The following is a 57671-nucleotide window of genomic DNA, read 5'->3' on the forward strand; positions in this document are numbered from 1 at the left end:
ACACGGAAGAGGTCACTGGTTCGATCCCAGTATCGCCCACCAGAACAAGGCAACTTGTTTGTTGTTGAACGTCGGAACCACTCCGGCAGGCAGCATGTGCGGACGTAGCTCAGCTGGTAGAGCACCACCTTGCCAAGGTGGATGTCGCGAGTTCGAATCTCGTCGTCCGCTCCAAAAAGAAAGCAGCTCCCAGGAGCTGCTTTTTTTGTGCCCTTTTTCTACTGTTCCCCAATTCATCAGGAGAAGTAACTGATACCCCTCAGAAGAAGTCGCTTTATCTAATGTGATTCCCCTCGCATAATGTACTGCGAGCTCATCACCGTTCCACGCCCACCGGCAGGAGTACCCCATGAATGTACAGACGGCTTCAAAGTCCGTCCTGAGGCGCAAGCCCATTGACGATATCGAAGAAGAAAGCAAGCACAGCGGACTCTTCAAGAGTCTCGGCCTTTGGCAGCTGACGGCCATTGGCGTCGGTGGAATTATCGGCGTCGGCATCTTTTCCCTGGCCGGCTTGGTGGCCCACGGCAGCGAAGGCAACCCGGGTGTCGGCCCGGCAGTCCTCATTTCCTTCCTGATCGCCGGCTTGGCCTCCGGAGCGGCGGCATTGTCGTACGCAGAATTCGCCGGAATGATTCCCCGGGCCGGATCGGCATACACCTATGGCTACGTCGCCCTTGGTGAAATCATCGGCTGGTTCATCGGCTGGGACCTGCTGCTCGAATACATCGCCATCGTCGCCGTCGTCGCAATCGGCATCTCCGGCTACTTCGACGCCTTCCTTTCGGGCATCGGCATCCATATGCCCGCCTGGATGACGTCCACGGTCGATGAGGGCAAAGGCGGCATCATCAACCTCCCCGCAATCCTCGTGTGCCTCCTGGTCACATGGATTCTGAGCCGTGGAACAAAGGCGTTCGGCCGGTTCGAACTGGTGGCCGTCGCCATCAAGGTCATCCTGATCTTGTTCATCATCGGGCTTGGCATCTTCTACGTGAACACCGAGAACTACAACCCGTTCATGCCCAGCGGTTTCGGTCCCGTGGTCGCTGGTGCCGCGACGGTCTTCTTCGCAGTCTTTGGCTATGACGCCATGAGTACCGCAGCGGAGGAGGCCAAGGAGGGCAAGAAGCACATGCCCAAGGCCATCATCTTGTCGCTGATCATCGCCATGCTGCTCTACGTTGCCGCCACGCTTGTGTTGACCGGCATGCAGAACTACAAGGACATCAACCCCACTGCCGGTTTTGCCTCCGCGTTCACTGGTGTCGGACTGCCCGTCATTGCCACCATCATCTCGGTGTTCGCCGTGCTGTCCATCCTGACCGTCATGCTGACGTTCCTCCTGGGTGTCACCCGGGTGTGGTTCTCCATGAGCCGCGACGGGCTGCTGCCTGGCTGGTTCGCCAAGACCGACCGCCACGGTACGCCCCAACGCGTCACCTGGATCGCCGGCATCGCCTCAGCCTTCCTTGCCGGCGTCTTCCCCATCAAGGAAGTCGCGGACCTTACCAACATCGGCATCCTGGCAGCCTTCGTCGTGGTTTGTGTGTCCGTGATTGTGTTCCGCTACACCAAACCCAATGCGCCCCGGACCTTCCGCCTCCCGCTGATGCCGCTGGTTCCCGCCTTCGGCGTACTGGCATCGGCTTTCCTGATGTTCCAGCTGCACTGGGAAACCTGGCTGCGGTTCGGAGTCTGGCTTGTCATTGGCTTGGTGATCTATTTCGCCTACGGCCGCAGGCACTCCCTGATGAACCCTGACAGCCCGCGGCACAAGCTGGCCAGTAAGCCATTGGCGTAGTTATTCACAGGTAGCGACTGCAACCTTGGCACCTCAGGAAACTGGTGTTAGGGTCGGACGCGGAGGAGCGAACTGGCTCCGCGATGGAAGGGAGGTGCCCGTGGGTTTAATTGACGACCTGAAGGGCAAGGCTCAGGGTCTCATTCAAGGCAACGAAGAAGCCATCAAGAATGGCATCGAAAAGGCCGGAGACTTCGTTGACCAAAAGACGGGCGGCAAGTTCGCAAGTCAGGTCGACGCAGTGCAGAACGCCGCTTCCGACTTCGTGGCCAAGAACGATGGCGAGCCTGGTCAGGCTCCCGTCGCGGGTGAGCCTAAGCAGCCGTAGCTGCCTGAGCCGCCGTACCAGATACGTCAAGGGGGCACCGGTCCCGCCGAGAGGCGCCACCGGTGCCCTTGGCGTTTAACCAAAAATTGGCATGGCTTGCAGGTCAGGTACTTTGGACACTATGCCTTCCGCCACTTCCACGACCACCCGCAGCAAAACCACGAAAGAGACGCTGGGCCCCCAAATCAGTGCCGGGGTTGTCACTGCACTGGTGGGATTCACGTCGTCATTCGCTGTCGTATTGGCCGGGCTGCAGGCTGTAGGTGCCAATCAGGCCCAGGCGTCCAGCGGCTTGCTGGCACTGACCCTCCCTTTCGGCCTTGGCATCCTGTGGCTGTCCTGGCGCAGCAAAATGCCCGTGACGCTCGCGTGGTCCACCCCCGGCGCCGCGCTGCTCGCCACTGCGGGAACAGTCGACGGCGGATGGCCGGCCGCCGTGGGAGCCTTCCTGATCGTGGGGGTGCTCATTGTCCTCACGGGGTTGCTTCCAGTGCTGGGAAGGTTGATGGCAAAGATCCCAACCGCCTTGGCGCAGGCCATGCTTGCCGGTGTCCTGCTCCCCTTGTGCCTGGCGCCCTTCAAGTCACTGGGCTCGTCACCTCTGTTGGTTGCCCCCGTGATCCTGTGCTGGATCGTCCTGATGAAATTCGCCCCCCGCTGGTCCGTTCCGGCCTCGCTGCTGGTGGCGCTTGCCGTCATTGGCGTCCATATTGCCTCCTCCGGTGTCCAGATCCCCGCAGAGAGCCTGGTGCCCCGCCTGGAGTGGACCACGCCCGCCTTCTCGTTGGAAGCTGGCATCGGCTTGGCACTGCCTTTGTTCATCGTCACCATGGCGTCGCAAAACATCCCTGGCGTCGCTGTCTTGAAGTCCTTTGGCTACACCACCCCCTGGCGGCCATCAATGCTCGTCACCGGGGCTGGAACCATGATTGGAGCGCCCTTTGGCGGGCACGCCATCAACCTGGCCGCATTGAGCGCCGCCCTTGCCGCGGGAGAGGAAGCCGGCAAGGACCAGAAGCGGCGTTGGATCGCCGCTTTCGTATCCGGCGTGGCCTATCTGCTGCTGGCAGCAGTTTCAGCAGCCCTCGTGACCGTGGTCGCGGCAGCGCCCGCGGGACTTCTGGAAGCCGTCGCCGGCCTCGCCCTGCTTGGAACCCTGGCGTCCTCGATCTCCTCCGCACTTGCCGTCGCCGAAGAGCGGATTCCGGCCTGCGTCACGTTCCTGCTGGCCGCCTCCGGTATTGCTTTTGCCGGTATCGGGGCGGCGTTCTGGGCGCTGGCAGGCGGGATTGCCATCCGCTGGGTGTTGAAGAGCCGCGAGCCCTTGACCAGAGCCTGACTCAGGCGGGCTCGTGATTCTGGGCCTCGCGGGCCAGCGCCGTCAAGCGCGAAACGGCACGGAAGTACTTCTTCATGTAGCCGCCCGTCATCATCTCTTCGGTGAACAGCTTGTCGAAGGGAACACCACTGGCCAGGATGGGCACGTCTTTGTCATACAGCCGGTCGGCCAGCACAACGAACCGCAGCGCAACAGCCTGTTCCGTAATGGTTTCGACGTCGCTCCACACCACAGCTTCGATGCCGGAGATGAGCTGGCGGTACCGGCTGGGGTGCACCGCTGCGAGGTGGTTGACCAAGGTCCGGAAATCATCCACCGCGACGGTCTTTCCGTCGAACTCGGTCCGCATCCGATGCTTCAGCTCTTCGGTCTTGAGGGGTGCGGGGGCCGCAGGCAGGCCACGGTGGCGGAAGTCCTCGCCGTCGATCCTGACGACATCGAACTGGTCAGCCAGGACCTGGATTTCCCGCTGGAAGTCGACGGCGGCGAAGCGGCCTTCGCCCAATGAACCGGGCAAGGTGTTGGACGTGGCAGCAAGCTTCACACCGGCGTCGGCGAGTTCGCGCATAAGCCGGGACATCAGCACGGTGTCGCCTGGATCATCCAATTCGAACTCGTCGATGCACACCAGTTTGTAGCTGCTGAGCGCTTCAACCGTTTTGCGGAACGACAAAGCGCCCACCAGGTTGGTGTACTCCACGAAGGTTCCGAAGGCCTTGGGGCCCGGGGACCTGTGCCACAGGGATGCCAGAAGGTGGGTTTTGCCCACGCCGAAACCGCCATCGAGGTAGATTCCGGCCCTCGTTGCCGGCGCTTTCTTGGCAAACAGCTTCTTGAACAGACCCGCGTTGTCGCCATTGCCCACGCCATCGGCGAATGCTGAGAGCAGTTTCACGGCATTGGCCTGGCTCGGCTGCGAGGGATCCGGCCGGTAGCTGTCGAACGACACCTCTCCGAATCGGGGAGACGGGTAGAACCCCTTGAGGAGTTCCTCCACTGAGACTGCCGGCGTGCGGGCAGCCAGTTGTTCGATCTTTACCACGGTGGTCCGTTCCTTCGGCATTGGGTCCCCAGCAAGAATACCGGCAACGGAGGCTGTGGTAACGGACACGTGACCAAGCCCATGTTTCACCGTATGACCACGCCGGAAGCAATCCGCGCGGCCCGTGGTTAGTGTTGAGGCAAGCCGGGCCCGCACGTGCACCACCTTCAACGGCCTGGCTCCGTCCGTTGTCAGTGAAAGGCCATCATGTCCTACCCCGTTGAACAAAACGAAAAGTTCGCTTCCTACGCGAACCCTGATCGACTCGTCTCCACCGAGTGGCTCGCGGCAGCCCTTGCTGACGGCGCTGTAGCCGACGGCAAGTTGGTGCTGGTCGAGTCCGACGAAGACGTCCTTCTGTACGAGACCGGGCACATCCCGGGAGCCGTCAAGATCGACTGGCACACCGACCTGAACGATGAAGTCACCCGCGACTACGTCGATGGCGCGGCGTTCGCTGCCCTCGCCGCTTCCAAGGGCATCTCCCGCGACAGTACCGTGGTGATCTACGGCGACAAGTCCAACTGGTGGGCCGCCTATGCACTGTGGGTCTTCACGTTGTTCGGCCACGAGGACGTCCGTCTCCTCGACGGCGGCCGGGACAAGTGGATCGCGGAGGGCCGCGAGCTGACCACCGAGGTCTCCCAGCCCGCTGCCGGCGATTACCCGGAGGTCGAGCGCAACGACGCCCCCATCCGTGCCTTCAAGGAGGACGTCCTGGCGCACCTGGGCAACCCCCTGATCGATGTCCGCTCCCCCGAGGAATACACGGGCCAGCGCACCCACATGCCTGCCTACCCCGAAGAAGGCGCCCTCCGCGGCGGCCACATTCCGACAGCCGCCTCCGTTCCGTGGGCACGCGCTGCCGCGGAAGACGGAACGTACCGCAGCCGCGAAGAGCTCGAAGCCCTCTACCTGGGTGAAGCAGGCCTGGCCCCGGGCGACGACGTCGTGGCGTACTGCCGCATCGGCGAGCGTTCCAGCCACACCTGGTTCGCGCTGAAGTACCTGCTGGGCTTCGACACCGTACGCAACTACGACGGCTCCTGGACCGAGTGGGGCAACGCCGTCCGCGTTCCCATCGTCAAGGGTGCCGAGCGGGGTTCCGTGCCTTCGTCACTGGTCCGCAACTAATAGCACTGCAACCAACGCCTTGCGTAAGCTGGAAGTAATGAGTACGAACACTTTGCCTACCGCCTTGGCGGAAATCGTTGACGACTTCCAGGCGTTGACCGAACCTGAGCGCCTTCAGCTCCTTTTGGAGTTCTCCAGGGGCCTTCCGGACCTTCCGGAACGTTTGACCGACCACCCGGAACTGCTGGAGCAGGTTGTCGAGTGCCAGTCACCGCTTTTCCTGACCATCGAGTCCGAAAAGAACGCCGACGGCGACCGCGCCTACCGGCTGTTCTTCAAAGCGCCTCCGGAAGCCCCCACTACGCGGGGGTTCGCCGGGGTTCTCCATGAAGGGCTGGACGGATTGACCGCGAGCGAAATTCTTGCGGTACCGGACGACATGCCCGAACTCCTGGGGTTGACCAGGGCCATCACTCCCCTGCGGATGCGGGGAATGACGGCCATGCTTGGCCGGATCAAGCGGAAGGTTGCGGCTGCGAGCCGTTTGGAACGCTGAAAGGTACTGCCACACGGTATGGCAAGGAAAATGGCTTCACAGGGAACGCCGGCTACAGCAGCACTTGCTGCGGCCGGCGTTCCCTTCACCCTGCACCCCTATGCCCACGATCCCGCTGCCGCCAGCTACGGTATGGAAGCGGCGGAGGCGCTGGGCATCGAACCAGCACGCGTCTTCAAGACGCTGATGGTGGAGGTGGAAGGGAAATTGGCCGTTGCCATCGTTCCGGTGTCCGGCAACCTCGATTTGAAGGCCACAGCTGCCGCCCTGGGCTCCAAGAAAGCCGCCATGGCAAATCCCCAAGCCGCTGAACGCCGTACAGGCTACGTTCTGGGCGGCATATCACCTTTGGGGCAACGCCAGCCCTCCCCCACGGTCCTGGACGAGTCGGCGCTTGGCTTCGAGACCATCCTCGTATCGGGGGGCCGTCGGGGCTTGGACATCGAGCTTGCCCCGGCAGACCTGCTCCGGCTTACCAAGGGGACGACCGGCCCGATCGGCACAGGAAGCGGCTGACCTCAGCCCTTAGGCATCCCCGCAACGGCCTCGCCGGATTGTCCTGGATTCTTCCGTGGCGCGAGTTGACCTTGGAGCCACGAACGCACCAATCGTTCCCAGCGCTCCGGATCAACGTTCCATTCCTTGGTATGGCGTGCACCGTGGAACGGCTCGAACGTCACCATCTCAGGGTTTTTCTCCGCGAGGCTGGCCGAGGGGCCGAAGGGGACGTAGTCGTCGTCCACGCTATGGATCAGCAGAGTGGGCGTGCGCAATTCAACTGCGCGGCTCTCCCAATCCATGGCCTTGAAGTCCACGGGCGCCGCGAGCCCGGTCAGCCTGCGCCCCAAGGGATGGCCCAGCATCAGCTGTCCGTAGCGGCCTACGTTGTAGGGGATCCTGTTCATTTCCGCGTGGTGTGCCATGACATTGACCCAATTGATCACCGGCGCGTCCAGGACGAGGGCACGGATGACATGCCGGTATTTGGACAGGTCCGCCGCCTGGAGGCTGATGGCGCCGCCCATGGACCAACCAAAGAGCACTACCTCACGCGCTCCCTGGTCCAGCGCGTAACCGATCGCGGCCTCCACGTCCCGCCATTCCGTCGATCCCAGACCATAACGGCCATCCAGGGCAGAGGGCGCCAGTCCATCGTTCCGGTAGGAGATCAGCAAGCTGTCCAGCCCCAGGTCGCGTGCGGTGCGGACGGCCCTGAGTCCCTCAAGCCGCGTGGCTCCCCTTCCGTGCACCATGATTGCCCAGGTCGTTGCCGGAGTGGATGCCTTGGCGCGAATCAACCAGGCAGGTGCCTTCCCGCCGTCGACATCTATGTCAACGTCCTCGGCCGCAAGGCCGAGCGCGGAAGGATCCGGATAAACCGCGCCACTCCACCAAGCCCGCCGGGCTTCGGTCAGGTCGCCGCTGTAGACCTCCTCCACTTCCCGGAGGACGGTTTGTTCCGCGGGCGAGTAGGACACGATCCGTCCTATCCGGGCGTGTCCCTTGCCACCGGAGAAGAAGAGGCTGAAGACGCCGTCGATGGTTGAGTCGGGGGTGGCGGCAAGGATGACCTGCAGGCCTGTGTCTCCTGTGATGACGGCCAGGACTTCCTGGTCCTCATGGCGCGCTGCCGGCGTGATGACCCGACGGGCGAAGTAGACCGCCAGTGCCGAGGAGCCGGCACCAACGAGGCCTGCAATCGTGCTGCCGGCGAGGAAGCCTGCGATGGCCCATTTGGTGCGGGGGGTCAGCGTTTTCCCGGAAGCGACGGCCGCCGGCCTTGTCATCGATGCCATGGTTCCATTCTGCCGTGACCCGGCGGGACCCGGCGCAGGCGGTGCCGTGTGCCGCATCGTAAGGCCGAATCGTGCCCGGAAACCCTGCGGACGGCGGTTCCCCGGGGCTACGCTGTAGCCATGAGTGATCCCATAGTCATCCTGACTGAAGAGCCCCTTGGCCCCGACGACCGCGTGAATATCGCCAAATTGATCGACGGCGGAGACGCACCGTTGTATCTGCTGGTCCCCTCCAATACTGAGCGCCACCTGTTGGTGGACTTTTTGGAGAACCTGTCGCTGCTTGATGTGGCCAAGGCATTCAGGGAACTGACCGCGCAATCCCCGGATCCGGCCGTGGAGCGGGCGGAAGCCGCCGAGGCGTTGGCAACCTCACTGGCGGCCCTGGATGGCTTGGGTGCCGGCGTCACGGGGGAAATCGTCGACGGCGGCGCCGTGGCAGGCTTGGTGGCGAAGGTACGGGAAGTGGATGCGGCACAGGCCGTGGTCATCACCCGCCCACATGCAATAGCCGATACGTTCCATACGGACTGGGCCAACAAGGCGCAGGACCAGTTGGGGCTCCCGGTGCTGCACCTGTACGCCGGTTCGGGATTTATCGGCGACTCGTGAGCGTTGCATAAGACATGAACACTCCTGAGAACATCAGCAAGACATCTTCTGTGCCCGTGGAGAAGAGCGACGCTCAATGGCGCGAGGAGCTGACCCCCGACGAATACCGCGTGCTGCGCCAGGCCGGCACTGAACGCCCTTACACGGGCGAGTACTGGGACACCCACACTGAAGGCGTGTACCAATGCCGGGCCTGTGGCAGCCAGTTGTTCACCAGCAAGGAAAAGTTTGATTCCCATTGCGGATGGCCCTCCTTCTGGGCACCCCTGGCCGAGGGTACTGTCAGGTACCTCCACGACCGCACCATGGGCATGGACCGGATTGAGGTTCGGTGCGCCAACTGCGACTCCCACTTGGGGCACGTCTTTGAAGGCGAAGGCTATGACACGCCCACTGACCAGCGCTTCTGCATCAACTCGATCTCGCTTCGGCTGGTGACCCCCGACGAGGGTTAGCGCGCCTGTGTGCCCCGAACTGGATCTCAAGGTCCAAGTTCGGCGCCCATGAGCAAGAGTTTCTTATGCTCACATGGATTTTGAATTAGCGATGCTTTTCGCTTGCTACGCTCGGCCCAGAAGCAAGAACAACTTCGGAAAGGGCCGAGCACCATGACCACCATCGCCACCGCCACCCTGCCGCGTGTCACCGCCGACAACGCCGAGTGGGTAGCCCTCAAGGCCGCAGCCACCTCGCTCCAGGGATACCAGGAGCAGGACGGATCCATCGCCGATCCCGCTGCCCACGCAGACGCGGCATCCCTCGTAGCCACCATCACCAACGCCATCACGGCCCTGGCGCCCGCTTTCGAGCACGATGCCCAGTACCTCTCGCTCCTGGTGGACGATTTCAAGCGTTGGGTAGAGGGTGGTTTCGGCGTACCGGACTTCCTCGACTCCCTTCAGGCATTCCAGCCGCAGAAGCAGCGCATTGACGGCCTCCAGCACCTGGTCGTCTTCCCCATGTACACCCAGAACGGCAGCACCAACCGACTGGTCGAAGCCGTGCTGATCGAGGTCATTTGGCCCGAATTCATCGACGGACTCGAAGCCGGCGACTACTCGAACAAACTCTTCGTGCCCATCCGGTTCATCGATTTCACCCCCGGCTACGACACCAATTCAGCCGTGCTCTTCCCGGAGACCGTCGCCGTTCGGGAGACTCCAACGTTTACGTGGGGTGCCATCTTTGCCGATCGTGAGGCTGCCCGCTTCCGTCGCGTCCTGAAAGCCGCGGCCGAAACCACCTCCCTGGAGTTGCCCGAGGACGCCGCGCAGCTGATCGACGACCAGGAGCTCACGCAGCGCACCTTCGTGATGTGGGACCTGATCCACGACCGCACCCACATGCGCGGAGACCTTCCCTTCGACCCGTTCATGATCAAGCAGCGGATGCCGTTCTTCCTCTACTCCCTGGAGGAACTGCGCTGCGACCTGACCGCCTTCCGCGAATCCGTACTCATCGAGAAGGACGAGAACGCCGACCCCGATGCCCGCAAGCACGCAAAGCTTGTCCAGTACGCGGTGATCTTCGATCGCATCTTCCGCTTCGCCATCACGGGCAACCGGGTCCGCAATTACGACGGCCTGGGCGGCCAGCTGCTGTTCGCCTGGATGCATCAGCACCACGTACTCCACTGGACCGACAGCAAACTCTCGATCGACTGGGACGATGCCGCCGCCGTCGTGGTTGAACTCGGTGCCAAAATCGAAGAACTATACTGGCGTTCGATTGATCGTCCCAAGGCTGCGCACTGGCTGGCCGCCTACGAGCTGATTTCGAGCACCGTGACTCCGCACCCGGCTTCGGTCTGGGCCAAGGGTCCGGACGCGCTGCCCCTGGACGGGGCTCCCCGCGGGCTCACCGACCAGGTCCTGGACGACGAGTTCCCCCTGTCCATGTTCTACGAAGCCCTGGAGAAGAAGATGCGTCCTGTCATCGAATCCACCACGGGCATCACGGGCGCCACGGCGGCCTGATGTCCCCACTGACAGTTCTGGTTACGGGCGGCAGCAGCGCTTCAGGCGTGGCTGTCGCCCGGGCCTTGTCCAGCGCCGGCCACCGTGTCCTCACTGTCGGTTCAGACCAGGCCCGGATTGAGGCGGCAGCCAGGGAGGCCGGCGACGGCGTGACTCCCCTGGTGTGCGATCTCGGCAGCCTGGAATCCGTGCGCGGGCTGGCGACGACGATGACGGACCACGGCGTTGGGGGCGTCGACGGAGTGATCCACCTCGTCGGCGGCTGGCGTGGGGCTACAGGCATCGAGGACCAAACAGATGCGGACTGGGAGGCCCTCGAGCGCAGTGCCGTAACAACGCTGCGCAACGTATCCAGGGTCTTCTACGGCCAGCTTGAAGCTTCCCGCCAGGGCCGTTTCGCCATGGTGTCCTCGACCACAGTCGCCAGCCCAACGGCCGCGGCTGCCAGCTACGCCGCCGCGAAAGCTGCTGCCGAGGCGTGGACATTGGCGGTCGCGGACGGCTTCCGTCGAACGCAGTCCCCTGAGGGAGACCCCAGCGGACAGCACAGCGCAGCTGTGATCCTGGTGGTCAAGGCGCTGGTGGATGAGTCCATGAGACGCGCCCATCCCGAACGGCGGTTCCCCGGACATACCGACGTCGAAGAACTCGCAGCGGCCGTCGTCGGCCTTTTCGACCAACCAGCCTCCACCCTGAACGGCCAGCGGATCCTGCTGGCCAAATAGACTTGAAAGCGTGAACGGACAAGTGACAAGCACAACAGAGGCAATGCCCAGCGGGATCCAGGCTTCCGAGGCCGGCCAGCTGCACAACCCCGCGATCCGGGGTTTCGCTTCGGACAACTACTCCGGCGTCCACCCGGAGATCCTCGCGGCCTTGGCCGCCGCCAATGGCGGACACCAGGTCTCCTACGGCGAGGACGTGTACACGGCCCGGTTGCAGGCCGTCCTGGAGCAGCAGTTCGGCGAAGGCATTGAATCCTTCCCCGTATTCAACGGCACCGGCGCCAACGTCCTGGCGTTGCAGTCGCTCCTGCCCCGGTGGGGTGCAGTGATCTGCGCGTCCACCGCGCATATCAACATGGACGAAAACGGGGCTCCGGAGCGCGTCGGCGGGATCAAGCTCCTGCAGGTCCCCACCGAGGACGGGAAACTGACCCCGGACCTCATCGACCGCGAAGCCTGGGGCTGGGGAGATGAGCACCGCGCGCAGCCCCTGGTTGTTTCCATCACCCAGACGACCGAGCTGGGCACCTGCTACACGCCCGAAGAAGTACGTGCCATAGCCGACCACGCCCACTCCAAGGGCATGAAACTCCACATGGACGGCGCACGGCTGGCCAATGCCGCCGCCCACCTCGACGTACCCCTGCGTGCATTCACGCGTGACGCCGGCGTGGACATCCTCTCCTTTGGCGGGACCAAGAACGGCCTGCTCTTTGGCGAGGTGGTGGTAGCCCTCAACCCCGAAGCGGCTGACGGACTGAAGTTCCTCCGCAAAATGAACATGCAACTGGCGTCCAAGATGCGCTTCATTTCCGCGCAGTTCATTGCCTTGCTCGACGATGGGCTGTGGCTGCGTTCAGCCGCCCACGCCAACGCCATGGCCACCCGGCTGCGCAGCGCCGTTGAGGCGATCGACGGCGTCGAACCCACCCAGGCGACCCAGTCAAACGGCGTCTTCGCCATCCTGCCGGAGGGTGTCGCCGACCGCCTCAGGAAGTCCTTCGCCTTCTATGATTGGGACGCTGCCCGGCGCGAAGTCCGTTGGATGTGCTCCTTCGACACCACCGAAGAGGACATCGACACCTTCGTCGCGGCAATCAAGCACGAGCTGGCGTAACGCCGGCACCCCGGTCGTCCGGGGCGGCGAGCCTTCACGGGATCACCGCCCCGGACACATAATCTGCCAATGTGAACGCCCTCGCACAGGTTCCCCCGGACTTTCTCTTCGCCTTGGGAACGCTTCGAAAAGCACAGTGCCGCAGCGAATTGCGGCTTGATGAAATCCCCGCCCCCGCACGCTTGGCACCCTATGCAGTGGCCCTGGGTGCGGAAGTCTTCAGCCCGACCGCCGCCACGCGACAGGTACCCGTCCACGGGCCGGCCGCCAAGGCCTTCGCCAAAAGCCAAGGCAACAGCCCGTCCAGTGAAGAAGAAGACGAACTGGCCACGGGACGGTTTATCCTCCTCTACGACCCCGAGGGATCGGCCGTGTGGGAGGGCGAGTTCAGGATCGTCACCTACATCCGGGCCCAAATGGATGCCGAGATGGGCAATGATTCCATGCTTGGCTCCGTGGCCTGGACCTGGCTCGTGGAAGCCTTGGAACACCGCTCGGCCCCCTACAAGGCAGCAGGTGGAACAGCTACCAGGATTCTGTCCGAAAGCTTTGGGACCTTGGCCGAGCGTCCCGACACGATCGACATCGAACTCCGCGCTTCGTGGACGCCGTCCAGCGCCGACGTTCAATCCCACCTCGAAGCCTGGTCCGACATGGTCTGCACCTTCGCGGGCCTCCCGCCCCTGCCGCCAGGGGTCACAGGCCTGCCCCACAGGAGGCTCAATTGAGCACCCGGCACCTGCCGATGGCTGCACTCCGGAAGGCAAAAGCGTCCCGGAAGAGGACGAATCGGTAAGCTTAAGCCACCATGACCCCTGAAAACCTGGAAAACACCACAGCCGGCGATCCGGCTGCTGATACCACCACCCATATCAAGGTAGACGGCTTCGACAGCCACGTCCCCGAAGTGATCGACCTCGACACCCCACGCGAAGGGGTCCCCCTGGTCATCGACACCATGGCCGGCCTGGAACGATGCGCCGCCGCCATGGCTGCCGGTACAGGACCCGCCGGAGTAGACGCGGAGCGGGCTTCCGGATTCCGCTATGGCCAGCGCGCCTTCCTGGTGCAGATCCGGCGGGAAGGCGCCGGAACCTGGTTGATTGACCCCGAGCCGTTCGACAACCTCGACATCATCAATGATGCCCTCCGGGGAGTCGAATGGATCCTGCACGCAGCCACCCAGGACTTGCCTTGCCTGTCGGAACTGGGCATGTGGCCGGACAAGCTTTTCGATACCGAACTCGCTGCCAGGCTCGCAGGGCTCCCCCGTGTCGGGCTGGCGGCCGTCATCGAGCAACTGCTCGGTTTCGGTCTCGCCAAAGAACACTCCGCCGCTGACTGGTCCACCCGGCCACTCCCGGAACCTTGGCTGCGCTACGCAGCGCTCGACGTCGAGGTCCTTGCCGAGCTGCGCGAGGAACTCATCGAGTTGCTCGAAGCCGACGGCAAACTGGAGTACGCCGAACAGGAGTTCGCGGGCATCCTTGCCGCAGGCATTCCGGCACCGAGGGTGGATCCATGGCGGAAGACCTCGGGCCTCCACCAGATCCGGGACCGCAGGCAGCTGGCCGCCGTCAGGGAACTGTGGCTCGAACGCGACCAGCTGGCCCGCAAACGGGATGTCGCCCCCGGCCGGCTCATCCCCGATTCGGCACTCGTTGCCGCCGCCAAAGCCATGCCCACCACCGTCCCCCAGCTCCTTGCGACCAAGGGATTCCATGGAAGGAGCGCCCAGCGCGAAGCTCCACGCTGGCTGCGATGCATCACGACGGCCAGGACCATGACGGATCTGCCGCCACTCCACCTGCCCACGAATGCCCCGCCGCCCCCGCGCGTGTGGGCGGACCGCGACCCCGAAGCAGCAGCACGTCTGGCGACGGCACGTCCCGCCCTCCAGGCGAAGGCCGACGAGCTCAACTTGCCCGTGGAGAACCTCCTTACCCCGGACTACCTCCGGAGAGTTGCCTGGCGGCCGCCGGCGGATGTGTCGCTGGCTTCGATCTCCGATGAACTGCGCACCCTCGGTGCAAGGGAATGGCAGATCTCCCTCGCCGCCCCGATACTGACCGAGGCATGCCTGAACCCCAAACCGCTGCCGGCCAAGGAATCGAAAGCCAAAGAACAGTAATCAGGAAATTGCAGTCCCTGCAGGGCCCGCCGCACGAACACGCGTTCAAGCGGCGGGCCCTTTTCGTTCCCGCAGGCACTGGACTCCAGCCTCCACGGCCCTTGCACCCTAAGTTACTCATGAGTAACATTGCAGTAATGCCAACCGAAGCCCGCCCAGCGGACAACGGTGCCATGTCTCAACGAGGAGTTATTACATGAGTCCAACACGCAATGCCCAGCGGAATGTCCGTGACGTCGTCTTCGTGGACGGCGTCCGCACGCCCTTTGGCAAAGCCGGCGACAAAGGCATCTACGCGGGCACCCGCGCCGATGACCTGGTGGTGAAATGCATCCGCGAGCTCATGAGACGCAACCCTTCGCTTCCTGCCGACCGCGTCGACGAAGTAGCCATCGCGGCTACCACTCAGACCGGAGACCAGGGCCTGACGATCGGCCGCACAGCGGCCCTCCTGGCCGGCCTCCCCCGTTCGGTCCCCGGGTTCGCCATCGACCGCATGTGCGCAGGTGCCATGACGGCAGTAACGACGACGGCGAGCGGCATCGGCTTCGGCGCCTACGACGTTGTCATTGCAGGCGGCGTGGAGCACATGGGCAACCACCCCATGGGCGCAGGCGCGGACCCCAATCCGCGCTTCATGTCCGAACGGCTGGTGGATCCCGCAGCCTTGAACATGGGCAATACAGCCGAGAACCTGCATGACCGCTTCCCCGCGATCACCAAAGCTCGCACGGACGCCTACGCCGCAGCATCCCAAGCCAAGCTGGCCGCCGCCTATGCCAACGAGCAGATCCAGCAGGACCTCGTACCTGTGGCCACCATGAAGCCGGGTCAGGGCTGGACCCTGAACACTACCGACGAGCCGCCACGCCCCGGCACCACGGTGGAGGACCTTGCCGGATTGCGCACCCCTTTCCGGGCCCACGGCCGCGTCACTGCAGGCAATGCCGCGGGGTTGAACGACGGCGCCACCGCCGCCGTACTTGCGTCCGCAGAGGCCGCAGAAGAACTTGGGCTGCCCGTCAAGATGCGCCTGGTCTCCTACGCCTTCGCCGGCGTCGAGCCCGAAGTCATGGGCATCGGACCGGTCCCGGCCACCGAGAAGGCACTGAAGAACGCCGGCCTCGGCATTGATGATATTGGACTGTTCGAGATCAACGAGGCCTTCGCCGTCCAAGTGCTCAGCTTCCTGGACCACTTCGGCATTCCCGACGACGACCCCCGCGTCAACCGCTACGGCGGGGCGATCGCCGTCGGTCATCCGCTGGCTTCCTCGGGCGTCCGGCTGATGAACCAGCTCGCGCGGCAGTTCGAAGAAGACCCGTCGGTCCGCTATGGCATCACCACCATGTGCATCGGTCTCGGCATGGGCGCGACCGTCATTTGGGAAAACCCACACCACGCCGATTACCAAGCTTCACTCCCCGAGCCGGCCACTGCCGCCACCACCACCGAAGGAGCCGCCGCATGAGCGCCGCCGAATTCCAGAAGCTCGCAGCACTGTTCCCCGACGAGGTTGTCACGCACTCCTACGTCCAGGACATCCAGCTCCCAGGCGGGGTGGGAACTTTTGCCCTCATTACGCTCGACAACGGCCTGGACCATTCCAAGCCCACCACACTGGGGCCGAACACCCTGGTTGAACTGGGCAACGTCCTGGAGGGCCTCAAGGAGCGGGCCGCGCGCGGCGAAATTGTCGGCGTCGGTGTCACCGGCAAGCCCTACTTCCTTGTCGCAGGTGCCGACCTTTCCGCCGTGAAGACGCTCAAGGAGCGCGAGCACGGGCTCTGGATGGCCCAGCTCGGCCATGCCGTCTACAGCACGTTGGCCAACCTCGGGGTGCCCAGCTTCGCCTTCATCAATGGTTTGGCGCTCGGCGGCGGGCTGGAGATCGCCCTTCAATCCACGTACAGGACTGTTTCCACCGGTGCCGGCGCCTTGGCACTCCCCGAGGCCTTCATCGGCCTGGTGCCGGGCTGGGGCGGGGTCTATATCCTGCCGCGCCTCATCGGTCCGGAAAACGCGGTCAAGGTGATGATCGAAAACCCGCTCAGCAACAACCGGACGCTCACCGGACCGCAGGCCTACGAGCTGGGGATAGCCGATGCCATCTTCGAGCCCGCGGACTTCGTGGAACAGTCCCTGGCATGGGCCGCACGCGTGATTTCCGGCGATGTCACACCCGAGCGCAGGAACGCGGTGGACGCCTCTGACGACACTGTGGCCACCCGCTGGGCAGCAGCGGTGGCGGCAGGCCGCGAGTTTGTCGAGGCCAAGACCTCCAACGCCTCACCCGCACCGGCGAAGGTCCTGGAGGTCATGGAAGCCAACCGGACCATGACGCAGCAGGAATCAGCGGAACTCGAATGCGAAACCCTGGCCGGGCTCATGCAGACCGACGAATTCCGCTCCACCGTGTACGCGTTCCTCGACCTCGTACAGAAGCGCTCCAAGCGTCCTGCCGGAGCTCCGGACCGTAAACTGGCACGCCCGGTGACCAAGATCGGCGTCGTCGGCGCGGGCCTGATGGCCAGCCAGCTCGCCTTGCTGTTCGCCCGCCAGCTCAAGGTGCCCGTGGTCATGACCGACATCGACCAAGCACGGGTGGACAAGGGCGTAGCGTACGTCCACGCCGAAGTGGACAAGATGCTGGCCAAGAAGCGGATCAAGCCGGACGCCGCCAACAGGACCAAGGCACTGGTCACGGGTTCTGTCTCCAAGGCTGCCTTTGCCGACGCCGATTTCGTCATCGAGGCTGTTTTCGAAGAACTGCACATCAAGAAGCAGGTTTTCGCCGAAGTTGAGGAAATCGTCTCTCCCGACTGCATACTGGCCACGAACACGTCCTCGCTGTCCGTCACGGCCATGGCTGAGGACTTGAAGCACCCCGAACGGCTGGTGGGCTTCCACTTCTTCAACCCAGTAGCGGTCATGCCCCTGCTGGAGATCGTGAAGGCTCCAAAGACCGACGACGCCGTCCTGGCCACCGCCTTCGAACTGGCCAAGGGACTCAAAAAAACAGCGGTACTGGTCAAGGACGCGGCCGCTTTTGTGGTCAACCGAATCCTCTTGCGTCTCATGGGAGAGGTCATCGCAGCCTTTGACGAAGGCACCCCGGCGGAGGTCGCCGACACTGCCTTGCGTCCAATGGGCCTGCCCATGTCACCCTTTACGCTCAGCGCCATGGTGGGGCTGCCGGTGGCCCAGCACGTTCAAGAGTCCCTGCACGCAGCGTTCGGCGACCGTTTCCCGGTGTCACAGAACCTGCAAAAGTTGATCGACAACGGCGTGAAGTCTTTGTGGGTTCCGGGGCCTGATGGACAGCCCGTCATACCCGACGAAACGCTGGCCATAATGTCGTTCGGCAACACCCCTTCCACGGGCGCCGAAGTCCTTCGCCGCACCCAGGATGCCCTGGCCGAGGAAATCGGCCTCATGCTCGAAGAAGGCGTCGTTGCCGGCCCCGAGGACATCGACCTTTGCGTCATCATGGGTGCCGGCTGGCCGATGTTCCTGGGCGGGATCACCCCGTACCTGGACCGCGTTGGCGCCTCCGAACGCGTCAACGGCAAGCGGTTCCTGGCCCCGGGGATAGCGTCCGCCCCGGCCTAGATCACACGCTCTCTCACATCCCGCGGCATAAACCGGATCGCTCTCTCACCTTGGTGAGAGAGCGATCCGGTTTTTGTGCTTTTACGTGAGAGAGGGACGCATCAAAAGGGGCGGGATGTGAGAGAGGGCTAGAAAAGCGCCACCTTGGGTGACCTAGGGAAGATGTTGTCCAGTTCCTCCCGGTCCTCCTGGGTAGGAACCCAGCAGACAGCTTCAGCATTCTCGCGGATCTGCTCCGGACGGGTCGCACCGGCAATGACGCTGCTGACTCCGGTTTGGGCCGCCAGCCAGGAGAATGCCAGTTGCAGTTCGGTGATGCCCCGCTCCTTGGCGAACTGGCCGAAACGGCCCAACTGGTCCCAATCGGCGTCGTGAACCAGGTTGGTGCGTGTGTGGCTCAATCGCGAACCTTCCGGAGCCTTGCCAGCGGAATACTTGCCGGTCAGCAGGCCATTGGCAAGGGGGAAATAGGGAAGCACTCCCAAGGAGAAGGCCTCTGCTGCCGGAAGAACCTCGAGTTCAGCACGGCGGTCCAGCAGGTTGTAGTGGTTCTGCGTCGAAACGAAGCGCACACCACCGGATTGACGTCCCACGTATTCAGCCTGGGCGATCTGCCAACCGGCAAAGTTGGAGTGCCCGATGTACCGGACCTTGCCGCTGGATACCAGGTCGTCAAGGGCGGCAAGAGTCTCGTCGATCGGTGTCCGCGGATCCGGTGTGTGGAATTGGTAGAGGTCGATCCATTCCGTGTCCAGGCGGCGCAGGGATGCTTCAACTGCTTTCACGATGTAGCGGCGTGAACCACGGGCATCGAAATCGTTTCCGTTCACCCCGCGCATGTCCATGCCGAACTTGGTGCCGATAACGACGTCGTCCCGGTGCCCCTTCAGCGCTTTGCCGAGCATCGTTTCGCTGAGTCCCGGCTCACGCCCGTAGACATCCGCGACGTCGAAGAAGGTCACCCCGGCTTCGACGGCGGCGTGCACAACCGCGTTGGTGCCTTCCTGGGACTCAGTGGGCGTGTTGGCACGTCCCAGATTGTTGCATCCCAGCCCTACAGCTGAAACGGTCAGTCCGGAATGGCCAAGGCGTCGGTATTCAGTCATGAGCCCAGCCTATCCCGCCCTCACGGCGAGATAGTCACCTTGGGCAACAAAACGTTTAGTTGCCCGCAGCTCCGTAGGAGATTCCTGATTCCTCCATGGCATCCTCAAGCTGGGCAATGGCCACCGGCCCCATCCCGTGGAGTTTGGAGACCTGCCCTTCCCCATACTCAGCCAGCTGCTCCAACGTCTCTATGCCCTGGTGGGCCAGAGCCCGCTTGGCAGGCGCTGCCAATCCTTTCGGAAGAGGTGTATGTCCGGGCCAATTGCTCTTTGACGGCATGGGGATCCTCCTGATGCGATGGAGCCAGTGCTGAGGGTGCTACTTAGAGACTAAAGCCAAGGCCCTGCTTGGGCGAGTGCTTAACCTTGAAAGCCGTGGGATCGGCATAGGGCGCAGCAGCCACGGTGAGCTTGGTAAAGTCCAGGTCTTCCCCGCGGACACAGATCTTGATGGCGTTCACGGCCTTGTTGACGTCCGGGCAGAGGCAGAAGATGTTGAGGTGGCCGTTGCCGATTTCGGAGCGGTCCACGACGCCCAGGCCACGCCATGCCAGCTCACCGGTCAGGGCCGTCTTGGCTTTTCGTTCAAGATGGCGGTCACGCTCGGTGCCGTCCTTTGTCTTGAGCGCAATCTGCGCCACCACCCAGAACTGCTCCGACTCGGGAATCTCGGCGTAGCCGTCTTCCTCACACTGGGCAGCGAAGGCGGCCATCAATCCCTCAACGGAAGAATCGTCACTGACGTCGGTTTCGTTGGTCTTGCTCTGGTGCCCTACGACGCCGTGGTTGACGACGAACTGCTTGTCGTCCTCGTCGTACCAGGCCTCCCGAAAGTGGAGCACGCCCTCGTCGTCTGTCTTGTATGTCCGGATGATGCCGCTCACGCGCGTCCCTTCCTGAACCATTCGGCGCTCGGACTGTTCGGGTCCTGGACGTTGAATGGTGCTTGCATGGAGTGGACAGCCTCCAATAGCGCTGCGCATTCAGTGCGCATGGCGTCCACGGTTTCTTCCGGATAGCCCATTGCCACCCGGTGTTGCTCAAACTCGTCTTCGTCATCAACGAACACCCCACGCACGGTGGAGCGGATAACGTCCAAATCCATGTCGATCATGTGGAACTCGGTGACTCCCGGCTTGATGGGAGTCCAGTCGTGGGCGGTGGCAAGATCCACGTAAATCCGGAAATCCCCCGGGTAGCTGTCGTCGTAGAACGTCACCACAAACTCGCCTGTCCGGGGAACCAGCAACAAGCAATCAGAGGCGGTGTAGAAGGCCGCTCCCGGGCGGGAGCAGAACTCCCCTTTGCCCTGGAAAATCCACCAGCCGTGGATGTCCTCACCGAGGTAACGGCCAGGCACCACCCAGTGGGCCGTGCCATCGAATTTCCTGTTCCGCGACACTACGAGGTCGCCGGGCAGCAGCGCGCCCGGTCCGCGATCGTTGCTCACAGAGTGGGCAAGCTGCCGGTGGTGGGGTGCTCCTGGCCCGGGAGGGGCCGCGCGAAGGGGACCTTTGTCCCCAAAACCTGGGCAACGACGTCGTGCGTGATCTTTTGGGCGGTGAGCCCAACGCGTTCCAGCACCTGTCCGCGGGAGCCGTGCACCAGGAATTCGACCGGCAGACCGACTTCGTTAAGGGCCGTATCCACCCCTGCTGCGCGCATTTCCTGACGAATACGCGAACCAACGCCGCCGGCTCGGACTCCGTCCTCGATGCAGATCACCAACCGGTGCCGGGCCGCCAAAGCAATGATTGATTTCCTGACAGGAAGGACCCAACGCGGATCAACCACAGTCGAGCTGATGCCTTGCGCGCCCAGACGGCCGGCCACATCAAGGGCCAGCTCAGACATCGCACCAACACTGACGATCAGGACATCGTTCTCAGTGGATCCCTCGGGCCTGCGGGCGAGGATGTCCACGCCGTCGTGGAGCCGTTCAATGGCTTCGACTTCGGAGCCGACACTGCCCTTGGAGAAACGGACCACGGTCGGAGCGTCATTGATGGCGACGGCCTCACGCAGTTCCTCACGGAGCCGGGTGGCATCACGCGGGGCAGCCAGATGCAGGCCCGGAACGATCTGAACCATTGCCATGTCCCACATGCCGTGATGGCTGGGCCCATCGGGGCCGGTCACGCCGGCACGGTCGAGGACAACCGTGACGCCGGCCTTGTGCAGCGCCACATCCATGAGGAGCTGGTCGAAGGCACGGTTCAGGAATGTTGCGTACACCGCAACGACCGGATGCAGGCCGCCAAAGGCCATTCCCGCGGCCGAGGTCAGCGCGTGCTGCTCGGCAATTCCGACGTCGATAACGCGCTCCGGGTGGCGCTCTGCGAACTTGTGCAGCCCCACCGGAATAAGCATGGCACCGGTGATGCCGACAATGTCTTCACGTTCATCGGCGATATCGGCGATCTCCTCGGCGAACACGGAGGTCCAGGACCTGGCTCCGGGAGTTTCGGTGGACTCCCCCGTCTCCGGGTCGATGATTCCTACGGCGTGGAACTGGTCCGCCTCGTTGGCCAGCGCCGGAGCATAGCCGTGGCCTTTTTCGGTCATGGCGTGCACGATCACCGGACCGCCGTAAGCCTTGGCGGTGTTCAGCGCATGCTCCATGGCCTGGAGGTTGTGTCCGTCCACAGGCCCGATGTACTTCATGCCGAGGTCCTCGAACATGCCCTGCGGAGCCCACCAGTCCTTGATGCCCTTCTTCATGGCATGCAGGCTCTTATAGGTGAACTGCCCTGCCGGGCCGCCGTTCTGCAGCTTCTTCTTCCACCAATCGAGCATGCGCTCGTACGCCGGAGCCGTGCGGAGGGAGTCGATGGTGGGTCGAAGCGAAGCGAGGTAGTCAGCCAGACCGCCGACGGTGGGGGCATAGGAACGCCCATTGTCATTGACCACGATCACGACGCGACGCCGCTTGTCCGCGGCAATGTTGTTGATGGCCTCCCAGGTCATGCCACCGGTCAGGGCACCGTCACCGACAATGGCGACGACGAACCGGTCTCCTTCGCCGGTCAGCTGGCGGGCACGGGAAATGCCGTCCGCCCAGGACAGTGACGATGACGCATGGGAACTCTCCACGATGTCGTGCTCGGACTCGGCACGGTCGGGATAGCCTGACAGGCCGCCCTGCTGGCGAAGGGTGCTGAAGTCCTGCCGCCCGGTCAGGAGCTTGTGCACGTAGGACTGGTGCCCCGTGTCGAAAATGATGCTGTCGCGCGGGGAATCGAACATCCGATGGACGGCGAGGGTAAGTTCAACCACACCCAGGTTAGGACCAAGATGCCCGCCTGTCGCGGCGACGTTGGTGATCAGGAAGGCCCTGATTTCGCCAGCCAGTTCTTCCAGCTCTTTGCCGGACAGTTTGGCCAGGTCCTGTGGATCCTTGACGGTTTCCAAAAGTCCCAACGGCCCTCCTTAGGGTGAATGACGTGCTCGTTAACTTTAGCGCGTGCCCGGAGTCCACGCGTTTCCCGGCGGCATCACCGCTGGGGCGCCAGCTGTCCTGGACGCCAGCAGCCCCGGCCGGTCGGATGACCAGCCGGGGCTGCATGGCGCGGAATCAGCTGTGACCAGACGGATTCGCTATGCGGAGATCTGCCGCAGGACGTACTGCAGGATGCCACCGTTGCGGTAGTAGTCCGCTTCACCCGGGGTGTCGATGCGCAGCACGGCGTCGAAGGACTTGGACGAGCCATCCTCAGCCGTTGCCGTGACCTTGAGGGTCTTCGGCGTGGTGCCGTTGTTCAGCTCGGTGACGCCTTCCACGGAGAAGGTCTCCGTGCCGGAGAGGCCGAGGGTCGCAGCGGATTCGCCTGCGGGGAACTGCAGCGGAAGAACACCCATGCCGATCAGGTTGGAGCGGTGGATACGCTCGTAGCTTTCGGCGATGACTGCCTTGACGCCCAGGAGGGCGGTACCCTTGGCTGCCCAGTCACGGGACGAGCCGGAACCGTACTCCTTGCCGGCCAGGACAACCAGGGGCGTTCCTGCTGCCTGGTAGTTCTGGGCGGCGTCGTAGACGTAGGCCTGCGGTGCGCCTTCCTGGGTGAAGTCGCGGGTGAAGCCACCTTCAACGCCATCCAGGAGCTGGTTCTTGATGCGGATGTTGGCGAAGGTGCCACGGATCATGACTTCGTGGTTGCCACGGCGCGAACCGTAGGAGTTGAAGTCCTTGCGCTCCACGCCGTTGGCCAGCAGGTACTGGCCTGCAGGAGTGTCCGACTTGAAGGAACCGGCCGGGGAAATGTGGTCGGTAGTGACGGAGTCGCCAAGCTTCAGGAGCACGCGGGCACCCTGGATGTCCTGGACGGGGTCCGGCTGGGCCTTCATGCCTTCGAAGTATGGGGGCTTCCGGACGTACGTGGAGTCCTGGTCCCAGGCGAAGGTGTCACCGGCAGGAGTGTCGAGTGCCTTCCAGCGCTCGTCGCCGTCGAAGACGCCTTCGTAGCCCTTGGCAAACATGCCCTCGTCGATGGAGGAGTCGATGACCTGCTGGACTTCGGTGGGGTTCGGCCAGATGTCCTTGAGGAAGACCTCGTTGCCCTCGGAGTCCGTGCCCAGGGCGTCGGTGTCGAAGTCGAAGTCCATGGAACCGGCAAGGGCGTAGGCGATGACCAGGGGCGGGGACGCCAGGTAGTTCATCTTGACGTCCGGGTTGATGCGGCCTTCGAAGTTACGGTTACCGGAAAGGACAGCCGTCACGGAGAGGTCGTTCGCCTGGATCGCTTCGGAGATTTCCGGCTCGAGCGGGCCGGAGTTACCGATGCAGGTGGCACAGCCGTAACCCACGATGTAGAAGCCAAGCTTCTCCAGGTACGGGGTCAGTCCGGACTTCTCGTAGTAGTCGGTGACTACCTTGGAACCGGGAGCAACGGAGGTCTTGACCCACGGCTTGGAGGTGAGGCCCTTGTCAACGGCGTTGCGGGCAAGCAGGGCTGCAGCAAGCATCACCGAGGGGTTGGACGTGTTGGTGCAGGACGTGATCGATGCGATCGATACTGCGCCGTGGTCCAGTTCGAACTCGCGGCCGTCGGCCGTGGTGACCTTCACCGGCGACGACGGGCGGCCGTTGGCGCCGTTGGCTGCCGAGAAGACACGGTCCGTCTCCGTGGTGTGCGAATCAGCGTGCGTGAACGACGGGGCGTCCGAGGCCGGGAAGGTCTCGTCCAAGGCCTCGTCCACACTGCCGTCTTCGATGGCGACGTAGTTGTGGATGTCCTTGCGGAACTGCTCCTTGGCGTCCGTGAGCTCAATGCGGTCCTGGGGACGCTTCGGGCCGGAGATGGACGGCACAACAGTGGAGAGGTCCAGTTCGAGGAACTCGGAGAAGCGCAGTTCGCGGGAAGGATCGTGCCAGAGGCCCTGTTCCTTGGCGTATGCCTCCACGAGGGAGACGTTCTCTTCGGAGCGGCCCGTCAGGCGCAGGTAGTCAAGCGTGACGTCGTCGATCGGGAACATGGCAGCCGTGGAGCCGAATTCCGGGCTCATGTTGCCGATGGTTGCACGGTTGGCCAGCGGCACAGCCGCAACGCCCTCGCCGTAGAACTCCACGAACTTGCCAACCACACCGTGCTTGCGGAGCATTTCGGTGATGGTCAGCACGACGTCGGTGGCCGTGGCGCCTGCGGGGATGCTGCCGTTGAGCTTGAAGCCGACAACGCGGGGAATCAGCATGGAGACGGGCTGGCCGAGCATCGCTGCCTCGGCTTCAATGCCGCCAACGCCCCAGCCCAGGACACCGAGGCCGTTGACCATGGTGGTGTGGGAGTCGGTACCGACGCAGGTGTCGGGGTAGGCGCGAAGCACACCGTCGACCTCGCGGGTCATGACCGTTCGTGCCAGGTATTCGATGTTGACCTGGTGGACGATACCGGTTCCCGGAGGAACAACCTTGAAGTCATCGAACGCCGTCTGGCCCCAGCGAAGGAACTGGTAGCGCTCACCATTGCGCTGGTATTCGATCTCCATGTTGCGCTCCAGTGCGCCGGAGTTACCGAAAGCATCGATCTGGACGGAGTGGTCGATGACCATTTCTGCCGGCGCCAGCGGGTTGACGCGCTTGGGATCGCCGCCAAGCTCCTTGACGGCTTCACGCATGGTGGCGAGGTCGACGACGCAGGGAACACCAGTGAAGTCCTGCATGATGACACGTGCCGGGGTGAACTGGATTTCCGTGTCGGGCTCCGCATTGGGGTCCCAACCGGCAAGGGCGCGGACATGGTCAGCCGTTATATTGGCGCCATCCTCAGTCCGCAGGAGGTTTTCAAGCAATACCTTAAGGCTGAACGGAAGGCTGTCTGCGCCCTCTACGGAGTTCAACCGGAAAATTTCATAGTCGGTGCCGGCTACATTCAGTACGCCTTTGGAACCGAAGCTGTCCACAGTGCTCATGGCAGGACTCCTCTCGCAACAGTTTCATCTTTGTCGCGTGGTTGGCCGCTAGCCAGTTAGGCGCACCTTACTTAGCCGGGCGGCATCTTTGTTGGTCACCCCGCCCCTGGAGGCCTTCGCATCCAACGGAACGGGACTACTAGGCCCATCGTAGTGGCTTTATCTCCGTCGAGGGCAGGAGCCACCAAAGCCGCCGCGACCGCAGTCTCCCGCGGACCGGCGGCCGGCCCCCTTAGGCTGCCGGGACAAGCAGGCCGACAGTTTCCAAGTGGTGCGTGTGGGGGTAAAGATCAAAGGCGCGCAGCGACTCAAGCCGCCAGCCGCCCTGGTGGAAGTAACCCAGATCACGCGCAAAGGACGCGGGATCGCAGGACACATAGGCGATGGCGCGGGGGCCGGTGGCCATAAGTTGCTTGACCACTGCCTTGCCGGCGCCGGCGCGCGGCGGGTCCAGCACCAAGGAGTCGAAACTGCGGGCACGCTGATGCAGCACCCGCTCCACCCTGCCCTGGATGATCTCCACCTGGGGTGCTCCATGGAGGTTTTTCCGTGCGTCCCGGCTGGTACCCGGGGAGCCTTCGACCGACAGAACCGTACCGGTCACCCCCACAACATCCGCCAGAAGGGCCGTAAACAGTCCCGCACCGGCATACAGATCGGCCACGGCAGCGCCGGGGTGCAAATACCCACCCCCGGAAAGATAGTCGGTCACGGCGCCCGCCAGCGTGTCCGGCGCTTCCTTGTGGATTTGCCAGAAACCCTCACCGGTGACCCGGTACTCGTGGCCGGCGGCACTCTCCTGCACCCACGTCCTCCCCCGGAGTTGCCGGACCTCGCCCTTGCCCGGCTCAAAGGCCGCCACCGAGACGTCGTGGGGAAGTTGGGAGACGATGCTGTGCAGCCTTTTGGGGCTGGTGCCCTCTTCCGGCGCCAGCAGCACCAGGGGCCGGGAACCGTTGGATGGAACGGCGACCTCGACCCGGGCAATGCCGGAAAGATCGACATCCCATAACCCGAGATCGTTGATTCCTTGAAGTGCCAGCGGCATCTCCTTGATGGGCAGCACCACGTCAGATCGATGCGCGTGCATTCCGAGGCGACCGTTGGGCGTTACCGCGAAGCTGGCGCGCGTGCGCCAGCCGAGTCCGCCGTCGTCGGAAGCTCCTACGGCCTCCACTTCAGTGGCGAGGTCGAGGCCCGCGAGCCGCTTCAACTGCTCAGCCAGGACGTCTGCTTTCAGCTCCCGCTGCCTGGCAAGGGAGATATGCCCGAGCTCGGCACCGCCGACAGGAGGGGTGCCGCGTTTCCAGGAGGCCAGGGCGTCGGCCGGCTTCCAGAAATGGGGAACGCGATCGGGTGAGGGTTCGAGGACCTCGACGACGTCGGCACGCCAGAAGCGCGACGACTCACCGGCGTCGGTCAACCTGATACGGACCTTCTCACCGGGAATGGCATGGCGGACGAAGATGACCCGGCCTTCGTGGCGTGCCACGAAATGCCCGCCATGGGCGATGGGACCGACGGTGACGACCGCTTCATTGCCTTCCACTGCTTGGTTTCCAGGGGTATCGCTGTGCCCCGTGAGGGCGGAATTGCTGTGGGAGGTCATTGGGTATCCTGCAGTGCCTTTGCTTCTTCGGACGATTTCAGCTGCCAGGGAACGCTGGCAACCATGACTCCGGGTTCAAAGTGGAGCCTCGTCTTGATTCTGAGTGCTGTCTGGTTGTGGACCAGCTGTTCCCACCATTTACCCACCACGTACTCGGGAATGTAGACGACGATGAGGTCACGTGGTGAGTCGCGGCGCATGTTCTTGATGTAATCCATGATGGGCGTCACGGTCTCGCGGTAGGGGCTGGCCAATACTGTCAGCGGAACGGGAATTTCCAGTTTTTCCCAGTCCCTGACGGTGTGTTCGGTCTCTTCGGAGTTGATGTCAACGGTCACGGCGTCCAGCCGGGACGGCCGCGAAGCGCGGGCATAGGCCAGGGCCCGCAGGACGGGCTTGCGGACGTGCGAGACCAGGAGCACAGCATGGACACGTGTCGGCAGGGCGCGTGGGGAGGAATCCTCGTCCACGGCGAGCTCCTTGGCCACGTTGTCATAGTGGGCGCGGATGCTCCACATGATGAGGAACAGGATGAACATGGCGAGCAAGGCAATCCAGGCTCCCTGCTCGAACTTGGTGATCAGGACAATGACCAGCACCAGTGCCGTCATGCCGAAGCCCATCATGTTGATGGTGCGGGATTTGATGATCCTGCGGCGGACAACTTTGTCCTTCGCCAGCTTCAGCTCGCGGCCCCAGTGGCGGATCATGCCAAGTTGGCTGGCTGTGAAGGAAATGAAGACACCCACGATGTACAGCTGGATCAGCTTGGTGACATCTGCATTGAACGCCAGGATCAGCACCAGCGCTCCCGCTGCCAGGGCCAGGACGCCGTTGCTGAAGGCGAGCCTGTCGCCGCGGGTCCGCAGCTGGCGCGGAAGGTAGCCATCCTGGGCGAGGATGGAGCCCAGAACCGGGAATCCGTTGAAGGCTGTATTGGAAGCAAACACAAGGATGATGCCCGTGGCTGCCACCACCACATAGAAAGGTATGGAACCGGCCCCGAAGATCGTGTCGGCGATCTGGCTGATCGCCGGAGTCTGGATGTACCCCTCGTCCAGAGGCTTGCCGTCCACCAAAAACTCCTGGGCCGGGTCCAGCACGATATGCACCTTGGTGGCGTTGGCCAGATACAGGATGCCGGCCAACATGGAGGCAGCGATGACACCAAGCAGCAGCAAGGTGGTTGCGGCGTTCTTGCTCTTGGGCTTCTTGAAGTTGGGCACGCCGTTGCTGATGGCTTCGACACCTGTCAGGGCTGCGGCGCCCGAGGAGAAGGCACGAAGCAGCAGGAAGGCACCGGCCAGGCCAACCAGGCCTTCATCGAAACCAGGTGCGGGAACGATGGTGAAGTGTGCAGACGGCGCCTCCCCTAACTGGCCTGTGGCTGCCTGGAAGATACCCACCGCGGTCATGCCAAGGATGGACGCCATGAAGATGTAGGTGGGAACAGCGAACACGGTGCCGGCCTCTTTGATACCCCGCAGGTTGACCAGCGCCAGGATGATCACACCGATGGTGGCAATGAGGGCTTGCTGTCCATGAAGTGACGGGATGGCAGTCGTCAGATACGTGGCCGCCGAGGACATCGACACCGCAACAGTGAGGACATAATCCACCAGCAAGGCCGACGCAACGGTCAGGCCGGCGTACTTGCCAAGATTGACGTTCGCGATCTCGTAATCGCCGCCACCGGAAGGGTAGGCGTGGACATTCTGACGATAGGACGCCACGACTGTGAGCAATACCACCATGACGGCGAGGCCAACCAACGGTGAAAACGCCACTGCGCTGACGCCGGCAAGGGCGAGTGTGAGCAGGATTTCGTCCGGTGCGTACGCCACCGAGGACAGGGCGTCCGAGGCGAAGATCGGCAAGGCGATGCGTTTGGGCAGCAGCGTGTGGGACAGCCGGTCGTTCCGGAAGGGCCGGCCCACCAGCACCCGCTTCGCGGCATTCAAAATTGTCAGCACTCCGCAAAGCTACTCTGAATACCCTGCGATGTCATGACGGCGAAGACGTGCTTAGCCACGTGGCAACGGTAAAGTCATACCGAGCGGCAGGGACGACACACATTAGGAGACATGGTGGCTCACTTCGTGATCATGGGTTGCGGGCGTGTTGGCGCAACCCTGGCACACACTTTGGAGGATGCAGGCCATTCGGTGGCCATCATCGATCAGGACGAGCGGGCCTTCCGCCGTTTGCGCAAGTCCTTCACCGGGCGGAAAGTCACTGGTGTCGGCTTCGACCGGGACACCCTAAAGCAAGCAGGCGTGCAGGAGGCCTACGCATTCGCGGCGGTCTCGAGCGGTGACAACTCCAACATCCTGGCCACCCGTGTAGCCCGCGAGACCTTCCACGTCGCCCACGTGGTGGCACGCATCTACGATCCCGGACGCGCCGAAATCTACCAGCGCCTGGGAATCCCCACGGTTGCCGCGGTGCGCTGGAGCGCCGACCAGGTCCTCCGCCGGATCCTGCCCGAACAGCATTTGGCAGGCGATTACCGCGAACCGTCCGGACGCCTGGTCCTGGCCGAAGTGGACCTTCACCCGGAATGGATCGGCCACAGGCTCAGCTCCATCGAACAAGCCGCAGGTATCCGCATCGCTTTCCTGACCCGTTTCGGCGAGGGCCTGCTCCCCCAGGCCGGCACCGCCTACCAGGAAGGCGACACTGTCCACGCCATGTTGAACCTGGAACGCACTTCCGAGATCAGCCGGATCCTCGCCAAAGCACCCGCCAAGGAGTCTTAGTGAAAGTTGTCATCGTTGGCGCAGGCAGCGTCGGCTCATCCATCGCGCGTGAGCTGCTGGCCCATCAACACCAGATCCTGTTGATCGATCTCAAGCCCGAAGTCATCGGACGCAGTGGACTCCGGGGCGCCCGCTGGCTGGTGGGCGATGCCTGCGAATTGAGCACCCTGCAGGACGCCAAACTTGACGATGCCGACGTCGTGGTTTCGGCCACCGGCGACGACAAAGTCAACCTGGTGGTCTCACTCCTGGCCAAAACCGAATTCGGCGTGGGACGTACGGTGGGACGCGTCAACAACCCGAAGAACGACTGGATGTTCAACGACTCCTGGGGCGTCGACGTCGCGGTCAATACCCCGCAGCTCATGACGGCCCTCGTGGAGGAAGCGGTGGAGATTGGCGACATCGTGCGCCTGCTTACCCTGCAAACCGGTGTCGCGTCCATTGTCGAATTCACGGTTCCGCACGACTCCCATGTCATTGGAAGTACGGTGGGCGATATCGAGTGGCCGGAAGATGCCACGCTTGTGGCGATCCTGCGCGACCAGGCCCCTATTACCCCTACCCGCGATGACGTCCTGGACGGCGGTGACGAACTGTTCTTCGTCACCACCATTGCAGCCGAAAACGGCCTCCGCGCCTTGTTATCGCGGAATTCACCGGCAGGCGAGGCGCGCGGGGAGCACGCCGAAGAAGCCGATCAGGTTTCTGACGACGACGGCTTCGACGGCTGAACTGCCGGCTTGGTCACAAGCCAGGCAACCCACAAGCCCAGGATGTAAAGCGGTGCACCCATCAGGAGCCGGGTAGTGGCGAGGGCGGTCAATCCGGCCTCGCCCATGAAATACAGCGGTACTTGCACCACCAGGCGCAAGGCCAGCACGGCCACCACGATCCACGTGCCCAGCTTGTAGGCACGGAGCCGTTCCGGGTCCTTCCGCCATTCGAGTCCCTCGTTGCGCACGAAGCCGAAGAGCAGGCCGGCAACAGGCCATTTGAGCACGATCGAAAGCACCATGGCGGCGATGTAGGCCAGGTTGGTGAAGAAGCCCAGCACATAGAAGTCCTCGGCCTTGCCGGTGGTGTTCGCCAACCAGGCCGAGATGCCGACGCCGACAACGCCTGCCAGCGCCTGCGTCAAGGGGCGCCGCTGGATGAGGCGCACGACCGTGAAGACTGCGGCGGCAGCAAGTGCCGCAATGAGCGACGGCGTCAGGTCGCGTGTGATGGTGAAGGTCACCAGGAAGACCAGCCCCGGGAAGATGCTCTCGGCGATGCCCTGCACGCCGCCGGCCGACTTCAGCATGTCGACGTGGCCGGCGCTGTTGCGGTGGAGTCCGGCTTTCTCGGCGTACCCGGCGGCGATGTCGGACATGCGCGGGCCTTCGCCGGCGGGCTTGGGCGCATCCGCGGGATGGGTGCTGCCCTGCTGGTTCGAGGACGACCCGCTGTCCTTGGGCTCTGATCCGTTGGCCACGGTCATAGGTGCTCCTGACGGGAAAGTATTTCGTAGCGCGGGTTGAACATGGCAGGGAAGCCGTCGAGCTGGGTCACCATTCCGTCGAGGCGAAGTTCAACGCCCGCCTCGATGCCGGGCACCCGCGTGCGTCCCAGCCAGATCACACGTAAGCGATCGTACTGTTTCCTGGAGCCCGCAGCCGTAGGCGGTGCTTGCACCCCAGGACGCAACGCGTCCACCACGATGGCGGAGAAGAACGGTTGCGTGCTGGGCGGCTGGTGCGTCACGGACTCGATGAAACCGACGCACACGGCTTTTCCCCGTTCGGGAAGGTCACGGATCCCCACTTCCACGGGAGGTTGGGCAGCCACTCCACCGTTGCCTGGCAAATCAGCCAATCTGGGTGGTCTCCGGGCCTCGCTCAGGCTGCTGCAAGGAAGGGCCCGACGGCGGGACGGCACCTTGGGGAGCACCGGCCTGGCCGGGTACAGCGGCATCCTTGGGTAAGCGCAGCTGCAGCAATTCGCGCGGAGGCATCGGATTGTCGCCGCGGACCACCACCACGCGGCGGAACAGTTCCTCAAGGTCTGCAGCAGCGCCACGTTCCAAGGCCGCCTGTCCGCCCAGGACGCCGCGAAGGAACCAACGCGGTCCATCCACGCCCATGAAGCGTGCGGCGCGGAAGCCCTTGCTTCCGTCAGCAGCTTCGGCAGGCAGCTTGGCCACAAGCTCTGATCCGAACTCGCCCTGGATTTCCTCGGTCTCGCCGCCCTGGCTGGCTACGGACTGGGAGATCTGCTCCCGGATTTCATCCCAGAGCCCTTCGGAGCGGGGGGCAGCAAACGCCTGAAGCTGCAGGCTGGAGCCGCCCAGGTCCAGGGTCACGGCGACGACACGCTGAGTGGCCTCTTCCACCTCCAAACGGAGCTGGAGGCCTTCAGAGGGAGCGATCAGGAGGGCGCCGAGATCCACATAACCTTCGCGGCTATCGATCTCATCAACGTCCAGCGGTCCCTTGCCGAGGCGGAAGTCGCCGGGAACGCGGTCCCCGGCTGCCGGGGTCTCCTCAGTACCTGCACCGGATTCCTCGACGGTGCCGGCACTGCCTGCCCGCTCGGCCTTGGACTTTTTACCGCGCCCAAAAAGCATTGGGTTTTCTCCTTAGTAGTGATCTATCCCCAAGTAAACCGCAACCAGGTTGGTGCACGTTAACCAGGCCACGGCGTCAATCGTCGCTGGGAGCAGCCGGCTCAGGCCTTGGGTGCGTTGAATCCGCCGGTAGAGCCGAATCCTCCAGTGCCACGGACCGATTCGGACAACTGGTCAACGGTGACGAACCGTGCGTACTCGACCCTCTGGATCACCATCTGGGCAATCCTGTCGCCGCGCTTGAGGCTGATGGGGTTGCTTTGGTCGGTGTTCAGCAGGGTCACTGCTATTTCGCCCCTGTAGCCCGCGTCCACGGTTCCCGGTGCGTTGACGACAGTCAGTCCGTGTTTGGTAGCGAGCCCCGAACGCGGATGGATAAGGGCAACGAAGCCGTCCGGCAGGGCAATGGAGACTCCCGTCGGAACCAGCTTGCGCTCTCCAGGGGCCAGGTGCACATCCTCGCGTGCCCGGAGATCAGCTCCAGCGTCGCCGGGGTGGGCGTACGACGGCGCTTCCAGGCCGTCGTCGAGCATTTTCAGCTGAACGTCCAAGGTGGGGGCCCCATAACTGGTGGCCGCCTCCACATCGGGGCTTACGGCGTCTTCACTGAATACTGCGGTCTCATTGCTCACAGTGGTCCATTCTACTGTTACTGGCATTTCCTGTTTTCCCGTGGTCGCTGCCCCGGCGGACTCCCGGCGCCTGGTGGCCGGATAAACTGGGGGCATGCCTACGCCTGACCAGTCCTCGTCCGTGCCTGCCCGGAACACCCCCTCCCCTTCAGGAGTCCTGTACACGGAGAAACTCTGGCCCTCGTTGTGGATCTGGATCGTCGTCGTCGGACTCTCAAGCGCCGGCCTGCTGATGTTCGGCCCCATCAGCCCGGCCGCGGCCGCCATCGCTGCCCTTGCGTTGCTGGCCATCATGACCACCATGCTGGTCCTTTCGACTCCCACCATCACGGTCACCTCAGACACCGTCCGGGTGGGCCGGGCCAGCATTGACCGTGCGTTCGTAGGTTCAGTCCAGGCGTTCAGGAAGGCCGAAGCGACAGCTGAGCGCGGGCCGCGCCTGAACGGATTGGCCTACATGTGCTTCCGTGGCTGGATTGATCCCGTGGTCAAAATCGAGATCACCGATCCGGCCGACCGCACTCCTTACTGGCTGGCATCAACACGCAGGCCCGAAGAGCTCGTTGCGGCCCTGGCGGCACCGCGCTCCTGAAGCCAGCCGGCCGGTCCTGTTCAACTTTCACACCTAGGTTCAGCTTTCACACTCCGTGCAATACAGATGGCCGCCCCGTTCGGCAGCTATTTGGGACCTGTGCTTGACCAGGAAGCAGTTGAAGCACGTGAACTCATCAGGCTGCGGAGGCATGACCTGAATCAGGAGTTCCTCTCCGGAGAGGTCGGCTCCCGGCAGTTCGAACCCGTCAGCAAGATCTGTCTCATCGACATCAACCGCCGAGGACTGTTTTCCCGATTGGCGCGTCTTGAGCTCCTCCAGGGAATCCTCACTGACGTCTTCCTCTGTCTTCCGGGGAGCATCGTAATCGGTAGCCATGGTTTTTCCTTGTCTTCCGTCCCTGCTGTGGGTGGGATACCGGGCAACACGCTCTCGTGCCGCCCGGTGTATGCAACACCGGGCACGTCGGATTTGTGCCCGATATCGGCCAGATTGTCCTCCGCCGCCCAGCAAAAGTCCATAGCGCCCTCCTGGACCCGCTGATGCTCCCGATCTGCCCGCTTTCTGCGGAAAATCACGGCACGCCCTCGCTCCTAGTAGGAAATGCTCCCTGCTGGTGGCAGAGTTTCGAATGTCAGTTATGCCATGGTGGAGGGTGTTATGCAGGATCTACGGCTGGTAGGCGTCCACGACGACGGCGGGCACCTGCTCTTAAGCGGCCCGGGCGGTGCGATGTTCCAGCTTCCGATCGACGAGGCTTTGAGGGCAGCTGCGATTCGGACACCGGCACAGGTGGCCGCCCGCGCCTCCAACACGCCCATTGCCATGTCCCCCAGGGATATCCAGGCCAGAATCCGCAGCGGTGCGACCGCAGCAGAAGTTTCCGAACTCTCAGGCCTGCCACTGGCAAACGTCCAGCGCTACGAGGGTCCGGTCCTCGCCGAGCGCGAGTACGTTGCCCGCCAGGCCCGTGGGATTGAAGTTGCCGCCCCGGCTCCGGGCCATGACGCCTACCGTTCCGCATTCGGAGACGCACCGGCCACCCTGGGCGAAATGGTGGAGCACAGGCTTTCCGCACACGGCATCGACGCGTCGACAGTGGAGTGGGATTCATGGCGCCGCCCCGACGGTTCCTGGACTGTTGTTGCCAGGTTCGAGACCGTTCCCGGCACGCATGGCAGCATCGGCGAGGAACCACCGGCGATGTGGACGTTCAGCCCCCAACGCAAGTCCTTGCAGAACGCAAACCGCTGGGCCCAGCAGCTCAGCGAACTGGAGCCACTCGACGGCCCGGTACCTGCCCGGCGCCTCGCCGCGGTCTCCGACCGTCCCTTCGATTTTGAAACCGACGCCGAAACGGCTGCGCGCGCTTCCGCCAAGGAATCGGACAGCCTCCTGGACATGCTCCGCTCACGCCGCGGCCAGCGACTTGGCGTCGACGAGGACGGCGACGACGCCTTGGCCGTCTTGCTGAGCAACGTGCCTGCGGCCCACCCACGTCCGGGCGAGGACGAGGCCGAGTTGCCGACCGAAACCGACGACGCGAACCGCGGCTCCGAGGTTTCCGTGGAAGAGGAACTTGCCCGCAGGGAAGGCCGGCCCTCGATGCTGTCCCGGTTGAGCCTTGCGCCGCGCCACTTCGAAGCCGATGACGAAGACGATTCCCTGAAGCTCCACAATGGCGTAAGCACCGATACCCGGGAGATCACCGTCGTGGCGAGCCCGCTCCGTCCTGTCACGCCCCTTGTGGGCCGCAAACCGGCCGGCCTCGACGAGTTGCTGGGCGGCGGCCCGGCGGCTGAAGCACCTGTAAACGACGACGGCGGCCACGCTGAAGACGTCAGTGGCGACGTTGCAACCACAGACGAAGCACCCTCGGAAGAGGGCGGCGAACCGGCCGCCCGGCAACACGTCGAACCACCGGCAGAACGCCAACCGGCCCGGCCCAAGAGGTCGAGCATTCCCAGTTGGGATGAGATCGTCTTCGGAGCGCGCGGAGACTAGCTCTGAGTGCCCGGCTGGCCTTGCATGCCAGGCTGTCCGGCTCCCGGCCAGAGGCACGCATCGATGTCGAAAGGCAAGGGCTGATCGGCACCGGCCATAAGGTTGGCGCCATGGGCGGTGACCCTTCGCATGTAGTGCCGGCGGCACAGCGTTTCATAGCCCACGACGCCGGCATCGGACCGGCCTTCGCTGTCTCCGGAGGCAGGTGCGACATCGCCCACCATGACCTGTTCGCCTTCCACCACCATGATGCCGTTGAGCGTCCGGGCGTTCTGGGTAGCCCTTCGGCCGCACCAGCACAGCGCCTCGACCTGCAGGACCTGGACCCTGTCCGCCAGCTCAATGAGCCGCTGTGAGCCGGGGAACAATCGGGTTCTGAAATCAGATGTGATGCCGAACGCGAAGACGTCCACGTCCATCTCATCCACCACCCGTGCCAACTGTTCGACCTGGCCCGGTGAGTAGAACTGGGCTTCGTCACAGATGAGGTAGTCCACCCGGAGCCCGCTGGTTCGGCGGATCACCACTTCATCCCAGAAATCGGTTGCGTCTTCGACTTCCACTGCATCGGTCTGCAGGCCCAAGCGGCTCGAAATCACGGAATCGCCGGCCCGGTCGTTTCGGCTGAACCGGACACCACCACGTCCACGGGCGCGGTGGTTGTGGTCCATTTGTAGCGCCAGCGTCGATTTACCGCAGTCCATGGTCCCGGAGAAAAAGACCAGTTCAGCCACGTTTGCCCTTCCTGCCGGTTGCACTGAAGCACACAAGAGGCACTTCGCGCTCAGCCCGGGTCAAGGAACCATGCTGCCCCACGACTTCCAGTGAGGACGGACGCACGCGGCGGGTGTCGTACAGGGCCAGCGTATCCCTGGCCGCAATCATGACATCGCCGATCCTGGGAGCAACCGAAGGAAGAACGTCGCCGAACAGCCCGGCGGCCACGGCTTGTTCGCGCGTGAAGACCCAGATCCTCTCGCCAAACCGCCGCCTCCAGGCATCCACCAGCGAAGTGCGGTGGGCATCAGTGGCATCGGTTTCCAAGTAGAGATGCACCATGCGGGGTTCACCCGCTGTGTGCCGGACACCTGCCACCAGCGACTCATCGGCCGAGTAGTCGATCCGCTGGGATTCCGGGACGTCCAGCATGCCGTGGTCACCGGTCAACAGGATGGTGGTGCCTGCAGGCAGTGTCGCGGAGAGCCGCTTTACCGTGGAGTCAAGCTCCTCGATCTGGTGCTCCCAGCGCTCGGACTGGCATCCGTAGCGGTGACCGGCCTTGTCCAATTCGTTGGCGTAGAAGTACATCAGCGACCGGCCCCCGCCGGACATGGCCTCGGCGGCCGCGGCGGTCCGGGCGTGCAGGGACGTCCCACCCACGAAGCGACTCCCGCGTAGCGCTGCTTGTGTCATGGGCGAGTTGCCGAACTGGGGCAGGCTCACGGTGACAACGTCCAGCTCCTGGGCTACGCGTTCAAAGACCGTTGGATGGGGCTGCCACGTCGCTGGATCCACCTGGGCGTCCCAGTTGCCAAGAAGGTTGACCACCTTGTCCTGGGCGGGGTCCAGCACGTCATAACCGACCATTCCGTGGTGTCCGGCCGGCAGCCCTGTGCCAAGGCTCGCCAGGGAAGCTGCCGTGGTGCTGGGAAAAGCAGCATCCAGCCAGGTCGGGACGTTCCCTTGGCCTGCGGCAACAATCGAACGCAGGAACGGTGTGTGGGAGGCCTTCTGCTTGAGCAGGTTCCGTCCCAGTCCATCGGCGAGGACAACGCAGACACGCTGGGTGGATGGCAGCTGGAGCTGGTTGGTGAAACCGGGGACACCGAGGGCTGCCGCGGAACTCGTCAGAACTTCAGCGATCGATTTGGTCCCGAAGAGCGGTGGTGCCGGAAGCTCGGTTGTCGTCGTCGACGCAGGCGTCTGCGCGGTGCCGCTCAACGCTGGTGCCCGCGGCTCAGGCGGTTGCTGAAAACGCCCGAACGAGGCCTGGGGGCCGGAATACTGGAGTGCTGGACCGGGGCCGGGTTTCCCGTGTTGACTGCACGCAGGGCGCGCGCAAAGAGTTTGGCGTCCTGGACAGCCTGAAGCCCGTCAGCTTCGGCGCTGATGCGCAACACAATGTCTTCCTGGGCGATGGTCCCGGTGTAGCCGTGATCGGCCTCGCACTGGGGATCACCGCAGCTTGCCGGCCCCATGTCCAGCCGCTGCCCACCCGACCACGCGATGGATACGGTCAGCTCCCGGACGGGATCGGAGGACTTGTAGTTTTGCGGCTGGGAGTACATGTAGCTGAGGACCACCGAGCGGATCTGGGCAACCGGCACTGACTCCGTGGAGATCTGCGCAACGATCTGCTCGCCTGCCTCGTCCAGCTGCTGGTCATCGACATGGGTGATCACCAGCATGTCTTCCGTCAGCACCAGCACGGTGATGTGGCGCCGGACCTCCGCGCGGTCGAAGTGCGTCTCCAGGTGGACCAGGTGCGACAAGCACTCACGGCCATCCAAGGCGTCATCGACGACGTCGGCCACCAACCGGGGGTAGAAACCGGCCTGCTGCAGGGCCTGCTCCAGGCTTTGTCCCTGCGAGCTGTGGTTGTGCGCGGCATGGTTCCCATTGTTGGACGGGCGGGATTGAGGCGTCGGAGACTGGGTGCTCATTCCCCCATTTTCACAGATCGCTTGGGGACTTCCTAACCGCCCACCGCTTGCCTGTGGCTAACTCCGCATCGCCCGGCGGGCACTGTCCGTGCGCTGGGCCGCGTTACCGATCCACACTTCGGCCCCCAGGATCTTCGCGCCTCCGGGCCCCGCAAGAACCGGGTTGAACTCCACCAGCGCAATCCCGGGGTGGTCATCCTTGAGCTTGGCAAGCCTGGCGGCGATGTCCTCAAGGGCTGCCACATCCACGGCCGGGAGGCCCTGGTACCCAAAAAGTTTCCGCGACGCCCGTGGTGACCGGATGACATCATGCAAGTCGGCAGCCGAGAGCGGCGGCACCCTGTGCGCCCAGTCATCCAGAAGGTTCACGGCGTCACCGGCCAACCCAAACGAGACCACGGGCCCCAGGAGAGGGTCCTCCATGGCTCGGAAAGTGCAGGCTTGCCCCACCGGAGCCATGGCTTGGACTTCCAGCGAGGGTGAGCCGAACGGCTCCAGTGCGCGGCGCATCTGTGCGATGTTCTGCCGCAGGGACTGGGCATCCTGGATGTCCAGGCGCACCCCGCCCAGGTCCAACCTGTGGCGGAGGGCCGGGTCGGTCGTCTTCAACACCACCGGCCAGCCCACGGCCTCAGCCGCTTCGATGGCCTCCTCATCGGTGCCGAACCCAATGCTCGGCAGCACCGCGATGCCGTAGCCTGCCAGCAATGCCGCAGCTGCACCGGCGTCGAGCTTCCTGATCTTTTCGCCGGTGACACCGGCCAGCATGGCCGCCAGCCTCTCACGTGTGCCGTCGATGTCGCAGCCCTCAGGCTCGACGAAAAGTCCGTGATCGCGGTCCCGCCACTGGGCATAGCGGACGATGGCAGCCAGTGCCGCTACTGCCGCGCCGGCGTTGGAGTAGCACGGCAGCGGTGGCTTCCCCGCGGAGCCCACCATGCCCTCCACATGGACAGAAGGGTCGAGGATCCCCGTGAAGGCCGCGACAACGGGCTTCCCGGCCTCCTCGGCGCATCCGGCGAGGACACCTGCGAGCGCCTCCACGGTCAGGCCGCGGGCCGGGAGGAGGGCGGCCACCACGGCGTGGACAGAGTCGTCCGCAAGGCTTTCCTGCAGGCTGGCCCGTAGCGCCGGCAGCGCGAGTGACATACCGGCGTCGAGGTCCACCTCAGTGACCAGGCGATTGACGTCCAGGCCCAGCGGGACCGCACTGTCCGCCACCACTTTGGCCAAGGCCACTGAATTGGAGTACACCGCCAGCCCCGGCCCTTGGGGCAGCGCCTGGGAGGAGGCGATCTGGGCGATGTCCATGAGTTGTTCGATGGTGTCGACCCGGATGACACCGGCCTGGCGCATCATGGCGTCCAAGGCAGCTGACGGCGCCTGGGTAGTCCGGACCTCGTGGCCGGGCGGCAGCGTGAGGCCGGTGACGTCCGACTTGGCAACAATCACCGGCTTGCTGCGTGAGAGCCTGCGCGCCAGCCGGGAGAACTTGCGGGGGTTGCCGATGGACTCCAGGTAGAGCCCGACGGCGGACGTGTCGGCGTCGTCCTCCCAGTACTGCATGACATCGTTGCCGGAGACATCGGCGCGGTTGCCGGCGGACAGGAAGGAGGACAACCCCAGTCGACGGCGGCTGGCGGCCGCATATACCGCCACGCCCACGGCAGCCGACTGGCTGAACAGGCCCAGGCTCCCGCGCGGAGGCATGGCGGGGGCCATGGAAGCATTCAAGGAGACCGCCGGGTGCGTGTTCAGGATCCCGAGCGACTCCGGACCGATAACGCGCATACCGTTGGCCCGTGCCCGGCGTACCAGCTCATGCTGGCGCGCCAAGCCCCGCTCGCCGTCGTCGGCGAATCCCGCAGTGGCCACCACGATCCCCTTGACCCCGGCCGCCGCGCAATCGTCCACCACCTTGGGCACTTCTTCATAAGGCACTGCAACGATCGCCAACTGGACCGGGCCGGGGATCTCGGACAATTTCGAGAACGAGATCATGCCGGCGAGCTCAAACGCTTCGGGGTTGACGGCGTACACAGGTCCCTTGAAACCACCTTCGATGATGTGCTCAAGCAGTTGGTAGCCGACCGTTCCCCACTTGCGGCTGGCACCAATGACAGCCACGGACGACGGCGACAGGAGGTCGCGTACGCTGCGGGCCTCCGCGCGGTGCTCCCGGGACTCCATGACTGCCCGTGATTTCTCGGTGGGATCGATGTTGAACTCGACACTGACCACGCCGTCGTCGAATTGCCGCTTGAGGTCGTACCCGGCGTCTGCGAAGACCATCAGCATCTTGCGGTTGTCCGGCAGGACCTCGGCGGTGAACCGCCGGATGCCGTTCTCCCGCGCCGCGACCGCCAAGTGTTCGAGGAGGATCGAACCGATGCCCCGGCCTTGGTGGGCGTCGGAAATATTGAAGGCGACCTCTGCTTCGCTGGGGTCATCGAGGCGGTCGTAGCGGCCAATGCCCATGATTTCGCCGCCGATGGTGATCACGAACGCTACGCGGTTGATGTGGTCCACTTCCGTGAAGCGGCGCACTTCCTTGCCGGACAGCCTCGGTTTGAACGAGAAGAACCGCATGTAGATGGACGCCTGGGACTGGCCCGCATGGAAGGCCTGCAGGGCATCGGCGTCCTCGGGCCGAATGGGGCGAAGGTGGGCTGTCCCGCCGTCGCGCAGGACGACATCGGCCTCCCAATATTCCGGATAAATGCCGACGCCGGGCTGATCCACCATAGGCTTAGCCTAGCTAAAACATCCGCAGTACAACTTTCGAGGATCCACCTGCCCCATGGCCCGCAGCCAAACTTCCGCACGCAAAGCCGAACCGCTTGGCGATTTCACTGAGAACATCGTCGACATTGATGTCACTTCCGAGATGGAAGGCTCCTTCCTGGAGTACGCCTACTCGGTGATCTATTCCCGCGCCCTCCCGGACGCACGCGACGGCCTCAAGCCTGTCCAACGCCGCATTTTGTACATGATGTCGGACATGGGCCTGCGCCCGGACCGCGGACACGTCAAGAGCGCCCGCGTTGTGGGCGAGGTGATGGGTAAACTCCACCCCCACGGTGACGCCGCGATCTACGACGCCATGGTTCGCATGGCGCAGGACTTCTCGCTGCGCTTGCCGCTCATTGATGGCCATGGCAACTTTGGCTCGCTCGACGACGGCCCTGCGGCTCCGCGTTATACCGAGGCCCGCCTGGCGGCTGCGGCCTTGACGATGACCGACCACCTCGACGAAGACGTGGTGGACTTCGTCCCCAACTACGACAACCAGCTGACCCAGCCGGACGTTCTCCCGGCAGCTTTCCCCAATCTGCTGGTCAATGGCACCACGGGCATCGCGGTTGGCATGGCCACCAACATGGCGCCGCACAACCTGGTGGAAGTCATCGCGGCGGCAAGGCACCTGATCGCCAATCCCGACGCGACCCTGGATGAGATCATGCGCTTCATTCCGGGGCCGGACCTTCCCACCGGTGGCCGGATCGTCGGCCTGGATGGAATCCGCGACGCGTACGCCACCGGCCGCGGCTCCTTCAAGACACGGGCCAAGGTGGAGGTGGAGCAGTTGTCGGCCCGCCGCACGGGCCTGGTGGTTACGGAGCTTCCGTACATGGTGGGCCCTGAAAAGGTCATCGAGAAGATCAAGGACGCCGTCAACGCCAAGAAGCTGACCGGCATCAGCGACGTCGTTGACCTCACCGACCGCAACCACGGCCTGCGGCTGGTCATCGAGCTGAAGAACGGCTTCAACCCGAACGCCGTGCTGCAGCAGCTCTATCGCTACTCCCCCATGGAAGACTCCTTCGGGATCAACAACGTCACCCTGGTAGACGGCCAGCCGCAAACCCTGGGACTCCTGGATTTGCTGCGGGTGTACGTGGAGCACAGGCTCAACGTGGTGCGCCGGCGTACCTCGTTCCGCCTGGGTAAGAAGAAGGACCGGCTCCACCTGGTGGAGGGCCTGCTGATCGCGATCGTGGACATCGACGAGGTCATCCAGATCATCCGCTCCTCCGATGAGGCATCGGCCGCCCGCGAACGGCTCATGTCCATCTACGACCTCACCGAGATCCAGGCCAACTACATCCTGGAGCTGCGGCTGCGGCAACTGACCAAGTACTCCCGGCTTGAACTGGAGAAGGAACAGGACGAACTCCGCCGGGAGATCGAAGCACTTGAAGCCATTCTGGCTTCCGACGCATTGCTCCGCGACCTCGTCTCCGGCGAGCTGGGTGACATCGCCGAAAAGTACGGCACGCCCCGGCGGACCGTGCTGTTGGAATCCGAGGCCGTTTCACCCACTGTCGCCGCCGCCCTCGCTGCCGCGCCAGGCCCCAAGGGGAAGGCCGCCGCACTGCCTTTGGAGATTCCCGACGATCCTTGCTGGGCCTTGCTCAGCGCCTCCGGGCAGATCGCCAGGACCTCCAACCAGGAACCGTTGGCCGAGGCAGGCCCACGCACCAAGCACGATGTCTTCCGGTCCGTGGTCAAGACCACCGCCCGGGGCGAAATCGGTGCAGTGACCTCGCAGGGCAGGATGCTTCGGCTGCAAGTGATGGACATGCCGGTCCTGCCACCGGTCTCGGGACTTCCCAACCTGGCAGGGGGTGTTCCTGCCAAGGATTTCATTACCTTACTCAAGGGCGAGACCTTGGTGGCCTTTGTTCCCTTGGACGCCATTCTCGCACTGGGTACCGTCCAGGGTGTCGTGAAGCGCGTGCAGCCGGACTATCCGCTGAACCGCGAGGATTGGGAGATCATCTCCCTGAAGGACAAGGACTCGGTTTTGGCCGTGGAGCCCGCACAGGAGGACGACGTCGATCTCGTCTTTGTGACCCGGCAAGCCCAACTGCTGCGGTTCAGCGCCTCCAACGTCCGTCCGCAGGGGCGGACGGCCGGCGGCATGGCCGGTATCAAGTTGGCCGCGGGCGACGAAGTGATCCACTTCGGTACCGTGCGCGCCAACGACCCAGCCGCCGTCGTCGTGACCATCGCGGGGACGAACGGCGCCTTGCCTGGCACGGCACCCGGAACGGCCAAGGTGACCGCCTTCGAGGAGTACCCGGCAAAGGGCCGCGCCACCGGTGGCGTCCGGGTCCACCGTTTCCTCAAGGGTGAAGACACGCTGCTGCTGGCTTGGGCAGGGCATGGACCGGCCAAGGCCTCATCCGCGGCCGGAGTGGCCCGGGCCCTTCCCCATGAGCATGGGCGGCGGGATGGCTCCGGCGTGCCGTTGTCACAGCCCGTGGAAGCAATCGGGCCGAGCATGGCGTGGCCTGATATTCCAGCAGAGTAGGGCATGGCGAGGGCCGGCGGTTAAACCGCCGGCCCCTGTTGTTGGGGTGGCCATGCGCCGCTAGCCGCGTCAGCCGTTTTGGTTGATGCTCAGTATGTTTCCTTCGCTGTCAAGGAACCACGCTGCCTTCTCCCCGTCCGGCATGGTGGCAATGCCGTTCTCGGTTTTCAGTCCCGGGAAATCGTAGTCCTCAAACTTCACCCCTTTGTCCCGCAGCTCAGCGACTGTGGCTTCGACATCATCGACCATCCAGCCTATTTGGGTGTTCTTTGCCGTGCCCGCGTTGGAGGTTTGGTAGATGAGAAATCCGGTCCCGCCGCCGCACCTGTACTGGAGGTTGTCATCGGCGTCCGGATTGTCGGGTTCAAGTCCGAGCTTTTCGCTGTAGTAAGCGCGTGCCCGGGCGATGTCGTGTGCCGGTAGGACGGCACCAACCTGCTGATCCTTGAGCATTGTTTTCTCTTTCCGGCTCTCCTCCCGGAACGAACTTTACTCCTGGGCCGCACCGGAAGTAATCGCTAACGGCAGCGGAATTTACGGTCCTGCAGGGTAGGCGGACGCCGGGAGCTTAGACTGGCGGCATGCCGATCATCCCTGATGAAAAAGACTGGACCTGGGTCCTCTCCGAGCCGTGCCCTGAATGTGATTTCGACCCCGCCACTGTGACGCCGGCAACGGTGCCTGGCACGGTCCTGAACATGCTCCCCCGGTGGCGCGCGGTCCTGCGCCGCGACGACGTCGCCGCACGCCCGAACGACCACACCTGGTCTGCCTTGGAATATGCCTGCCATGTTCGCGATGTCTTCAGCCTCTTCGACCAGCGCCTGAACCTGATGCTCACCGAGGACGATGCACGCTTTGCCAATTGGGACCAGGACCAGGCCGCGATCGATGGCGACTACGGCTCGGCGGACCCCGCTACCGTGGCGGACGAGCTGGAAACCGAAGGCACTGTCATCGCGGAATCCTTTGCCCGCGTGGTGGAGGATGACTGGCAACGCACCGGAATCCGCAGCAACGGTTCCTCCTTCACTGTGCTGACGTTTTCCCGGTACTTCCTGCATGACGTCGTCCACCATCTGCACGACGTGGACGGCTAGAGGATTTTCTCCCACGTCATGCTGCGGTTCACCGGGGTGTACCCCATGCCCAGATAGAGTTCCAGCGCGCCCGTGGGGTTGGCCGAGTCGACATCAAGGGACGCCACATCCATTCCGGCCAGGGCGTAGCGGCGCATGGCGTCAGCAAGAAGGGCCTGGGCGATGCCGCGGCCGCGGTAGGCGCGCCGGACGCCAAGCAGCTCCGTGTAGCCTTCCTTGAATCCGCGCTCGACGGCGGAATGGGGGTCGTGGCTGGTCAGTTGGTACCCGGCCACTGCACCGGTGGAAGCATCGATCACCACGGCGCTGAGGTCGTGCCTTCCCGTGGGTTCTTCCATCGTGAAGCGCCACGATTCCTCGTCCCGTGGCTCGCTCCCCCAATGGTCCCTGAACGCATCGTTGTGGGCCATTCGCACGGGCTCAAAGAGCGGGGCTTCAAGAGTTCTGAGTTCGAACCCGTCCGGCAAGGACGCAGCGGGCAGTTGGTCCGCCAGGGTCCTGTGCATCTCATTGAACCAGCGAACGGCGTCATAACCGTGACCCATCAGGAGTTTCCCCTGGTGTTCGTGCTGCTGCTCGGTCTGGATACGGAGCCTCGGCGGGCTTGCCGGATGCCCGGCCGCGGCGTCGGCATCAAAGCGTTTGCGGGCCTGCTGCTCCTGCCACGCAAGGACCGCAGAACCGATGCCGCGTTGCTGCCATTGAGGGTCGACACATGCCATCCCGGTGGCTTTGTCGCCGTCGGGATTCTTGGCGATACGGCCGTATGCACGTGGCACGCCTGTGGCGTCAAAGCCCAGCAGCGTGCTCGTTTGCGGCGGGTTCTTGGTGGACTCCAGGATGTGGACCAAATCGCCACGCTTTTCGAACCAGACAGGATGTTCGACGGCGGCCGTCCGGGCGATCAATCCGGCCCACCCATCGAGGTCATCGGTGGTGGCGGCCCGCCAGCGGAGTCCGGTGGTTCCCGCATCGGGAAGGCAGTGGCTTGCGGCGTCGAAAGTCATGTCCTCAGGCTACTGAGGCCCTGGCCCCGCCACCAGCTCCTCCGTGTCCTGGGCAACCGTCGGTGTCCCCCTGCCCGGCAGTTCCAGCCGGGCATCCGAAGGGTCGATGTCCTCGGGATTGTGGGTCACCAGGACCACCGTGACGTCCTTCAGCCCGGCACGAAGGATTGTCATCATTTCCCGCGCTGAGGCTGCATCCAAGTGGGCGGTGGGCTCATCGAGAAACAAGACGGAGGCACCGGTCAGCAATGTACGGGCCATCGCGAGCCGCTGCCGTTCGCCCCCGCTAAGGAAGGAGCCGCCGGGACCAATACGGGCGTCCAAGCCACCTGGAAGGGCCCTCACCACGGCATCTAGCCCGACGGCGGCCAGCGCCTTGTACATCTCGTCGTCGTCTGGCTTCCGGCCGGCAGACCGGCTGAGCAGGAGGTTTCCCCGGACCGTGGAGTCGAAGAGATGGGCTTCCTGGGGGCACCACGCGGCGGTACCGGTCAGCATCGCCGTTCCCTCCGTGAGGGGGAGGAATCCGAGGAGGACGGAGAGGAGCGTGGACTTGCCTGCCCCGGAAGGACCCGTGACAGCCAGCCAGCGGCCCGGTTCCGCGACGGCTTCGACACCGGCAAAGACGGTGGGCCCGCCAGGCCAGGCCGCGGCGGCACCGCTGAGCTCCAGTCCTTGCCTGCCGGGCCGGTCAGGCAGATGCTGCGTTCCGCCGTCGTGCTCTTCCGGCGTGCCGGAACCGTCACCAGCGTCCAAAGCCCCGGATGCTGCCACCTTGTTCAGGACGTCGGCGAGCGCCGGCGCCTGGCGCACGGCGGAGACCATCCCCGCGAAGGGTTCCACCAAGGCAAGGTGCATCAGAACCATGACAGCCACGAGTTCAGGGGCAACGCCGCCGGCGAGGACAGACGGGGCACTCAGCACCCCGGCCCAGAGCGCTGAAACGGAGCATCCAAGGACAACCACCGCCTGGCCCAGGCCTTCTGCCCATGCCGAACGTTTCGCTGAAAGGGTTGCCACCCGGTCCTTGGCCGAGAGGGCGCTGATCAGTGGTTCGCCGATATTATTGGCCTGCAGCTCGGCGCGGGCGTCCAGGGCCGCGGCAACTCCCCGCAGCACCTCCGAATGCAGGTGCTGCCTTGCCTTCGCAGCATTGCGGTCGGCCAGGACGGCGAGCAGGGGCGCCACTGTCAGGCCCAGGGTGAACGTGAGCAGCACGGCAGGCATCGCCGCCGGCAAGACGATACCTGTGGCAAGGATGGCGGCCCCGCCCACGGCGACGGCTGTAATCGGAGGCAGGGCCACCCTCGGCAGGAGGTCCCGCAGGGTGTCAACGTCGTCCACGATCGAACCCAGGACGTTTCCACCTTGGAGGAGGCGTCGCAGGGACAACGCCCGGCGGCTCAGGGTTGCCCAGAGCACCCCACGAAGACGCGTCATGGCGGCGAAAACGGCGTTGTGGGTCAGCAGGCGTTCGCAATACCGAAGGACTGCACGTCCGATTCCGAAGAACCTGACGCCGACAATCGCGCCCAACAGGTAGAGGATCGGTGGTTGTTCGCTGGCCCTGATGATGAGCCAGCCCGACAAGCCGGACAGCGCCACAGCGAACAGCGCCGCGAGGACTGCAATGATCCCGGCCGCCGCGAACTTCCACTTGACCGGTTGCAGGACGCCCATCAGTCGTTTCAGGCTCCCCGCGGTGCTGTCCACCGGCCCGTCACCCAGGAGCTGTGCGTCATTCCCGGTTGCGGCATCCCACGCCTTGGCTGCGGATTGCCCGACCACCCCAGCGCCGCGCCCAGCAGGCGCTGTCACCGGTCCAGGTGTTTGTCCTGGCCGGCCGAGTTGTACGAGGTGGTCAGCGAGCGCGCGGGTTGCGGCGTCGTGGGCCACGAGGATGACAGTGGCCCTGCCGCGCAGCGACTCGATGGCACGGCGGATGGCCTCGGCCGACGCTTCGTCCAAGTGTGCTGTGGGCTCGTCGAGCAACAGGAGCGTCGCACCTGCTTCCACGCGTGCCAGGCCCCGGGCCAGGGCTACCCGACGCAGCTCCCCCGGGCTGAGCTCGGCGGGATGCTTTCCTGCAAGGTGGCCTGCCGAGGCGTTTCGGAGGACCCGTGCCGCGGCCAGCTCCACGTCTTTGTCGTAACCCTGAAGGTAAAGCTCGATCTCCTGCTGGACGGTTTCACAGGCCATGCTGGGATGCTGCGGAACCCAGGCGACCGTCCCGGGCCCAGCTCCGGTGACTCGACCTGCCACGGTGGCTCCGGGGCCCTGTCCGATGAGTCCGGCAAGGACTCCCAGGACGGTACTCTTGCCGGCGCCGCTGTGGCCATCGAGGGCGGTGATCTTCCCCTTCGGGGCGATGAAAGCAAGAGGTCCGACGGCGGCAGCGGACCGTCCGCGGTAGGTCACCGTCAGGCCGGTCACCACAATGTCATCGTGATCCGTCCCTGCGGCATCCGGCACTGGCTGTTGCGACGGTGCTTCAAGCACTGCGTTGGTGGTTTCAAGGGCAGCCCGGCCGTCGTCGCTGGCGTGATGGGCGGTGCCCAGTTCCCGCAATGGGAGGTAGCAGTCAGGAGCGAGGATCAGCGCCAGCAGACCGGCTTCGAGCGCCATGTCTCCCGCTACCAGCCGCACTCCGATGAAAACGGCCACCACGGCAACGGAAATGGTGGCAATGAGCTCCAGGGCGAGGGCGGACAGGAAGGCGGTGCGGAGTGTGCCCATGGTCCGGCTGCGGTACTGCTCGGAGATTTCCTCCAGGGCGGCGCGCTGTTCGCTGGCGCGTCCGAGTCCCACCAAAACCGGGAGCCCCTTGGCCAGTTCCAGGATGTGGCCGGAAAGTTTCCGCAGGGTCGTCTGCGCATCCCTGACGCTGTCTTCTGTGTGCCGGCCGATCAGCACCATGAACAACGGCACCAGGGGCACCGTCAGGACGATGACCACTGCGCTGACCCAATCGGCGAAGAGGATCCGGGCTCCGATCAGCAACGGCACCGTGGCGCAGTTGACCAAGGCAGGCAGGTACTGGGTGTAGTAGTCGTCCAGGGCATCCAGGCCGCGGGTGGCCAGGATGGCAAGGCCGCCGTCGTTCATCCCCTCAACGGAAGACGGGCCGCCGTCGTCCAGGGACCGCCTCAGCAGCCGCGCGCGCAGTTCCTCCTTGACGCCCAAGGCGGCGTGCCGGGCCGCGATGCCTTGTCCCCAGACGGTCAAGGACCTCAGCACCGCTCCCACTGCGCCCCACAGCAGGCCGCTGTTCCATTCGGACGAGCCTGTTGCCAGACCGGCAAGCATCACCGCCACGGCCTGCGCCATAAGGACCAGGGACAACGCCTTGAGCGCGGACATCAGTCCCAGGGCGTACAGCGCCGGGCGGGTGGCTTGTCCGGAAGGAAAAACGGGTTTCACGAGCGGTCAGTTTCCCGGTTGTGCGGGCTTGGTGGAGGCGCCGTCCTTGGAAATGAGTACTTTTGATGCGATGGCGGGCAGGAACCCGTGCGCTTCGGGAATATGCGCCGCGCTGACACGCCTTCTGAAGACCCAGTAGGTCCAGGCCTGGTAGGCGATCACCAGCGGCAGTCCCACGGCGGCAACAATGCTCATCAGGCCCAGTGTGTAGTCCGACGATGAAGCGCTGGAAATGGTCAGGTTGAAGGCCGGGTCGATAGTGGAGGGAATGACCACGGGGAACGCCGCACCGAAGATTGAGGCAGTGGCGCACACAATGAAGGCGCCCAGCGCCCCGAAGGCGCGTCCCTCGGACCCGGCGCGGGCCAGTGTCCACGCGAGGACCACGGCAACCACTGCCACAGCTACCAGGGCCCACGTCCACGGTTTGCCGCTGAGGAACTGGACAGCAACCATCCAGCCGAACATGGGCAGGACCGCTGCCGGGACCAACCTCACAAACCAGCGGCGGGCGCGGTGCCGCACCTCGCCGTCGGTCTTCAAGGCAAGGAATGCAAGGGCGTGCACCAGGGCAAAGGCGACCACACCGAAACCGCCCAGGAGCGCGTAGCCACTGAACCAGGACAGCGGCCCGCCGTCACGGTCTCCGTTGGCGTTCAAGGGAAGGCCCGTGGTGGTGAGCGCGAGCGCCGCGCCGATACCGAATGCGGCGACGAAAGACCCGACGGCGATCGCCCAGTCCCAGCGGTTGCGCCAGCGTTCCGAGTCCACCTTGCCGCGGTACTCGAAGGCGACAGCACGGAAGATCAGGGCAACCAATACAGCCAGCAGCGGCAGGTAGAGAGCCGAGAAGAGGGAGGCATACCAGAGCGGGAAGGCTGCGAAGGTGGCCCCGGCCGCGGTAAGCAACCACACCTCGTTGCCGTCCCAGACCGGGCCGATGGTGTTCAGGAGAACGCGCCGGTCAGTGTTGTTGCGTGCGAACAGCTTCATGAGCATGCCGACGCCAAGGTCGAAGCCCTCAAGGAAGAGATAGCCGGTCCACAACACAGCGATGGCCACGAACCAGATGGTTGGCAACAGTTCCATTGTCAGTTTCCCCTGCTCCTAGTAGGCGAATGCCAGGACGTCGTCCCCGGACTTGTCCGGAGTGTCGTTGTCTTTGTCATGCCGCTCCCCTGCGTCATCGCCGTCGTTGGCATGTGCCAGTTCCGGCATGGCGGAGGCAACTCCGCCGCGGACGTACTTGACCAGCAGCTTCACTTCCACCACCAGCAACACCGCGTAGATGGCTGTCAGCACCACCAGCGACGCCATGATTTCTCCTGCGCTGACGCCGGGTGAGACTGCTGCGGCGGTAAACATGAACACTTGGTCGATGCCGTTCATATCCGGGTTGGGGGCCACGACGAACGGCTGCCGTCCCATTTCCGTAAAGATCCATCCGGCTGCGTTGGCGCCGAACGGTGCCAGGATGCCGAAGACGGCTAGCCGCATCAGCCACTTGGAGCCGGGAACAACACCCTTGCGCGTCACCCACAGTGCCAGCAGGGCTGCGAAGGCTGCGATGCCGCCGAACCCGATCATCATGCGGAAGCCCCAGTAGGTCACTTCCATGACGGGAACGTACTGGATTTCCTGGCCTGCGCGGTCACCGTACAGCGGGTTGTCCGGCAGGTGCGTTCCGTATTTCTCCTTGTACTCGCCCAGGAGGCTGTTCACGCCCTTGACCTCGGTGGTGAAGTCTCCCTTGGCGAGGAAGGAAAGGATGCCGGGCACTTCGATGACGGCCACGATATCGTCGCAGTTCTTTGCGCCGAGGTTGCCCACGCTGAGGACCGAGAAGCCCGTGCCGTCGTGGCAAGCGGCTTCGGCGGCAGCCATTTTCATGGGTTGCTGTTCGAACATGAGCTTGCCCTGCAGGTCACCGGTGATGGCCGTGCCGGCGAAGGAAATCATGGCTACTACGGCACCGATCCTCAGGGACTTCATCCAGACCGTGTAATCGGCCTTGTCACGCCCCGGGATGTCCTGCGCCGCGCCGGGGATGATGCGGCCGTCTTTGCCAACAGTGTCGATGCCATCGTGCCGCCGGCGCCACAGGTGGTACCACGCGATGCCCAGCAGGAAGGCGCCAGCGACAGCGAGTGCGCCGAACAGTGTGTGGGGCACGGCAACCAGCGCAGTGTTGTTGGTGAAGACGGCCCAGGCATCGGTCATGACGGGGCGCCCGTCCACCATCTCGACGCCCACAGGGTGCTGCATCCATGAGTTGGCGACAATGATGAAGTACGCCGAGAAGACGGAACCGATCACCGCAATCCACAGGCACGCCAGGTGGACTCCGCGCTTGAGTTGCTTCCAGCCGAAGATCCACAGACCCAGGAAGGTGGACTCCACGAAGAAGGCCAACAGGGCTTCAAGGGCCAGGGGCGCACCGAAGACGTCCCCTACGAAGCGGCTGTACTCACTCCAGGCCATGCCGAACTGGAATTCCTGCACGATGCCGGTGGCCACGCCCATGATGAAGTTGATCAGGAACAGCTTTCCCCAGAACTTGGTCATGCGCAGGTACTCGGGCTTTCCCGTGCGGTACCACATGGTCTGGATGATGGCCACAACCAGACCAAGGCCGATGGTGAGGGGCACCATCATGAAGTGGTAGACGGTAGTGATACCGAATTGCCAGCGTGCGATTTCCAAAGCGTCCATGGCTGTCCTTTGTGCGGTGGACCGAAGTACGATGACGTTACTTCTACGTAGCGTAGAAAACTTCTCTTCTACACAGTGTAGAACAAATGCCGGGCAACGAAACCCATTCTTCAAGTGGCTTCCACCACGCGCAAGAGGTGGCGCCCCGCGAGCGCCACGCCGATTGTTCTACCTCACGTAGAATGGAGGCTGGAAAAGCGGTAGATTTATGGTGGAATGTTGGATCATCGCTCCCGACGGCAGTCACGCTGCGCCGGGATGCGGAAGGTAGGGAAGTATCGATGGCAAGTCTTGGGGAACTCGAGCGGGCAGTGATGGATCTGCTCTGGGCAGGCCAGGAAGCTGCAACCGCCAATACACTGCGTGACCTCTTGGCGCAGGATTCCGAGGCCGGGGACGGCACCGCCGGCCATCAAGGCAAAGACCTTGCAGTGACCACTGTCCTGACCGTGCTCTCACGCCTGGAAAAGAAGGGCCTGGTGGAACGTGAACGCGGAACACGCCCGCACCGTTACCAGGCTGTTTCCAGCCGCGCAGACCACACGGCCGAGCTGATGCACGAAGTCCTGGGTTCCGCCCCGGACCGCGAGGCAGTCCTGGCCCGCTTCATTGGCTCAGTCACCGAAAGTGAAGCAGCTACCCTGCGCAAACTGCTCGGCTACAATTAGCCACTATGTTCTGGACCTCATACCTGCTTGCGGTCCTGGCATTGATTCTGGCGTGGCCGGTTCCGGTCCTGCTGTCGCGGGCACAATGGCCGGCACGCTCTCCCTTCACGGCCATGATCCTGTGGCAGGCCATAGCCCTTGCCGGTGGACTGTCCATGATTGGCGCCATGCTTGTCTATGGACTGGAACCCATTGGCGACAACCTCCTGGCAGGGCTCAGGAGCCTGGCCGGGATGGTGTTCAACAATGAACCAACCACCGCACTGGGCTTCTGGCACCTCTTCGCACTGTCGGCAGCTGCGCTTCTTACGGCGCACCTGGTCTTTACCCTGCTGCTGACGTACTACAAAATCGAACGCCAGCGCCGACGGCACCGCGAGCTCCTGGCCCTCCTCGCATCCCCATCCGACGACGGACCAGGGACAGTGGTGATAAATCATGAATCCCCCGTCGCCTACTGCCTCCCCGGCGGCGCCCGCTCCGTCACGGTTCTCTCCGACGGCCTGATGGCCGCACTTGATCCCGCTGAGCTTCGGGCCGTCCTCATCCACGAAAATGCCCACCTTTCCCAGCGCCACGACCTCTTGCTGTGGGCTTTCGCCGCCTGGCGCCAGGCGCTGCCATGGTTTCCCACCACGCGCTTGGCCCAGACAGCAGTGAACTCGCTGATCGAAATGTTGGCCGACGACGTCGCACTTCGCACCGAGAGCAAGGGAACGCTCATCAAGGCCATTGCCATCGTCGCCAGCGGCAGCTCCCAGCCTGCCGTCAGCGCCGCAGCCCTCAAAGGCGGCGGGGCCGTCGTCGAGGGCTCTGGCGTCAGCGCCACCGGAGGTGCTGATTCACCACGCACGACGGCGTCACGCGTCAGCCGTTTGCTCTCACCTCAACCGCCGCTTACCACCGGCCTGAGGGCTTTGGTCCTTGCCGCCTCCGTGCTGCTGCTGGCAGTACCGACGGCACTCTTGATCGTGCCGGGGTTGCTCGGTTAGGGCACTACAGGCTGTTCCGACCACCCTGTTCGGGGAGCATGACCTCGTAGACCCGGGAAGAGAAGCCCTCCAGGGCTGCTGCGCACCGTGCCAGGTGCTCAGCGGCGTCCCCCGCCAGAGGAAGGTGCAGAACGTCGCGTGACTTCAACTCCCGGAACCAACGCCTCAACCGCTCCAGGCTCTGTTCTTCTTCTTCAAGTTCGGCAAAAGTGAATTTCTCCTGCGCTATCTCCTTGGCGATTTCTGCCTCGAACTTCCGGCAATCGGCCATGAACTCGGCCCACTCCTCCTGTCGGGCAGCTTCATAAGCAGCCCTGAAAGCGACTTCACCTGGCTGGCGTGGCACGGCATCCACCAAGGTCCAGGTCCCGCCACCCTTGGCTACGAGCTCGCTGGCACGGACCAGCCCTTCGTCAAAGGCGGGGTGGGCGGGGAGGAGCCACGTACCTGGGCTCAAAGGGACGGCGCCGATCCTGCGCAATTCGCGCCACACGGCTACACGGTGCCTGGAGGGCTGGGACGGAACCTGAACCAGGATCAACAGCCATCGTTCATCAATCACAAAAGCCAATGTAGCAGCTGTTACATTTAGTGCGTGAAGACCCCCGAGGCAGCCAGCGCTGCACGCACGACTCCCTACCACCGGTGGCCCCTCTACGCGGCCGGTTTCACTACCGCCTTCGGGGCCCACGCCGTGGCTGCAGGGCTCGGCGCCGAGAGTGCGGACATCGGCCTCAGCCTGCTTGGCTTGGGGATTCTGCTTGCCCTCTACGACATCGCTGAGGTCTTCCTCAAGCCCGTCTTTGGCGCCCTGAGCGACCGCATCGGGCCCAAGCCAGTGATCGTGGGAGGCCTTTTTGGCTTTGCTGCCGCCTCCCTGGTTGGCCTGTGGGCAGACCAACCCGCCATGCTCGCTGCGGCCCGGCTTGGACAAGGCATGGCGGCATCAGCCTTCTCGCCTGCCTCGTCCGCCAGCGTCGCCCGGCTTGCCGGTGGCAAGCCGGGACGCTATTTCGGACGCTACGGCTCCTGGAAAGGCTTCGGTTACGCCATAGGCCCGCTTCTGGGCGCCTTGGCCATCCTCGCCGGGGGCTTCGCTCTTCTCTTCGCCGTCCTGTCGTGTCTTGCCCTCGTGACTGCCGTGTGGACCGTCCTGGCCATGCCGCGCCTGGAGCCGCTGCCCAGGACCCGCTACACCATCCTGGACGTGTGGCGGCAGAGCACCGAGAAGTCCTTCCTGGGACCCACCCTGGTCCTGGCTGCGTCCACGGGAGCCCTCGGTGCTGCAGTGGGCTTCCTTCCCGCTCTCGCAGCACGGGACGGGCTGGGCACTGCGGGGAGTTTCGCCGTCGTCACCGCCTTGGCGGTTGCCTCCTCAGCCGTGCAACCCCGCATTGGTGCCCTACGGGACCGAGGGGTCCTCGCGGACAGGCCCGGGATGATCACGGGACTTGGCTGCATTGCTGCCGGAACCCTCCTCGCAGCTGTCCTGCCTGGAGCGTGGTGGGTTTATGCTGCCGCCGTCCTTATCGGGCTGGGCATCGGCGTCGCTACGCCACTCGCCTTTGCCCACCTTGCCGATGCCACCCCCAAGGAGCGACTCGGCCGGACCATGGGTTCGGCGGAACTAGGACGTGAGATCGGTGACGCCGGAGGTCCGCTGCTGGTGGGCGGTATTGCCGTTGCAGCGGGTCTTCCCTGGGGCCTTGGAACCCTGGCGTTACTGGTGGGAGCCGCCGCGTTTGCCGCCCCGGCGGCATCCGCCACCCGGGGCACTTCCGCCCAGGAGCCTGGCTGACACCCCCGCCGGCTATGCGTCGATGCGCTCCCGGTCCAACGTTGCCGCACCGGCGATGATGAACTCCTTGCGAGGTGCCACGTCAGAGCCCATCAGGAGATCAAACACTTCCTCGGCACGCTGGGCACTGTCGATGCCAACCTTACGCAAGGTCCTGTGCCGGGGGTCCATGGTGGTCTCCGCCAATTGCTGGGCGTCCATCTCACCCAGGCCCTTGTAGCGCTGAATCGGTTCTTTGTACCGCTTGCCTTCCTTGACCAGTTTGGCAAGGAGCACGTGGAGCTCGGCTTCGGAGTACGTGTAGATCATCTCGTTGGCCTTCTGGCCCGGGTTGATCACTTCCACCCGGTGAAGAGGAGGCACAGCGGCAAACACGCGGCCGGCTTCCACCATGGGGCGCATGTAGCGGAAGAAGAGCGTCAAGAGAAGAGTACGGATGTGGGCGCCGTCGACGTCGGCATCGGTCATGAGGATGACTTTGCCGTAGCGGGCCGCGTCCAGGTCGAAGCTGCGGCCGGAGCCGGCGCCCACCACCTGGATCAGCGCCGCGCACTCGGCGTTGGACAACATGTCACCCACCGAAGCCTTCTGCACGTTCAGGATCTTTCCGCGGATGGGAAGAAGAGCCTGGAAATCCGAGGACCTGGCAAGCTTTGCCGTTCCAAGCGCGGAGTCACCTTCGACGATGAACAGTTCCGAGCGTTCCACGTCATCGGTGCGGCAATCGGCCAGCTTGGTGGGCATGGAAGAGGTCTCCAGGGCATTCTTCCGGCGCTGGGTCTCCTTGTGGACGCGGGCCGAGATGCGCGATTTCATTTCGCTGACCATCTTCTCCAGCAGCAGCGCCGACTGGGCCTTGTCATTACGGTTGGCCGAGTTCAGCCGTGCAGTGATTTCCTTCTCAACCACTTTGGCCACAATCGCCCGAACTGCTGAGGTGCCAAGGATTTCCTTGGTCTGCCCCTCGAACTGCGGCTCAGCCAGACGAACCGTCAGGACAGCCGTCAGGCCGGCAAGGATGTCATCCTTCTCGATCTTGTCGTTGCCGGCTTTGAGCTTGCGCGCGTTCGTTTCCACGGCCTTGCGGAAGGTCTTCAGGAGGGCCGCTTCAAAGCCCGACTGGTGGGTGCCTCCCTTGGGCGTGGCGATGATGTTGACGAAACTGCGGATGGTGGTTTCGTAGCCGATCCCCCAGCGCAGGGCGATATCGACTTCGCAATCCCGTTCCACTTCGGCGATCTTGCTGTGCCCGTTTTCGTCGAGAACAGGAACTGTCTCCTTGAACTTGCCCGATCCGTGGAGCCGCCAGATGTCCGTGACGCCGGAATCCGCAGCGAGGAATTCCACGAATTCGCTGATGCCACCGTCGTGGTGGAACACTTCCTCGTGGACGCCGTTCTCGCCCGGGGTCCCGGCCAGCTTGCGCTCATCGCGTACGGTGATCCGCAATCCCGGGACAAGGAACGACGTCTGACGGGCACGGGCCACGAGGTCGTCGTAGGAGAACTTTGCGTCAGGAGTGAAGATCTGGCGGTCAGCCCAGTAACGTACGCGGGTTCCGGTGACGCCACGCTTTGCCTTCCCGACCACATCCAACACCGAATTCTCGACGAACGGTTCGAACGGGGACGTGGGGCCGGGCTTTGATCCGGCATCGAGGAAGCGGCCGGGCTCACCGCGACGGAAGGACATCTGGTAGGTCTTGCTGCCGCGGTCCACCTGGACATCGAGGCGGCTGGACAACGCGTTGACCACCGAAGCACCAACGCCGTGGAGGCCACCGGAAGCGGTATAGGAGCCGCCGCCGAACTTTCCGCCCGCGTGCAGCTTGGTGAAGACGACCTCGACGCCGGACAGTCCGGTCTTCGGCTCGACGTCTACGGGGATGCCGCGGCCGTCGTCGTGGATCTCCACTGAATTGTCCGCGTGCAAAATGACTTTGATGTCGTGGCCGAAACCCGCCAAAGCCTCGTCCACCGCGTTGTCGATGATTTCCCACAGGCAGTGCATGAGGCCACGTGAGTCGGTGGATCCGATGTACATGCCCGGGCGTTTGCGGACCGCTTCAAGGCCCTCGAGGACAGACAGATGCCGGGCGTTGTATTCAGAACTCGGTGCCACGTGGGGGTGTGCTCCTTCGGGTATATCTAAAGCTGGTTCCCAGCCATATTCCGCTGGCAACTCAAGGCAAACACTGCCCATACTA

General features: G+C 63.8%; 50 protein-coding genes and 1 tRNA gene. 25 read left to right on the forward strand and 26 right to left on the reverse strand.

The features are described 5' to 3' along the window. Positions 1–98: 98 nt before the first annotated feature. The 4 genes from FDP28_RS15765 to FDP28_RS15780 all read left to right on the forward strand — a co-directional run bounded on the left by FDP28_RS15765 (position 99) and on the right by FDP28_RS15780 (position 3471). Positions 99–174: transfer RNA gene (locus FDP28_RS15765), tRNA-Gly, on the forward strand. Between the two features lie 175 nt (positions 175–349). Continuing rightward, positions 350–1804: an amino acid permease gene (locus FDP28_RS15770; RefSeq protein WP_144662494.1), complete on the forward strand. Its 1455-nt coding sequence runs from the start codon at positions 350–352 to the stop codon at positions 1802–1804. 94 nt (positions 1805–1898) lie between these two features. Then, positions 1899–2132 carry an antitoxin gene (locus FDP28_RS15775; RefSeq protein WP_144662495.1) on the forward strand — a complete coding sequence of 78 codons (234 nt, stop codon included), beginning with the start codon at positions 1899–1901 and terminating at the stop codon, positions 2130–2132. A gap of 121 nt (positions 2133–2253) precedes the next feature. Next, positions 2254–3471: a benzoate/H(+) symporter BenE family transporter gene (locus FDP28_RS15780; RefSeq protein ID WP_144662496.1), complete on the forward strand. Its 1218-nt coding sequence runs from the start codon at positions 2254–2256 to the stop codon at positions 3469–3471. Position 3472: 1 nt separating this feature from the next. Here FDP28_RS15780 and zapE read toward each other — a convergent pair whose 3' ends face one another. After that, the gene (gene zapE / locus FDP28_RS15785) at positions 3473–4513 is read right to left on the reverse strand and encodes a cell division protein ZapE (protein WP_144662623.1); all 1041 of its coding nucleotides are present in this window, start codon (positions 4511–4513) and stop codon (positions 3473–3475) included. Between the two features lie 207 nt (positions 4514–4720). Here zapE and FDP28_RS15790 point away from each other — a divergent pair, with 207 nt between their 5' ends. The 3 genes from FDP28_RS15790 to ybaK are packed head-to-tail and all read left to right on the forward strand — an operon-like array spanning position 4721 to position 6659. After that, positions 4721–5647 (forward strand): sulfurtransferase, encoded by a 927-nt coding sequence (locus FDP28_RS15790; protein WP_144662497.1) that lies wholly within the window; start codon positions 4721–4723, stop codon positions 5645–5647. A 37-nt stretch (positions 5648–5684) separates the two neighbouring features. Beyond that, complete coding sequence (locus FDP28_RS15795) at positions 5685–6143, forward strand: SufE family protein (protein ID WP_186313658.1); 459 nt, start codon at positions 5685–5687, stop codon at positions 6141–6143. Between the two features lie 18 nt (positions 6144–6161). After that, positions 6162–6659: a Cys-tRNA(Pro) deacylase gene (ybaK, locus tag FDP28_RS15800; protein ID WP_144662499.1), complete on the forward strand. Its 498-nt coding sequence runs from the start codon at positions 6162–6164 to the stop codon at positions 6657–6659. A 2-nt stretch (positions 6660–6661) separates the two neighbouring features. On the opposite strand, the gene FDP28_RS15805 is transcribed toward ybaK, so the two are convergent. Beyond that, on the reverse strand, positions 6662–7939 hold the full coding sequence (locus tag FDP28_RS15805) for an alpha/beta hydrolase family protein (protein WP_144662500.1): 1278 nt from the start codon (positions 7937–7939) through the stop codon (positions 6662–6664). Between the two features lie 120 nt (positions 7940–8059). Between FDP28_RS15805 and FDP28_RS15810 the strand changes: the two genes are divergently transcribed. The 9 genes from FDP28_RS15810 to FDP28_RS15850 all read left to right on the forward strand — a co-directional run bounded on the left by FDP28_RS15810 (position 8060) and on the right by FDP28_RS15850 (position 18112). Continuing rightward, a complete protein-coding gene (locus FDP28_RS15810) occupies positions 8060–8551 on the forward strand; it encodes a hypothetical protein (RefSeq protein WP_144662501.1) in 492 nt (163 codons plus the stop codon). 14 nt (positions 8552–8565) lie between these two features. Then, entirely contained in the window at positions 8566–9006 is a 441-nt protein-coding gene (gene msrB / locus FDP28_RS15815) for a peptide-methionine (R)-S-oxide reductase MsrB (protein WP_144662502.1), read from the forward strand. Positions 9007–9159: 153 nt separating this feature from the next. After that, positions 9160–10527 (forward strand): DUF6421 family protein, encoded by a 1368-nt coding sequence (locus tag FDP28_RS15820; RefSeq protein WP_144662503.1) that lies wholly within the window; start codon positions 9160–9162, stop codon positions 10525–10527. Next, the gene (locus FDP28_RS15825; RefSeq protein WP_144662504.1) at positions 10527–11252 is read left to right on the forward strand and encodes an SDR family NAD(P)-dependent oxidoreductase; all 726 of its coding nucleotides are present in this window, start codon (positions 10527–10529) and stop codon (positions 11250–11252) included. Before FDP28_RS15820 ends, FDP28_RS15825 begins: the two co-directional genes overlap by 1 nt. 43 nt (positions 11253–11295) lie before the next feature. Beyond that, positions 11296–12369, forward strand: a complete 1074-nt coding sequence (locus FDP28_RS15830; protein WP_144662624.1) for a threonine aldolase family protein — start codon at positions 11296–11298, stop codon at positions 12367–12369. A gap of 71 nt (positions 12370–12440) precedes the next feature. Then, positions 12441–13097, forward strand: a complete 657-nt coding sequence (locus FDP28_RS15835) for a DUF3000 domain-containing protein (protein ID WP_144662505.1) — start codon at positions 12441–12443, stop codon at positions 13095–13097. A gap of 80 nt (positions 13098–13177) precedes the next feature. Then, complete coding sequence (locus FDP28_RS15840) at positions 13178–14500, forward strand: HRDC domain-containing protein (RefSeq protein WP_144662506.1); 1323 nt, start codon at positions 13178–13180, stop codon at positions 14498–14500. Positions 14501–14696: 196 nt separating this feature from the next. Further along, positions 14697–15971 (forward strand): thiolase family protein, encoded by a 1275-nt coding sequence (locus FDP28_RS15845; protein WP_144662507.1) that lies wholly within the window; start codon positions 14697–14699, stop codon positions 15969–15971. Then, positions 15968–18112 carry a 3-hydroxyacyl-CoA dehydrogenase NAD-binding domain-containing protein gene (locus FDP28_RS15850; protein WP_144662508.1) on the forward strand — a complete coding sequence of 715 codons (2145 nt, stop codon included), beginning with the start codon at positions 15968–15970 and terminating at the stop codon, positions 18110–18112. The genes FDP28_RS15845 and FDP28_RS15850 overlap by 4 nt, the downstream gene beginning before the upstream one ends. Positions 18113–18240: 128 nt before the next feature. Here the strand turns inward: FDP28_RS15850 and FDP28_RS15855 are convergent, their stop codons facing one another. The 8 genes from FDP28_RS15855 to FDP28_RS15890 all read right to left on the reverse strand — a co-directional run bounded on the left by FDP28_RS15855 (position 18241) and on the right by FDP28_RS15890 (position 29205). After that, the gene (locus FDP28_RS15855; RefSeq protein WP_144662509.1) at positions 18241–19218 is read right to left on the reverse strand and encodes an aldo/keto reductase; all 978 of its coding nucleotides are present in this window, start codon (positions 19216–19218) and stop codon (positions 18241–18243) included. A 55-nt stretch (positions 19219–19273) separates the two neighbouring features. Next, positions 19274–19498 carry a helix-hairpin-helix domain-containing protein gene (locus tag FDP28_RS15860; protein ID WP_144662510.1) on the reverse strand — a complete coding sequence of 75 codons (225 nt, stop codon included), beginning with the start codon at positions 19496–19498 and terminating at the stop codon, positions 19274–19276. 43 nt (positions 19499–19541) lie between these two features. After that, positions 19542–20102: a hypothetical protein gene (locus tag FDP28_RS15865; RefSeq protein WP_144662511.1), complete on the reverse strand. Its 561-nt coding sequence runs from the start codon at positions 20100–20102 to the stop codon at positions 19542–19544. Next, a complete protein-coding gene (locus tag FDP28_RS15870; protein ID WP_144662512.1) occupies positions 20099–20668 on the reverse strand; it encodes a DUF402 domain-containing protein in 570 nt (189 codons plus the stop codon). Before FDP28_RS15870 ends, FDP28_RS15865 begins: the two co-directional genes overlap by 4 nt. Next, positions 20665–22638 carry a 1-deoxy-D-xylulose-5-phosphate synthase gene (gene dxs, locus FDP28_RS15875; protein ID WP_144662513.1) on the reverse strand — a complete coding sequence of 658 codons (1974 nt, stop codon included), beginning with the start codon at positions 22636–22638 and terminating at the stop codon, positions 20665–20667. Before dxs ends, FDP28_RS15870 begins: the two co-directional genes overlap by 4 nt. Positions 22639–22815: 177 nt before the next feature. Next, positions 22816–25623: an aconitate hydratase AcnA gene (gene acnA / locus FDP28_RS15880; protein WP_144662514.1), complete on the reverse strand. Its 2808-nt coding sequence runs from the start codon at positions 25621–25623 to the stop codon at positions 22816–22818. A gap of 232 nt (positions 25624–25855) precedes the next feature. Further along, complete coding sequence (locus tag FDP28_RS15885; RefSeq protein WP_144662515.1) at positions 25856–27232, reverse strand: class I SAM-dependent RNA methyltransferase; 1377 nt, start codon at positions 27230–27232, stop codon at positions 25856–25858. Continuing rightward, positions 27229–29205, reverse strand: coding sequence for an APC family permease (locus FDP28_RS15890; RefSeq protein WP_144662516.1), 1977 nt, complete (start codon positions 29203–29205; stop codon positions 27229–27231). Before FDP28_RS15890 ends, FDP28_RS15885 begins: the two co-directional genes overlap by 4 nt. A gap of 114 nt (positions 29206–29319) precedes the next feature. On the opposite strand from FDP28_RS15890, the gene FDP28_RS15895 reads away from it, so the two are divergent. Next, positions 29320–29991, forward strand: coding sequence for a potassium channel family protein (locus tag FDP28_RS15895; protein ID WP_144662625.1), 672 nt, complete (start codon positions 29320–29322; stop codon positions 29989–29991). Further along, a complete protein-coding gene (locus tag FDP28_RS15900; RefSeq protein WP_144662517.1) occupies positions 29991–30725 on the forward strand; it encodes a potassium channel family protein in 735 nt (244 codons plus the stop codon). Before FDP28_RS15895 ends, FDP28_RS15900 begins: the two co-directional genes overlap by 1 nt. Here the strand turns inward: FDP28_RS15900 and FDP28_RS15905 are convergent. The 4 genes from FDP28_RS15905 to dut form a co-directional block, all read right to left on the reverse strand. Next, positions 30692–31474, reverse strand: coding sequence for a DUF3159 domain-containing protein (locus FDP28_RS15905; RefSeq protein ID WP_144662518.1), 783 nt, complete (start codon positions 31472–31474; stop codon positions 30692–30694). The two genes, FDP28_RS15900 and FDP28_RS15905, sit on opposite strands and share 34 nt — an antisense overlap. Further along, positions 31471–31848 carry a hypothetical protein gene (locus FDP28_RS15910; RefSeq protein WP_260842499.1) on the reverse strand — a complete coding sequence of 126 codons (378 nt, stop codon included), beginning with the start codon at positions 31846–31848 and terminating at the stop codon, positions 31471–31473. Before FDP28_RS15910 ends, FDP28_RS15905 begins: the two co-directional genes overlap by 4 nt. Next, the gene (locus FDP28_RS15915; protein WP_144662519.1) at positions 31841–32599 is read right to left on the reverse strand and encodes a DUF3710 domain-containing protein; all 759 of its coding nucleotides are present in this window, start codon (positions 32597–32599) and stop codon (positions 31841–31843) included. Before FDP28_RS15915 ends, FDP28_RS15910 begins: the two co-directional genes overlap by 8 nt. A 101-nt stretch (positions 32600–32700) precedes the next feature. Further along, on the reverse strand, positions 32701–33231 hold the full coding sequence (dut, locus tag FDP28_RS15920; protein WP_144662520.1) for a dUTP diphosphatase: 531 nt from the start codon (positions 33229–33231) through the stop codon (positions 32701–32703). A gap of 94 nt (positions 33232–33325) precedes the next feature. Here dut and FDP28_RS15925 point away from each other — a divergent pair, with 94 nt between their 5' ends. Beyond that, entirely contained in the window at positions 33326–33823 is a 498-nt protein-coding gene (locus FDP28_RS15925) for a DUF3093 domain-containing protein (RefSeq protein WP_186313659.1), read from the forward strand. Positions 33824–33862: 39 nt separating this feature from the next. Here the strand turns inward: FDP28_RS15925 and FDP28_RS15930 are convergent, their stop codons facing one another. Further along, entirely contained in the window at positions 33863–34162 is a 300-nt protein-coding gene (locus FDP28_RS15930) for a DUF4193 domain-containing protein (protein ID WP_018778688.1), read from the reverse strand. A 282-nt stretch (positions 34163–34444) separates the two neighbouring features. Between FDP28_RS15930 and sepH the strand changes: the two genes are divergently transcribed. Continuing rightward, positions 34445–35788: a septation protein SepH gene (sepH, locus tag FDP28_RS15935; protein WP_144662521.1), complete on the forward strand. Its 1344-nt coding sequence runs from the start codon at positions 34445–34447 to the stop codon at positions 35786–35788. Here the strand turns inward: sepH and FDP28_RS15940 are convergent. The 4 genes from FDP28_RS15940 to FDP28_RS15955 are packed head-to-tail and all read right to left on the reverse strand — an operon-like array spanning position 35785 to position 41196. Then, complete coding sequence (locus tag FDP28_RS15940; protein ID WP_144662522.1) at positions 35785–36522, reverse strand: thymidine kinase; 738 nt, start codon at positions 36520–36522, stop codon at positions 35785–35787. The two genes, sepH and FDP28_RS15940, sit on opposite strands and share 4 nt — an antisense overlap. Next, positions 36515–37729, reverse strand: coding sequence for an alkaline phosphatase family protein (locus FDP28_RS15945; RefSeq protein ID WP_144662523.1), 1215 nt, complete (start codon positions 37727–37729; stop codon positions 36515–36517). The genes FDP28_RS15940 and FDP28_RS15945 overlap by 8 nt, the downstream gene beginning before the upstream one ends. Then, positions 37726–38451 carry a DUF5998 family protein gene (locus FDP28_RS15950; RefSeq protein WP_144662524.1) on the reverse strand — a complete coding sequence of 242 codons (726 nt, stop codon included), beginning with the start codon at positions 38449–38451 and terminating at the stop codon, positions 37726–37728. Before FDP28_RS15950 ends, FDP28_RS15945 begins: the two co-directional genes overlap by 4 nt. 57 nt (positions 38452–38508) lie before the next feature. Next, complete coding sequence (locus FDP28_RS15955; RefSeq protein WP_144662525.1) at positions 38509–41196, reverse strand: bifunctional acetate--CoA ligase family protein/GNAT family N-acetyltransferase; 2688 nt, start codon at positions 41194–41196, stop codon at positions 38509–38511. Positions 41197–41251: 55 nt separating this feature from the next. On the opposite strand from FDP28_RS15955, the gene FDP28_RS15960 reads away from it, so the two are divergent. After that, the gene (locus FDP28_RS15960) at positions 41252–43768 is read left to right on the forward strand and encodes a DNA gyrase/topoisomerase IV subunit A (RefSeq protein WP_144662526.1); all 2517 of its coding nucleotides are present in this window, start codon (positions 41252–41254) and stop codon (positions 43766–43768) included. Positions 43769–43837: 69 nt separating this feature from the next. Here FDP28_RS15960 and FDP28_RS15965 read toward each other — a convergent pair whose 3' ends face one another. Beyond that, entirely contained in the window at positions 43838–44221 is a 384-nt protein-coding gene (locus FDP28_RS15965; RefSeq protein WP_144662527.1) for a VOC family protein, read from the reverse strand. Between the two features lie 128 nt (positions 44222–44349). Here FDP28_RS15965 and FDP28_RS15970 point away from each other — a divergent pair, with 128 nt between their 5' ends. Next, a complete protein-coding gene (locus FDP28_RS15970; protein WP_144662528.1) occupies positions 44350–44868 on the forward strand; it encodes a DinB family protein in 519 nt (172 codons plus the stop codon). Here the strand turns inward: FDP28_RS15970 and FDP28_RS15975 are convergent. Genes FDP28_RS15975 through FDP28_RS15990 form a run of 4 tightly spaced genes read right to left on the reverse strand, consistent with a single transcriptional unit; the run spans position 44865 to position 52007 of the window. Then, the gene (locus FDP28_RS15975; RefSeq protein ID WP_144662529.1) at positions 44865–45875 is read right to left on the reverse strand and encodes a GNAT family N-acetyltransferase; all 1011 of its coding nucleotides are present in this window, start codon (positions 45873–45875) and stop codon (positions 44865–44867) included. The two genes, FDP28_RS15970 and FDP28_RS15975, sit on opposite strands and share 4 nt — an antisense overlap. Before the next feature lie 9 nt (positions 45876–45884). Beyond that, the gene (gene cydD, locus FDP28_RS15980) at positions 45885–49295 is read right to left on the reverse strand and encodes a thiol reductant ABC exporter subunit CydD (RefSeq protein ID WP_144662530.1); all 3411 of its coding nucleotides are present in this window, start codon (positions 49293–49295) and stop codon (positions 45885–45887) included. Positions 49296–49301: 6 nt separating this feature from the next. Then, a complete protein-coding gene (cydB, locus tag FDP28_RS15985; protein WP_144662531.1) occupies positions 49302–50384 on the reverse strand; it encodes a cytochrome d ubiquinol oxidase subunit II in 1083 nt (360 codons plus the stop codon). 18 nt (positions 50385–50402) lie between these two features. Further along, positions 50403–52007: a cytochrome ubiquinol oxidase subunit I gene (locus FDP28_RS15990; protein ID WP_144662532.1), complete on the reverse strand. Its 1605-nt coding sequence runs from the start codon at positions 52005–52007 to the stop codon at positions 50403–50405. A 281-nt stretch (positions 52008–52288) separates the two neighbouring features. On the opposite strand from FDP28_RS15990, the gene FDP28_RS15995 reads away from it, so the two are divergent. Together FDP28_RS15995 and FDP28_RS16000 are read left to right on the forward strand one after the other, a co-directional pair. After that, complete coding sequence (locus FDP28_RS15995; RefSeq protein ID WP_011774471.1) at positions 52289–52675, forward strand: BlaI/MecI/CopY family transcriptional regulator; 387 nt, start codon at positions 52289–52291, stop codon at positions 52673–52675. A 5-nt stretch (positions 52676–52680) separates the two neighbouring features. Further along, on the forward strand, positions 52681–53667 hold the full coding sequence (locus tag FDP28_RS16000; RefSeq protein ID WP_144662533.1) for a M56 family metallopeptidase: 987 nt from the start codon (positions 52681–52683) through the stop codon (positions 53665–53667). A 4-nt stretch (positions 53668–53671) separates the two neighbouring features. On the opposite strand, the gene FDP28_RS16005 is transcribed toward FDP28_RS16000, so the two are convergent. After that, entirely contained in the window at positions 53672–54229 is a 558-nt protein-coding gene (locus FDP28_RS16005) for a Chromate resistance protein ChrB (protein WP_144662534.1), read from the reverse strand. A 33-nt stretch (positions 54230–54262) separates the two neighbouring features. Between FDP28_RS16005 and FDP28_RS16010 the strand changes: the two genes are divergently transcribed. Continuing rightward, a complete protein-coding gene (locus FDP28_RS16010) occupies positions 54263–55465 on the forward strand; it encodes an MFS transporter (protein WP_144662535.1) in 1203 nt (400 codons plus the stop codon). Between the two features lie 12 nt (positions 55466–55477). On the opposite strand, the gene FDP28_RS16015 is transcribed toward FDP28_RS16010, so the two are convergent. Next, positions 55478–57586: a DNA gyrase/topoisomerase IV subunit B gene (locus FDP28_RS16015; protein WP_144662536.1), complete on the reverse strand. Its 2109-nt coding sequence runs from the start codon at positions 57584–57586 to the stop codon at positions 55478–55480. Positions 57587–57671 lie beyond the last annotated feature (85 nt).

This window comes from Paenarthrobacter nicotinovorans (assembly GCF_007670255.1).
GTDB classification, from domain to species: Bacteria; Actinomycetota; Actinomycetes; order Actinomycetales; family Micrococcaceae; genus Arthrobacter; species Arthrobacter nicotinovorans_B.

Excerpts from the sequence above, each read along its gene's own strand:
- FDP28_RS15770 (WP_144662494.1), top strand. The coding sequence starts at position 350 with ATGAATGTACAGACGGCTTCAAAGTCCGTCCTGAGGCGCAAGCCCATT.
- FDP28_RS15780 (WP_144662496.1), top strand. The coding sequence starts at position 2,254 with ATGCCTTCCGCCACTTCCACGACCACCCGCAGCAAAACCACGAAAGAG.
- FDP28_RS15790 (WP_144662497.1), top strand. The coding sequence starts at position 4,721 with ATGTCCTACCCCGTTGAACAAAACGAAAAGTTCGCTTCCTACGCGAAC.
- FDP28_RS15795 (WP_186313658.1), top strand. The coding sequence starts at position 5,685 with ATGAGTACGAACACTTTGCCTACCGCCTTGGCGGAAATCGTTGACGAC.
- ybaK (WP_144662499.1), top strand. The coding sequence starts at position 6,162 with ATGGCAAGGAAAATGGCTTCACAGGGAACGCCGGCTACAGCAGCACTT.
- FDP28_RS15805 (WP_144662500.1), bottom strand. The coding sequence starts at position 7,939 with ATGGCATCGATGACAAGGCCGGCGGCCGTCGCTTCCGGGAAAACGCTG.
- FDP28_RS15810 (WP_144662501.1), top strand. The coding sequence starts at position 8,060 with ATGAGTGATCCCATAGTCATCCTGACTGAAGAGCCCCTTGGCCCCGAC.
- msrB (WP_144662502.1), top strand. The coding sequence starts at position 8,566 with ATGAACACTCCTGAGAACATCAGCAAGACATCTTCTGTGCCCGTGGAG.
- FDP28_RS15820 (WP_144662503.1), top strand. The coding sequence starts at position 9,160 with ATGACCACCATCGCCACCGCCACCCTGCCGCGTGTCACCGCCGACAAC.
- FDP28_RS15825 (WP_144662504.1), top strand. The coding sequence starts at position 10,527 with ATGTCCCCACTGACAGTTCTGGTTACGGGCGGCAGCAGCGCTTCAGGC.
- FDP28_RS15830 (WP_144662624.1), top strand. The coding sequence starts at position 11,296 with ATGCCCAGCGGGATCCAGGCTTCCGAGGCCGGCCAGCTGCACAACCCC.
- FDP28_RS15840 (WP_144662506.1), top strand. The coding sequence starts at position 13,178 with ATGACCCCTGAAAACCTGGAAAACACCACAGCCGGCGATCCGGCTGCT.
- FDP28_RS15845 (WP_144662507.1), top strand. The coding sequence starts at position 14,697 with ATGAGTCCAACACGCAATGCCCAGCGGAATGTCCGTGACGTCGTCTTC.
- FDP28_RS15850 (WP_144662508.1), top strand. The coding sequence starts at position 15,968 with ATGAGCGCCGCCGAATTCCAGAAGCTCGCAGCACTGTTCCCCGACGAG.
- FDP28_RS15855 (WP_144662509.1), bottom strand. The coding sequence starts at position 19,218 with ATGACTGAATACCGACGCCTTGGCCATTCCGGACTGACCGTTTCAGCT.
- FDP28_RS15860 (WP_144662510.1), bottom strand. The coding sequence starts at position 19,498 with ATGCCGTCAAAGAGCAATTGGCCCGGACATACACCTCTTCCGAAAGGA.
- acnA (WP_144662514.1), bottom strand. The coding sequence starts at position 25,623 with ATGAGCACTGTGGACAGCTTCGGTTCCAAAGGCGTACTGAATGTAGCC.
- FDP28_RS15885 (WP_144662515.1), bottom strand. The coding sequence starts at position 27,232 with ATGACCTCCCACAGCAATTCCGCCCTCACGGGGCACAGCGATACCCCT.
- FDP28_RS15905 (WP_144662518.1), bottom strand. The coding sequence starts at position 31,474 with ATGACCGTGGCCAACGGATCAGAGCCCAAGGACAGCGGGTCGTCCTCG.
- FDP28_RS15915 (WP_144662519.1), bottom strand. The coding sequence starts at position 32,599 with ATGCTTTTTGGGCGCGGTAAAAAGTCCAAGGCCGAGCGGGCAGGCAGT.
- FDP28_RS15925 (WP_186313659.1), top strand. The coding sequence starts at position 33,326 with ATGCCTACGCCTGACCAGTCCTCGTCCGTGCCTGCCCGGAACACCCCC.
- FDP28_RS15930 (WP_018778688.1), bottom strand. The coding sequence starts at position 34,162 with ATGGCTACCGATTACGATGCTCCCCGGAAGACAGAGGAAGACGTCAGT.
- sepH (WP_144662521.1), top strand. The coding sequence starts at position 34,445 with ATGCAGGATCTACGGCTGGTAGGCGTCCACGACGACGGCGGGCACCTG.
- FDP28_RS15950 (WP_144662524.1), bottom strand. The coding sequence starts at position 38,451 with ATGAGCACCCAGTCTCCGACGCCTCAATCCCGCCCGTCCAACAATGGG.
- FDP28_RS15955 (WP_144662525.1), bottom strand. The coding sequence starts at position 41,196 with ATGGTGGATCAGCCCGGCGTCGGCATTTATCCGGAATATTGGGAGGCC.
- FDP28_RS15960 (WP_144662526.1), top strand. The coding sequence starts at position 41,252 with ATGGCCCGCAGCCAAACTTCCGCACGCAAAGCCGAACCGCTTGGCGAT.
- FDP28_RS15965 (WP_144662527.1), bottom strand. The coding sequence starts at position 44,221 with ATGCTCAAGGATCAGCAGGTTGGTGCCGTCCTACCGGCACACGACATC.
- FDP28_RS15970 (WP_144662528.1), top strand. The coding sequence starts at position 44,350 with ATGCCGATCATCCCTGATGAAAAAGACTGGACCTGGGTCCTCTCCGAG.
- FDP28_RS15975 (WP_144662529.1), bottom strand. The coding sequence starts at position 45,875 with ATGACTTTCGACGCCGCAAGCCACTGCCTTCCCGATGCGGGAACCACC.
- cydB (WP_144662531.1), bottom strand. The coding sequence starts at position 50,384 with ATGGAACTGTTGCCAACCATCTGGTTCGTGGCCATCGCTGTGTTGTGG.
- FDP28_RS15990 (WP_144662532.1), bottom strand. The coding sequence starts at position 52,007 with ATGGACGCTTTGGAAATCGCACGCTGGCAATTCGGTATCACTACCGTC.
- FDP28_RS15995 (WP_011774471.1), top strand. The coding sequence starts at position 52,289 with ATGGCAAGTCTTGGGGAACTCGAGCGGGCAGTGATGGATCTGCTCTGG.
- FDP28_RS16000 (WP_144662533.1), top strand. The coding sequence starts at position 52,681 with ATGTTCTGGACCTCATACCTGCTTGCGGTCCTGGCATTGATTCTGGCG.